Raw genomic sequence first — 43,479 nt, forward strand, 5'->3', positions numbered from 1 at the left:
GCGGGTCGGGTACCTCCCTGACAGCAGGTTCGGCCCGGATCCTTCCCGCGACGGCAAGTTCGGCCCGGATCCTTCCCACGACGGCAAGTTCGGCCCGGATCCTTCCCGCGACGGCAGGCTCGGCCCGGGCCCTTCCCGCGACGGCAAGTTCGGCCCGGATCCTTCCCACGACGGCAAGTTCGGCCCGGACCCTTCCCGCGAACGGCAAGCACGGCCCGGGCTCTTCCCGCGACAGCACACGTGACCCCGCGACAGCATCAGGGTCTGGCGGGCGTTGCACCAGGTGCGGCAAGCATTTCGGGGCGCGGGATGCGAGGAGGTAACGCGCGAATGCCCCGACCGGTTTTCGGCGGAGAGGGAGGTGGTCCCGTTGGCGGGTTCAGTGGCAGGACTACTGTGGCCCCGGAAAGGTGACCCCATGACTTCAGCAGTGACAGTCCACACCGCCGGCGAGCTGGCCGACGCCCTGGCCGCAGGAACCGCCGAGATCACCATCGACGGTGAGATCGCCGGTTCGCCGATGATCACACTCCCACCGGGCACCACGCTGCGCGGCGGTACCCTCCGATTCGGGGCCCGAGGAATCCGGCTCACCTCCGACAACACCCTGGCCGACATCCGGATCGAGGTACCGGTCCAGGAGACCGCCATCCTCAACGACACCACCGTGGCGGACCTGGGCACCCTCACGCTGCGCAACGTCACCACCCGGGGCCAGATCGCGCTGCTCGCCGAGGACCAGGTCCGGGCCGGGCACGTCCGCGCCGAGGGCGTACGCGTGGAAGCCGCCGACGTCCGTGGCCGCTACCACCGGCCCCACGGCTTCGGGGTCGATGCTCTGCAGGGCGGCTTCACCCTGTGGAACCGGCAGGCCGACCCCGCCGTGGTACTCACCGCAGAGCTCCTGGACATCGCCGCCGGCAGCGCCGACGAACCGGTCCGCGGCTCCGGTGTGTTCGTCGGCGGTCACGGTGACTGGGACGGGCTCGCCGACGGCGGGACCATCACCGTCACCGAACTGCGCACCGGCGAGATCCACACCGACGGCGGCATCCCGGAGGCCACACCCGACCTGATCTCCGGTGGCGTGTTCGTCATCACCGGAGCGAACGTGGACCTGGTGAGCTGTGCCGGCCCGGTCACCACCTACGGCCAGAACGACATGGTCCTCGACAACTGGGGCAGCGTCACGACCTGGACGGCCACCGCCGAGGTCACCTCGCACGGCCCCAGCGGGATCGGATTCGTCAACTTCGGCCGCATCGGCACCCTCGACGTGCAGGCCCCGATCGTCACCACCGGCAAGGGCGCCCGCGGCTTCAACCTGTACGACGGCAGCCTGGAGGAAGCCCGCTTCGCCGCCATCGCCACCACCGGCGACGGCTCGGTCGGCATCCAGGTGAGCAAACCGCTGCGCCGACTGACCGTCGCCGGCGACGTCACCACCAGTGGCGGCGAAGGGCTCAGCCTGGTCAAGGGCGTCCAGGTCACGCTCCAGGCGATCGCGCTCAGCATCAAGGCCGGCGGCGAGGTCGAATCGCTCGAGATCGGCGGTCGCCTCGCCACCAGCGGCAATCAGGTCGCCACCCTGGAAGTCGACGGTACCGTCGGGCACCTGGCGGTCGCCGGCGGCATCGAGGCCAGCGGTTCGGGCTCCGACGCGGTCTGGCTGCGCGGACAGGGCGTGGACCTCACCGGCCTCACCATCACCGCCGCCCAGGGAGAACAGGTCAAGCACCTGGCCTGATCCCGGCCGAGTCCGACCCCCGCGACGGTGGGGCGGCCGGAACCGCGACGTTCTCCACTATGCGACGGTTCAACCGGAGCCGTGCCCCATCGTCGCCGATGGCGCCCTAGGGTGGAACTCATGATCACCGCGATCCACACCCTGGTCTACTCCGACGACCCGACCGCGACCCGGGCCTTCTTCAAGGACGTGCTGCAATGGCCGTTCTCCCCCGAGGAGTCCGGGGATCCCGCCGACTGGCTGATCTTCGCGACCGGGCCGTCCGAGCTCGGCGTCCACCCGACCGGCGGAGAGCACGAGGGCCGGGCGTACGCCAGCCCCCGGCACCACCAGATCGCCCTCATGTGCGACGACCTCGACAAAACGGTGCGCGAACTGCGCGGCCGCGGCGCCACCTTCACCGGCAACACCTCCGACATGGGCTGGGGGATCGGCATCGAACTGCAGGTGCCCGGTGCCGACGACATGCTGCTCTACCAGCCCCGGCACGCCCCGGCGTACCACCTCGGGCAGTAGCCGCAGCGCTGCGGGACCTGACCGGGACCGGGCTGGATCGCCGTCGCCCATGTCACAGCCGGGCTTGTGGATAACTACCCCGGGAGGCCTCGCCGGCTGGGCATGACGGACCCGTGAGTGAAACACCAGAGCCCACCGAATCCGATCCCCACAATCCGACCACTCCCGAACGCCCCGAACGCCCCGAACGCCCCGAACGACCCGAACGACCCGACGGTCCGGACGCCGTGCCGCCCACCATCGACGAGCGAGACCCCGCGACCCCGCAGTCGTCCCACCCCGGCGCCCAGCCGGTCCCGGTAGCAGCCGAGTCCCGGACCGGCCAGGCCCCGCCGGGGCAGCGACCGATGCCGCCGGCCGCACCACCGGTACGCAAACAACCCGGCATCTTCGCCCGGGCCTTCGGCTGGGGTTCGGGCCTGAGCCTCGGCGTGGTCACCGTGTTCGCCGCGCTGTCGATCATCTCCTCGCTGATCGGGGCACTCGCGGTCGTCGCCACGCTGGCGGCCAACAGCGGTCAGCAGCAGGACGCCAACTACCGCACGATCTGGGGCAAGGCGGACGCACCACACACCCTGCGGGCGATCAACGTCAACGGCACCATCATGACCGACGCCTCCGGTGGATCCCTGCTGGCCTCCGGCGCGTACGGCTACGAGATCGCCGCCCTGATCGACCGGATCGAGGCGAACCAGGCTGACGGACTGGTCCTGCAACTGAACACCCCCGGCGGCTCCATCCCGGGCTCCCGGGCCATCGCCGACGCCGTCACCCGATACCAGGAACGCACCGGCAAGAAGGTCCTCGCCCATGTCCGCGGCATGTCTGCCTCCGGCGGGATGTACGCCATGGCGAGCTCCGATGAGATCCTGGCCGACCACGGCTCGCTGGTGGGGAGCATCGGCGTGATCTTCGGCCCGTTCAGCCGCTACACCAACGTCACCGCGACCGACGGCGGCCTGCTCGGCACCGGCGTGACCACCTCCGGGGGGATCACCCAGTACTACCTGTCCCAGGGCACCGCCAAGGATTTCGGTAATCCCTACCGCGACATGACCCCCGAGGAACGCCAGGTCTACGAGGCAGGCCTGGCCAACGAATACACCGGCTTCGTCGATTTCGTCGCCACCCACCGGAAGATCCCGGCCGACACCATCCGGAACGAACTGGGCGCCTACATGTTCGACAACGCCCGGGCGCAGCAGCACGGCCTGATCGACGGCACCGCCAATATCGACCAGGCCTACCGGCGGGCCGCCGAACTGAACGGCCTCGACCCGGCCCAGGTCAAGGTGCAGCAGCCGGCCGCCCCGAGCACGGTGAACCAGCTGCTGGGGGCGGAGAACCGGATCCCGGGTTCCGCCCCGGCGGCCGGCGTCGACGGTCAGGGCCGCCCGGTGGTCACCGCGCAGTTGTGCGTCGGTGCTCCCGGCGTACTCGCCTATCACGGGGACCCCAGCCCCTTGTGCGGGCGCTGATCGCCGGCCAACCCCGGTACCGGTGACCAAGCTTCACCGGTGAACAGCGAGCGGGCCGGGTGTCTCGGACACCCGGCCCGTTCGGGGCTCGGCGCGGACCGCAGGCCGTCGGTGATCGCTCACCCGGCCGCGGCGGTGGCTCCGTTCTTGATCCGCAGCGCGGCGACGATGATCTCGACCGCGGAGTCGATATCCACCTGAGCGGTGTTGATGACCAGGTCGTAGTAGTTGATTTTGCGCGGATCCCACCCGTAGAGCTTCATCGACATCTCCGCGCGGATCTCATCCTCACGCTTTTGTCGCTTGGCGGCCTGTTTCGTGCTGATCCCCGTGTGCTTCGCGGCCTGCTCGAGGCGAAACTCGACCGGGGCATCGACGCGGACATGCAGGGCCCCCGGTGTGTCGTGCAGGATCAACGCGCCGTTGCGGCCGACGATCACCCCGCCCGCCTGGGCCCACTCCAGCACGGTCTGGGTGTTCTGCATCACCACGTCGTACTGGTCGCGCTGCAGTTCCCGAATCCCGCCGCCGGGTTCGGAGACGTTGAGCCCGGAGAAACCGCGACCGGCCATAGCGGCGTACACCTTGGTGAGCTGGTCTTCGGAATTCCGCTCCTTCGGGTTCTCCTCCAGTTGCTCGGAGGAGAAGGCCTGTTCGTGGAAGGGGAATCCGATCCGTTCGGCGACCCGTCTGCCGATCGCCTCCGCTCCGGCCCCGTACGACTCGAACAGGGTGACTACCGGAACGTTTCCTACTGGCTGCTCGGACATGACGGCCCTCCTTGACTCGCTCTGTCCTGCTTTTTCCCATCGTAACCACCCGACCGCCGCGGCGCGGAGGGTTCTGGGGGATCCTCAGGAGAGGTGCATCACCCGGGCCGGGTCAGTCGTCGGCCGAAGGGGCGGCCAGGGCAGGCCGATCGGCGTACGCGCGGACGAAGACCGGCCGCTCGCGGGTGGAACTGGCCGGGTCGTAGCGATAGCCGGCGCCGTCGAAGCCGGTCAGTTCACCGACCCGACGCACCCGGTTCAGCACCAGCCAGGCCGCCATTTCGCCGCGCGCCCGCTTGGCGAAGAAGGAGATCACCGACCGGACGCCGGACTCGCTGGTGTCCTCGAACCGCGGCGCAATGATCGGTACGCCGATCACCCGGGGCCGCACCGACCGGAAGTATTCGTCGGAGGCCAGATTGACCAGCACCTCCGCGCCGGGGGACGCCGCCAGGTCCTCGGCCAGCAATGCACTGATCCGATCGCCCCACCAGGTGTAGAGGTCCTTGCCCCGGGGGGTCGCCAACCGCGTACCCATCTCCAGGCGGTAGGGCTGCATCAGGTCGAGCGGTCGCAGCACGCCGTACAGTCCCGACAGGATCCGGACGGTCTTCTGCGCCTCGGTCCAGTCGCGCTCCCCGAAGCGCTCGGCCGGAGCCATACCCAAGTACACGTCACCGTGGAACGCCAGGGCGGCGGGCCGGGCGTTCCGGGTGGTGAACGGGGTGTGGAAGTCGGCGTAGCGCTGCACGTTCAGCGCCGCCAGGTCCTCGGAGATGTGCATCAGCGACGCTACCTCGGCGACCGACTTCTCGCGCATGACCTCGATCAGGTCCGCCGACTCGGCCAGCAACCGGGGCTCGGAATGCTTGCGCGTGGGCAGCCGGGACTCATAGTCCAGCGACTTGGCGGGGGACAGCACGGTGAGCACGCCCTCAACCTACCCGATCCGTCGAGTTCGGCTGCAGCGAATCGGCGCGAGTTTAACCAGATGGTTGACTTCGACAGCGGTGAGGCGCAGAATTGAGTTAAACCAAAGGGTTGAACTGAAAGGGTGTAATGCCAGCTGATGACCTGTCCCGGATGTTCGCCGCCCTGGCGGATCCGACTCGGCGCGACATGGTCGCCCGGCTCAGTCAGCACGACGCCACCGTCGGCGAGTTGGCTGCCCCGTACGACATGAGCCTCCAGGCGGTCTCCAAGCACCTCAAGGTGCTGGCCGCCGCGGGGTTGGTGCATCGGGTCTCGCAACGCCAGCCGGTACGCCTGGACGCCGACGCGTTGGGGCACATGAATGTCTGGTTGGAGCGCTACCGCACACAGGCGGAGCAGCGCTACCGACGCCTGGACGCGCTGTTGGCCGAACTGCCCGATCAGTCACCCGCCACCGAGGAGTGAGTCATGTCCACCAATCCCACCCGCACCGAAGCGACCATCGAGACCGACCCGAACGTCCCGCTGTTCCGAATCACCCGGGAGTTCGACGCCACCGCCGCCCAGGTCATCCGGGCCCACACCGATCCGGAACTGTTCGCCCGCTGGTGCGGACCCGACGACCTGACCACCCGGGTCGACCACTGGGACGCCCGCACCGGCGGCTCCTGGGCGTTCACCAACGTCCGGACGAACAACCCGGCGGAGGAGTACTCCTTCCACGGGTCCTTCCACGAGGTGAGCGAGAACCGGATCGTGCAGACCTTCACCTTCGACCAACTGCCCGATCAGGTCTCGTTGGAAACCCTCACCGTCACCGACCTCGGGAACGGGCGCTGCCGGCTGGCGTCACAGTCCCTGGTCGACTCCTTCGAGGCCCGCGACGCCTGGATCGCCAGCGGAATGGAGACCGGGATCCAGGAGGGCTATCGCAAGCTGGACGCGGTGCTCGCCAACGCCCAGTGACCTGCCGACGGGGCCGGCCTGCCGGTCGCCGCACCAGCGCCGGCGCGGACGTCAGCCCGCCTGCGGGTCGGCCTCCCCGGGGCTGTCGATGGTCTGGTCCATCGTCAGCGCCGGGAAGGCGTACGCCGGGACACTGACCGGCTTGGCCGGGACACCGGCGACGGTGGTGTGCGGCGGCACGTCGTGCAGGACCACCGACCCGGCGCCGATCTTGGCGCCCTCGCCGACCCGGATATTGCCCAGCACCTTCGCCCCCGCCCCGATCAGGACGCCGCGCCCGATCTTGGGATGGCGATCCCCGCCCTCGCGGCCGGTGCCGCCCAGGGTCACCTCGTGCAGCATCGAGAAGTCGTCCTCGACCACCGCCGTCTCGCCGATGACCACCGAGGTCGCATGGTCGAACATGATGCCCTTGCCGATGCGGGCGCCGGGGTGAATATCGACCGCGAATGCCTCGGAAATGCGGCTCTGCAGGAACAATGCGAGCGTTTGCCGATCATTGATCCAATATTCATGGGCCACCCGGTACGACTGGATGGCATGGAATCCCTTGAAGAACAGCAGGGGACTGGTGTAGCCGCGGCTGGCCGGATCTCGGGTCACCACCGCTTGCAGGTCCGCCAGAATTGCCTGCCGGATGGTTTCATTCCCGGCGAAGGCGTGAGCGATCAGGTCTCGCAGGGTCAGCGCCGAGACCGTCGGGGACTCCAGCTTGGTGGCCAGGATGAAGCTGAGCGAATCCTCCAGCCGGTGATGCGCCAGGATGTTGGTGAACAGGAAGCTGGCCAGGGCCGGTTCGGCTCGGGCGTCGCGTACGGCTTCGGCGCGGATCTGCTGCCAGATCTGATCGTTGGGGACCGGTTCCACGGCACCTCCTATTGATTCCGGCGATGGGGGCCGAAGGCCATCTTATGACCGTTCGTCGCCGGTGCCACCTCTGCCCGTCCCGTGACGGCGCGTCCGCCCCGCCCCGCCGGTGGATCCGCCGGGCTCGATCCGCGTCCTCCATAAAGGTGACTGGGGATAAACCGGGAATTACGGAACCGTTATAAGGGCTACTTCCTCCCATTGCCGTTCGGTGATCACCGGGCACAATCCAGCGAAAGGTCTACGTCATGCGACGTTCATTCTCGGTCCTTGTCGGTGTCGTGGGTGCGGCGGCGCTGCTGTTGGCCGGCTGCTCCGCGGCAGCTTCCGAGCCGGCGGCGCCCGCCTCCCCCGGGTCGCGGGTGGGCAGCTCGGCGCCGAGCGCACAGCCCAACGAGGGGTCGGCGCTCAGACGACTCGGGGCCGACGACCTGTCCAGCAACCTGACCGGCGGAACCCGGGTCAACCTGAACAGCGGAACTGCCGACTTCGTCTCCCCGACCGGCAACATCCGCTGCCGGATCAACAGTTCGGGCGCACTGTGCGAGTTCCCCGAGGGGATGGACCGCGCCGGGGTCCCGAGCGCCGACCACTGCGGTGGTCAGGTGGCCGTCAATGCCGTGCAGATCGCCGACGGGGCCGACCCGTACGTGTGCTCCGGTGGCGTACTCACCGATCCCAGCGAGAACGGCTACGGTTCCTGGAACCAGCAGATCGGCTTCCCGTGGAAGGACAAGGACGGTCAACGCTGGGCGACCCTGCCCTACGGCAACATGATCGTCGCCGGTGACTATGCCTGCCTGTCCCAGGAGGACGGGATGTACTGCATCAACTCCGCCAAGGGGGTCGGCTTCAAGGTGGCCAAGGAGGGCCTGGTCCGCGTCTGAGCCGCCCGAACACCCCGTGAAACGCGCAGCGGCTGCCCGGAACCCGGGCAGCCGCTGCGTTGGATCGGGCCGAATCAGCCCAGCTTGGCGATGATGTCGTTGAACGTCTTCGACGGACGCATCACCGCATCGACCTTCTTCGGATCCGGGCGGTAGTAGCCACCCAGGTCGGCCGGGGAACCCTGCACCTTGAGCAGATCGCCGGCGATCTGCTCCTCCTTCGCGGCCAACTCCTGCGCGATCGGGGCGAAGATCTTGGCCAGGTCGGCATCCTGGCTCTGCGCGGCCAGTTCCTGGGCCCAGTACAGCGCCAGGTAGAAGTGGCTGCCCCGGTTGTCGAGCTGGCCGACCTTGCGCTGGGGCGACTTCTCGTTGTCCAGCAGCGTCTCGGTTGCCCGCTCCAGCGCCCGGGCCAGGACCAGCGCCTTCGGGTTGTCCTTGCCGGCCGCCTGCTCCAGGCTCTCCGGGAGCGCCAGGAACTCACCCAGGGAGTCCCACCGCAGGTGGTTCTCGGCCACCAACTGCTGCACGTGCTTGGGCGCCGAACCGCCGGCACCGGTCTCGTACAGGCCGCCGCCGTTCATCAGCGGGACCACCGACAACATCTTCGCCGAGGTACCCAGCTCGATGATCGGGAACAGGTCGGTGAGGTAGTCCCGCAGCACGTTCCCGGTCACCGAGATGGTGTCCTCGCCCTTGCGCAGCCGATCCAGGGTGAACCGGGTGGCGTCATCGGGGGAGAGGATCTCGATCTGCAGCCCCTCGGTGTCGTGGTCGGCCAGGTACGCCTTGACCAGCACGATCAGGTTCTCGTCATGGGCGCGCGTGGGATCCAGCCAGAACACCGCCGGGGTGCCGGTGGCGCGGGCACGGGTGACCGCGAGCTTGACCCAGTCCCGGACCGGGGCGTCCTTGGTCTGGCAGGCGCGCCAGATGTCGCCCGGGCCGGCCGGGTGCTCCAGCAGCACCTCGCCGGCGCTGTCGATCACCTGGACATGACCCTGCTCCGGAATCTGGAAGGTCTTGTTGTGGGAGCCGTACTCCTCGGCCTGCTGGGCCATCAGACCCACGTTGGCGACCGAACCGATGGTGGTCGGGTCGTACGCGCCGTTGGCCCGGCAGTCGTCGATGACGACCTGGTAGAGGCCGGAGTAGCTGGAGTCCGGCAGCACCGCGAGGGTGTCGTCCTCCTTGCCGTCGGGACCCCACATGTGCCCGGCGTTGCGGATCAGCGCGGCCATCGACGCGTCGACGATGATGTCGGAGGGGACGTGCAGGTTGGTGATGCCCTTGTCGGAGTTCACCATCGCCATCCGAGGCCCCTCGGCCAGGCCCTTCTCGATCGCGGCACGGGCGCCCTCGGCGACCTTCGGGTCGAGGTCGGTGAGGCCGTTGATGATCGAGGCCAGCCCGTTGTCGGCCGACAGGCCTGCTGCGGCCAGTTCCTTGCCGTACTTCTCGAACAGCTCCGGGAAGAATTGGGTCACCACGCGGCCGAAGATGATCGGGTCGGAGACCTTCATCATGGTGGCCTTCAGGTGCACCGAGAACAGCACGTCCTCGGCCTTCGCCCGAGCAATCTGGGCGTTGATGAACTCGTCCAGGGCAGCGACCGACAGGCAGGTCGCGTCGATGACCTCACCCGCGATGACCGGCAGGGACTCCTTGAGGACCGTGGTGCTGCCGGATTCGGTGACCAGCTGGATCTTCAGGGTGTCATCGGCCGGAATGATGACCGACTTCTCGTTGTGGCGGAAGTCCCCGGCGGCCATGGTGGCCACATTGGTCTTCGAATCCGCCGACCAGGGGGCCATCGAGTGCGGGTGCTTGCGGGCGTAGTTCTTCACCGCCAGCGGAGCCCGACGATCGGAGTTGCCCTCGCGCAGGACCGGGTTGACCGCCGACCCCTTGATCTTGTTGTAGCGCGCGAGGATGGCCTTCTCCTCGTCGGTCTGCGGGTTCTCCGGGAAGTCCGGCACCTGGTAGCCCAGCGCCTGGAGCTCGGTGATCGCCGCGATCAACTGCGGCACCGAGGCCGAGATGTTCGGCAGCTTGATGATGTTGGCCTCGGGCTGCTTCACCAGTTTGCCCAGTTCGGCCAGGGCATCCGGAGTCTGCTGCTCGGTGGTCAGATAGTCGCTGAACGCGGCGATGATGCGCCCGGCCAACGAGATGTCGCGTGTGTCAACCTCAACCCCGGCCGTGGCCGCGTACGCCTGGATGATGGGCAACAGTGAGTGGGTTGCCAGCATCGGCGCTTCGTCGGTGTGGGTATAGATGATTTTGGGCATCAGGTCTCCCCTGGGGCTCTCCCCATGTCTTCTCTTGTTATCGCCGCCACACTATCGGATCTGCCTTGTGATACGAGATTTCGGCGGCCGGAACGAGGGGCGCCCCGTACGCCTGGGGCGTACGGGGCGCGTGTCAACGGGTCGGTGCACCCATCGTCAGTTGGCCTGCGTGGCGGGAACGGCGGTCGTGTCGCCGACTCCGGCCGGCCGGACCGGTTCATTGAGCTTGAGAATCTTCGAGGTGCGCGCCATCGACTGGTACGCCGCCTCCGGGTTCTGGGCCAGGTCGGTGCCGAAGGAGGGGATGACGGTCTTGATCCGCTCCTTCCAGTCCTCGAACTTGTCGGGGAAGCACCGCTCGAACAGGTCGAACATGATCGGCACGGCGGTGGAGGCACCCGGGGAGGCACCGAGGACGCCGGCGATCGTGCCGTCGGCCGACGAGATGATCTCGGTGCCGAACTCCAGGGTGCCGCCCTGTTCCTTGCTCGGCTTGATGATCTGGGCGCGCTGACCGGCTTCGATCATCCGGAAGTCGCGCAGATCGGCCCGTGGCGCGAACTCCTTCAGCGTGCGGTTCTTCTTGCCCGGGGTCATGAAGATCATCGACAGCAAGAAGGCGACCAGGTCCAGATTGTCCCGGGCCACCGACAGCATCGGGACGATGTTGTGCGGGCGCAGGATCGAGAACAGGTCGGTGACCGAGCCCCACTTGAGGAACTTCGGGTTCGTCGAGGCGTACGGACCGAACAGCACCGAGCGGGCACCGTTGATGCGGCGGGCGTCCAGGTGCGGGTTCGACATCGGCGGCGCGCCCACCGGGGGCTTGCCGTAGATCTTGACGTTGTGGTCGGCCACGAACTGCGGATCGGTGGTGGACAGGAAGGCCCCGCCGACCGGGAACAGGCCGTACCCGTCGACCTCCTTCAGCCCGGCATTCTGCAGCAGCTTCAGCGCATAACCACCGGCCCCGACGAAGATGAACTTGGCCTTGACCACCCGCTCGTCAACCAGCCGTTCCTTCTTCGGCATTCGGTTCTTCAGGGTGATTTCCCAGGTGCCGTCGAGGTTCTGCTTGAGGTTGGTCACCTCCTGGGAGGTCTGCACCTTCACCCCGTGGTACTCCAGATAGTGGAAGAACTGCCGGGTGATCGAACCGAAGTTCACATCGGTTCCGGTCGGGTCGTAGGTCGCGGCGACCGACTCGTTCTTGTCGCGCCCGCGCATCAGCATCGGCGCCCACTTCTCGAGCTGCTCCGGATCCTCGGAGAACTCCATGTTGGCAAACAGCGGGTTGTCCCTCAGCGACTCCCAGCGCTTGCGCAGGAACTCCACGTCCCAGGGATTGTTCACGAACGACATGTGCGGGGTCGGGGTGATGAAGGTCTCCGGGTCACCCAGGATGCCGCGCTCGACGAAGCTGGACCACATCTCCCGGCTGATCTGGAACTGCTCGTTCACCCGCAGCGCCTTCTCGCTGGTGACCGTGCCGTCCTCGTGCTCGGTGGAGTAGTTGAGCTCGCACAGCCCCGAGTGACCGGTGCCGGCATTGTTCCAGGGGTTCGAGGACTCCTTGGCCACCTTGGGCAGCCGTTCGAAGCCGACGATCGACCACTCCGGCTCCAGCAGGTGGAGCATCAGACCGAACGTGGCGCTCAGGACCCCACCACCGATCAGCGCGACGTCGTACTCCTCCTTGACGGTCTGCACTCGCTTCTTGTTCGCCACGGAACCACTCCTTGTCTCAAGCAAGTTCTGCCTCAACCATGTCCTCGCCATGACTGATGCGTACCAAGGGTGGCACACAGCACCCCCGACCCGGTCATCGCGAGAGGCCCGAACTCGTTCTGCTCCATTGCGGGCCCTCCAAAGTTACACCGCGGTATGGGCGCTGCCGAGTCGACGACAACTATGCGGACCGCGGCCCGAACCAGCAGCAGGGAAGCTTCCACCCCCGACGCGGTGGAGGCGACCGCCTCGGCTGCCTAGGGTCGGAGGTACCCCCACGGAGATGTGCCCCCACCCCCAGGAGTCAGCCATGCCAAGCCGTCGGACCCGACGGATCCTCGTCGGTGTCACTGCCGCCGTCGTCGTCTCTGCCCCCCTCATCGCGCTCCCCGCGCTGGCCGGCGATGTTCCGGTCACCGGCCGGGGCGCGGCCGGCCCCGGAACGTACGCCGGGGTCCGGCTCACCCAGGAACAGGTGACCAACGCCCGGATCATCATGGAGGTCGGGCGCAAGCACAAGATCCCCGAGTACGGCCTGCAGATCGCGTTGGCCACCGCGATGCAGGAATCCACCCTGAAGAACCTGAAGTACGGCGATCGGGACTCCCAGGGGCTGTTCCAGCAGCGGCCCTCGATGGGCTGGGGCACGATCGCCCAGATCACCACCCCCGAGCTGGCCGCCGAGGCGTTCTACGGGGTGGCCAAGCACACCTCGAATCCCGGACTGACCGACATCAAGGGCTGGGAGTCGATGTCGGTGACCCGGGCTGCCCAGGCGGTGCAACGCTCCGCGTACCCCGATGCGTACGCCAAGTGGGCGAACATGGCTCTGGAACTCGTCCGGGCCGACCGGGAGCCGAGCCCCAAGCCGACCACGGCGAAGCCGACCACGGCGGAGCCGACGGCGAAGCCGACCGCGGCGAAGCCGACGGCGAATCCGTCCACGGCGAAGCCGACCGCGAACCCGTCCACGGTGAAGCCGACCGCGACCGGGACTGCCCGGCCGAGCGCGACGGTGACCGTCAAGCCGAGCACGACCACAACCGCCGGGCCGAGCGCGACCGGGACTGCCCGGCCGAGCGCGACCGCGAAGCCGAGCGGCACGGCTCAGCCGAGCACCAGCGCCCAGCCCCGGGTGAGCGTTACCCCGACGGGGCAACCGAAGCTGACCGCGAATCCCCCCACGGTCACGATCCGGCCGTCGGCCACCGCATCCGCAGCCCCGACGCAGAGCACGCCCGCCACTGATCCGGTGCCTCCGACCGATCCGACTCCCTCGGCCCGGACGAGTACCCCGAGCCCGGAGTCCACCGTGCCCGACCCGCCGGTCACCGGATCTGCCCCAGTGCCGACCGAGGATCCCGCGTCGGGTCCGGTTGACCCGGCCTCCGGCGGTGACCCGGCGGCGGAGGAATACCCGACCGAACCGGTCGGCTACGATCCGGCCGCCGACAGCAAGGGCCTGGCCGATACCGGTTCGCCGGCGTCCCTGGCGATGGTCCTGCTCAGCCTGTCGAGTCTGGCCGGCGGCGGTGTGCTGATCCGCCGCCGCGCGCGCTGACCTAGTCGGCCAGGCAGAACTGCTTGCCCAGTGACCGCAGCGTGTCCTCCCGGGCCACGCTGCGGTCCTTCGGTTCCCGGGCGTACGCCCCGGCGACCGGCTGCACCATGACCTCGTTCACCTCGTAGGTGGCGGCCAACTCCCGGATCTGGTCGGCGACCTGGGCCGCGGGGCCGACCAACCAACTCTGGCCGAACTGCCGGAACTGCTCCTCGGGCACCGGCGGCGGGGTGTCGATCGCCTCCTCGACGGTGAGGACCGGCTGCCGCAGGGATCCCATCCGGATTCCGGCGATCATGTGCAGCTGCGGCCGGGCCAGCCGCCACGCCTCGTTGAGATCCTCGTTCACCACCACGTTCACCGTCAGGAAGGTCTCCGGCTTCCCCGGCCCGGTCCAGCCCGAGCGGTACAGCGCCAGCGCCTCCTCCATCCCCGGCGTCCCGAAATGATGCGCGAACACATACGGCAGCCCCAACTGGGCCGCCAGTCGGGCGGAGTAGTCCGAGGACCCCAGCAGCCACACCGGCGGCGCCTCGACCGCACAGGGCGTAGCGCGCAGTTCGAAGTCGCGCCCGCCGATCTGTACGCCGACCCCGTCGGGCGCCAGCATCGCGATCACCTGCTGCACGTACTCGGGGAAGCGGCGGACCGGATCGTCGTCCGGGCCGGTGGAGCGCAGGGCCCACGCGGTCAGCGGGTCGGTCCCCGGGGCACGCCCGATGCCGAGGTCGATCCGGCCGGGGTAGGCCGCGGTCAGCGCCGCGAACTGTTCGGCGACCGCCAGCGGCGCATGGTTCGGCAGCATCACCCCGCCCGAGCCCAGCCGGATCCGGTGGCTGGCCGCCGCCAGGATGCCGATCAGGACCGGAGGAGAGGTCGAGACCACCGCGGGGGTGTTGTGATGCTCGGCCACCCAGTAGCGATGGAATCCTGCACCGTCGGCGGCCTTCACCAGCGCTCGCGCCGCGTCGATCGACTGGGCCGAGGTCTGGCCGGTGCGTGCCGGGAGCAGGTCGAGAACTGAAAGTTTCAAGGAATCGGCCATGGCCCCAAGACTACGGGCACCGGCGAAGGAGCGCAGGGCATGTTCAGGGGTTCACTCCGCCCGCTCGAGCAGGTGCAGACTGTCCTGCCACAGCTGATCGACCAGCTCGCTGCGGCGGGCATCGGGCCGCAGCGGACTCGGGCTGCGCCGGTCCCACAGTTGCGCGGTCGGCCAGGGTTCCTCGGTGGCGGCCAGCCAGGTCATCGTGTCGGCTCCCTGCTCGGCCGAACGCAGCACCCGGCCGCGCAGCAGCGGCGCGAGCGCCCCCTGATAGCCGAGCCGGACCACCCCGATACCGCCGCCGAACCCGGTGGTCGCCGCCCCCGGATCAATGGCGGCGCTGCGCAGCGCCGGCCAGTGCCGGGCCACCCCGGCCACGAACAGTTGATTGAGCAGCTTGCTGTTCGCGTACGCCGACCACCCCGAGAAGTGCTTCAGCCCCTGCCAGTCGGAGGGATCCACCCGAGCCCGGTGCGCGGCGCCGCTGGAGGTCACCAGCACCGCGGCCGAGTCGACCAGGTTCGGTCGCAGCAGGGTCGCCAGCAGGAACGGACCCAGATGATTCACCTGGAAGGTGCGTTCGAACCCATCGATGGTGGACGCCGGCCGCCCACCGAGCCCGAACGGTCCGCCGGCAAAGATGGCGCCGGCGTTCAGGACCAGCACGTCGATCGCGGGGTACCGCTCGATGAGTTCGTCGGCCAGGCGGCGTACGTCAGCCAGGCGGGCGAAGTCGGCCAGGAACCAGTCCGAACCGATCGACTCCGCGACCCGGCGGGTTCGCTCGGGATCGCGACCGATCACCACCGGATTGTGGCCGACCGAACGCAGCCGCCGGGCCATGGCCTCCCCGAGGCCGCTGCTGGCGCCGGTGATCAGGACGATCCGGCCGGGCTGTCCGCGCAGCGGGCCGGGGATGGGCGCGAGGTCCACCGGGCTCACCTGTCCTCCTGGTGTGTCGTCGAGCTGGTGTGTGTCGAGCGAGTGTGGTCTCGAGTGTTGCCGTGCCCGGGAGCGTCCGGGCGCGGCAACGGCATCATCCCATCCGTACGCCGGGGGGAGTGCGCACGGGTGGGACGATGCCGTTGGGATCCGGGACGATCAGGACTGCGGGGGAGTGAACCTCACCTGCAGACTGACCGGACCGCGGTTGGAGGCGGCGTTGTGGCGCAGTTCCACCGGCGCGGCCACCTCGTAGTCGGGCATCCACTTCAGGACTTCCTCGGCCACGATCTTCATCTCCAGGCGGGCCAGGTGCTCACCGACACAGCGGTGGATGCCGTGCCCGAAGGCGAGGTGACCCGAGGTGTCCCGATCGATGTCGAACTTTTCCGGATCGGGGAACCGGGCCGGATCGTGATTGGCCGCACCGAACATCAGCGCCACCGACTCGCCCTGCTTCATCGGGCAGCCGTTGACCGCGGTGTCCTCGGTCAGCGTCCGGCCCATGAACTGGATCGGTGCCTCGTAGCGCAGGATCTCCTCCACCGCATCGGGAATCCGGTCGGGATTCTCGACCAGGGTCTGCTTCAGCCCAGGGGCGGTCCCGATCACGTGCAGCAAGGACGCAATGCCGTTGATGGTGGTCTCGTGACCGGCCACGATCAGCACGAAGACCGCACCGGCGGCAGCCCCCACCGTGATCTTTTCCCCGTTGACCTCCCCGTTGGCCACCGCGGAGAACAACGTCTCGTCCGGGCTCTCCCGGTAGTGGTTGATCTTCGCGATGATGTAGCCCAACAGCGACTGCACCGAACTGTTCTTCAGCTCCGGGTTGTCGGTGGCCGCTCCTTCGACCATGCCGTGGCTCCACGCGACGAAGTCGTCGGCGTCGGCGGCATCCAGCCCCAGGATGTGCGCGATCACCTCCGGCGGAATGGTGGCAGCCAGCTCCTTGAGGTCGGCCGAACCGGTGCCGGCATGGTCGCGCAACCAGCTCCGGGTCAGGTCGGTGATCAGGTCGACATAGCCCGCCATCTTGCCCGGACGCAGAGGGCCCTGCAGGAGCTTGCGGTACAGGCCGGCCTCGGGCGGATCGGCCTCCAACGGCACCGCCGGGAACCGCGGATCGGTCATCCGCGGAATGGTGGCGCCCTGGGCGGAGGAGAAGCGCCCCGGATCGGCGGCGGCCGCCTTCACCTGGTCATAGCCGAGCAGGCCCCAGAAGCCGCCGAGGTCGTTCGAGCGCACCACCCCGCCGGCTTCGCGGAGTTCCTGGTACTGCGGCCAGGGACAGGCCGAGGAGTTGAGGTCGTCGTAGTTGAGGTTCACCGTGGCGGCGTCGATCTTGTCGGTCACGTCGGTCATGGTGAGGCCTTTCACAGGGCGGTGTAGTCGAGGCGCAGATCGCTGGCGTGGCTGTACCCCCAGGAGCCGAGTTCCGCGCCGAGGCCGGAGGACTTCACCCCGACGAACGGCTGGCGCGGGAACTGGTTGTCGCCGTGGCAGTTGACCCAGACCATGCCGGAGTAGACCTGCGCGGCGACCTCCTCGGCGCGCTGGACGTCGGCACCCCAGACCGATCCGCCCAGACCGAACTCGGTCCCGTTGGCCTGCTCGAGGGCGTCGTTCAGATCCGAGTACGCGATCAGCGGCATCACCGGGCCGAACTGCTCCTCATCGACCACGCGCATGCCCGGGCGGCAGCCCTTGAGCACGGTGGGCTCCATGAAGTAGCCCGGGCCCTCGAGGCGCTTGCCACCGGTGACGACGGTCGCGCCCTTGGCCACGGCGTCCTCGATCAGCGCGGTGACCTTGTCGTACTGGGCCTTGTTCTGCAGCGGGCCCATGGTGACGCCCTCGGTGAAGCCGTCGCCGATCTGCTGGGCCTGCGCCTGGGCGGTCATCACCTCGGCGACCGCGTCGACCAGGGCGTCGGGGACGTAGATCCGCTTGGCACAGATGCACAGCTGACCGGTGTTGTTGAAGGCCGCCTGGAACAGCCGCGGGCCCATCGCCGCGGCATCGAAGTCGTCGAGCAGGATCGCGGCGTCGTTGCCACCCAGTTCCAGGGTGACCCGCTTCATGTCGGCGGCGCCGGCGGCGTAGATCTTCTTGCCGGTGGCGATCGAGCCGGTCATGGTGATCTTGCGGATCTCCGGGCGGGCGGTGAGCTTGGGCCCGAGCGCATCGGTGCCGGTGAGGACCTGCAGGACGCCGGCCGGGAGGACGTCGCGCAGGATCTCCCCGAGGGCGAGGGTGGACAGCGGGGTGAACGGCGACGGCTTCAGGATGATCGGATTGCCTGCGGCGATGGCGGGGGCTGCCTTGGCGCTGGCCAGCATCAGCGGGATGTTCCACGCGGTGATCCCGAGGGTCGGGCCGATCGCCTGGTTGCCGACGCGGACGCGGACCTCGGCGTTGTCCTCCACCGTGGTGCCGCTGGGCTCGAAGTCGGCGAAGTACTGGAACATCACGGCCGACCCCATCACCTCGCCGTAGGCGGCCTGGTAGGGCTTGCCCTGCTCGGTGACGATGATCCGGGCGACCTCGTCGGCCCGGGCGGTCAGGGCGGCGGCGGCATCGCGCAGCCCGGCGCGACGCTGGGCGGGATCGCGCAGCCAGTCGCTGGTCGAGGCCGCGACGGCGGCGGCCATTGCCTCGTCGATCTGGGCGTCGGTGCACTCGGGGGCCCGCCCGGCTACTTCCTCGGTGGCCGGGTTGAGCACGTCGAAGAAGTCGGCATTCTGGGCGGCCTTGCCGGCGATGGTCTGGGTGGCGCCGAGGTTGATAGCGGTTTCAGTCATTGAAACTTCTGCTTTCGATTGGAGGAGGTGATGGTCAGGACCGCGGGAAGCGGATGACCGGTTTGATGGCGGTGCCGGCGTGGGAGTCGGCGAAGGCCTGGTTGATGTCGGCCAGCTCGTAGAAGGTGATCAGCCGATCGAAGGGGAACTTGCCCTGGCGGTGCAGATCCACCAGCAGCGGCACCATCTCGGCGGGGACGCTGTCGCCCTCGACCACCCCGTACACGTAGGAGCCCAGCGGGATGGCGGCAACGTCCATGCCCTCGCCGTTCTGGTTGTAGAACCCGAGCAGGCCGAGCCGGCCGCCGCGGCGCAGGGTGGAGACGGCGGTCTTCGAGATCGTCGCGAGGCCGGTGGTGTCGACGGCGATGTCGACCCCGGAGTTGGCCTTGGTCAGTTCGGTGATCTGCTCGCCGAGGTCGGGCGCGGCACCGTTGATCGTGTGGGTCGCGCCCAGTTCGCGGGCCAGAGCCAGTCGGTCCTCGTTCAGGTCCACCGCGATGATGGTGCTGCAGCCCAGGGCCTTGGCCATCATCAGAGCGCCGAAGCCGACGCCACCGATGCCGTAGACCACGCAGATATCGCCCTCATCGGGCTTGAGGACGTTGCGGACGGTGCCGGCGCCGGTCATCAGGCCGCAGCCGAGGGGGCCGACGATGTCCAGGTCGACGTCGTCGTCGAGCTTGACCACGTTGGACCGGTGCGCCAGCGACATGGTGGCGAACGAGGACTGGGCGAAGAAGTGCCCGCTGATCGGGGTGTCGCCGTCGAAGAGGGTCGGCGTACCGTCGCCGGGTCGGACCCCGAAGAAGTTGTACGGATAGAACTCGTCGCAGTACGCCGGGTGGCCCTGGCTGCACTCGCGGCACTTCCCGCACGAGCCGAAGGACAACGCGACCTTGTCGCCGGGCCGGACGTGGGTGATGTTGGCGCCGACGGCCTCCACCACGCCGGCGCCCTCGTGCCCGAGGACGGCGGGGAAGGGCGGCGGAAACGCGTCCACCTGGAGGACGGTCGCGTCGGTGTGGCAGACGCCGACGGCGTGGATGCGGACCAACACATCGTCGGGCCCGGGGTCGTCCAGACGAAGTTCCTTGACCTCGAGTGGGGTGTTCTTGGCAACTGCGACAGCTGCGGATACTACCGGCATACAGGCTCCCTTGCCTTCCGGAATACTGGGTATTGCTTCAACATACCGGCACCAGTGGAGTGCAGACAAGGGGTCGGCCAGGAGTCTGGAGCACCCGGCGCCCGTGCGGGGCCATCACAATTGTGGGGCGGATCGCGAAATATCGATAGTTGCCCACGGGTGGGACGGAATGATCGGGTCTGCTCGCACGGTTCGTTCCGACCGCGGGATCAGTCGAGCAGGGTCAGTTGCACTTCTGCGTGGACCCGACCGGGCCGCCGAATTCCTTGCCGTCGAACACGTACTTCTTGACCATCTCGTAGTACGGCTTGTTCCGGGCCTGGTCGTACGGATTGTCATGGGCGCACCGCGCCACGTAGTAGCCGACCGCGTCGGCGAAGGTCTCGGTGCTGTCCCGGGCGCCGTACGCGCTGATCGGTCCGACCTCGCGGAACAACTGCTGGTTGCGCTGCCAGTACTCCGGGTTCTGGAACCGGTCGGAGTTGAAGGAGTGCGCCATCTCGTGGATGATCAGCCGCACCAGGCGGCCCCGGTCGGTGCCCTCGGCGTACCCTTCGCGAAACTTGACGAAGTCCAGGCTGAGTGTGTTCGGCTTGGTCAGGCCGTAGTCGCCCCAGGCCCACGAGGCGATCGGGTCGCTGCTCACGGTGAGCCTGCCCCCGTTTCCGGTCCGGACCCGGTCCAGGTACCCGGTGCAGTCGACGGCGTCCAGGGTGTCGCCGAACAACTTGACGACCTCCCGGTTGCGGGAGTCGGTCCAGCCGCTGCCGGTCAGTTCCATGTCCCACTTCTGGGAGATCTGCCGGACGTACTCGCTCTGGGACGTCTTGGAGCGGTCCCAGGTCAGGTCGGCCGGGCAGGCCGGGGCGGGGATTCCGGTGACCGGCGCGATCGGCGCGAGTTCCTGGGCCTGGCTCGGGGGCGGTGCCGGCTGGCTCGTTGACTCCGCCGGTGCCGGTGCCGTGGTTTCGGGCTCGCTGGGCTGCGGGGTCGCCGTGGTGATGGGGGCCGGCTGGTACGGGGCACCCCCGCCGGGCGCGGCGGCGGTGTCCGCGGGCGAGGCGGACAGTTGGGGAATCAGCAGCGCCGCCAGGACGCCGGCCACCACGAATCCGCTGACCCCCGCCACGGTGGTCCGGCGGCGGCCGGCGGTTCGGCCCAGCCCGGCCGCGGCCCGAGCGGGCAGGGCGGCTCGATGCTTTCCGCGCGGGGCCTCGGATGCCTCGGCGTGCCGGGGACCCGGCGAGTCGGCGGTCGGTTCGGCGCCGGTCGGTTCGGCGAGGAAAGCCTCCGGGGTGGGGTCGGGCTCGCGGACCACGTGGCGCGCGCTCTCGGTGATCCGCGGGGGGCGTGCCCACTGCGGCGCCGGGGCGGTCGGCTCGGGAGTGTTCTCCCAGAAGTCCGTACGCGCCCAGAAGTCGTCCACCGGGAGGTCGGCGTTCGGCCGGTCGGCAATCGTGGGGCCGGTCGGCCGGGCGGGCAGCGGCGCGGGAGACGGGGCCGCCCAGGGCGACTCGGCCGCCGGGCTCGCCGGCGCGGTGTCCTCGGGCGGGTCCGGGTCGGCCCGGGAGGTGTCGAACGCCGGTTCATCGGCCCAGCCGAGCGAGCGACGGGCGCCGGGTTCGGCGTACTCCGCGTCGGGATCGGCGTACTCCGCGTCGGGATCGGGAGGTGCCGGGTCCGTGGTGGGGGACAGGGGCTGGGCCGCAGCGTGCTGGGCGACCTCCACCGGCTCGGTCCAGCGGTGTCCGGCCGCGATCTCCGGCGCGGGCGCCTGCCGGGCGGCATGGTCCTCGCGCCGGGTCAACCAGGTGGTGTACGAGGGGATCGCATCGGGTGCGGAGTCGGTCGCCCGGGTCCGGGGGCCTTCCTGCCCGCGCTGACCCGATGCCGACATTGTGTACCCCTTCGGTTGACTGGCAGAACATTGTGGGTCTGCCGAAATCCAGAGGTCAGCCTAGGTCGCGGTTGCAGCTACCTCCAACTCGCCGTTTCGTCTCCGCCGGCTCGTGTGACAGCGTGTCGCGCGTGGATGTCCTACCCCGCAAGGCGTTATGAGCAGGCCTCTCAGAATTGCGACACAGAGTTGCTGTTTCGGACAGGATTGTTCCGGCGCGCTGCCGCGCCGGATGCCCTCAGGGCGTGGCGGACCAGCGCTGGTTCGTGGTGCCTGCGCAGTCCCACAGTTGCAACTGGGCGCCGTTGCGATTGGACCAATCGGCGACGTCGAGGCACTGTCCGGAGTCGAGATTGACCAGGGCATGCGTCGCGCCGTCGTACCCGAAGCGCTGGGCCGAGGCGCCGGTGCAGTCGGTCATCCCGAGCGGGCTGCCCCGGCGGGCGGTCCCGTCCAGCGGCGCCAGGCACAGCCCCAGGGCGCGCAGGGTCCGGTCCTCGGCCAGTGTCCAGCGCTGACTGTCCACCTCCAGGCAGTCCCAGATGTGCGCCCGCGCCCCGACGGTGGCAGACCCGCCCTGGACGTCGAGGCAGCGGCCGGTGTAGCCCAGCAGGTGGCTGGTTTCCCCGACGGTGACCGCGGCGCTGCGCGAGGCGGCTCCCGGCTGGTCGTACACGCGTACGTAGTCCACCAGCATGCGCGCCGGGAGCGCCTTTTCGTCGGGCGGGCCGGGCCAGTCGCCGCCCACGGCCAGATTGAGCAGCAGGAAGTAGGGCTTGTCGAAGACCCACTGCTGGTCGGTGGTCAGGTCGCCGCGGCGCAGGACGCCGTACGGCTCGTCGTCGACCGACCAGATCAACTGGTCGGCAGTCCAGTCCACGGCGTAGGTGTGGAAGCCCTCGGCCAGGGGTCGGTCGCCGTGGTGGTCGAAGTTGATCGAGGCGGTTCGGGAGAAACCGGGGCCGTGCGCGCTGCCCCGGGCCATCCGCGGCTGGTCGCCGACATGTTCCATCACGTCGATCTCGCCGCTGGCCGGCCACGGATGCACCACGATGTCGTCGCCCAGCATCCACATCGCCGGCCACAGTCCGGCGCCGTGGGGGACCTGGATCCGGGCCTCCACCCGTCCGTACTGCTGGCCGAAGGTGCCGGCGGTCTTCAGTCGGGCGGAGGTGAATCGACAGGGGTCGTGGTAGCAGGCCAGCCCGGCGGCGTCGGCCCGGGCCTCGATCACCAGATTCCCGGCACCGTCGAGCGCGGCGTTGGTGCCGCCGGCGGTGTAGTACTGCAACTCGTTGTTGCCCCAGCCGTTGCCGCCCACATCGTTGACCCATTTGGTCGGGTCCGGGGGTGTCCCGGCCGGTCCGTCGAACTCATCGCTCCACGCCAGCGCCCCGACACCCGGTCGGTCGATCTTTTTCGGCACTGTGACATTCCACACAATCCCCGCAACTATTAGTACAATAATGAGGGTGCCTAATATGACGAGAAGGTTACGTGTTCGACTCATGGATCCATCCGTACCGGTGGGGTGGGGTCTGTCCGAGCCAGTATGGGCCCCAGTGATGATCCGGATTCTATGACCGTTCCGCGCTCGCGGACGATTCGCCGGCATCGGGCCATCCGGCGCTGTCGGCGCAGAGATGTGAGAGCTTCTCATAACCCCCAGTGCGAGCCTGGATGTCCTATTTTTATGGGACGAGAATCGTCGGGAGAATTGGCAAATCTCTCATTTCCACAGTTTGTGCTCAAAAAATGTTCCCACTAATATTTTGATCATAAAGCCTGCATTGCTGCGGGACGACTGAGTGCGAGATGCAGGTTGCTCGTGGCGCGGGGGCAGGCTTGAACGCTGACTGCACCTGTGTTGCGGGCCCCCTGTGCCGGGATCGGAAAGCTGAGGGGGAGCGATGAATACACGCCACGTGGCCGCAGGGTCGGGAGAGCGCCGGTGCCGGTTCGGGTACCTGCCGAACGGGGGGCGGCGATGAGTGCGCGCCGCCTGTTCCTGGTCCGCGTGATTGCCCTGGCGGTGGTCGCCTTCGGGTTGACCTACATCGCCTGGCGCTGGAGCAACACCATTGCCTGGGCCGCCTGGTGGATTGCCGTCCCGCTGGCCCTGGCCGAGACGTACAGCCTGTCGGAGTCGATTCTCTACAGCCTGACCATGTGGAACTCCAAGCGCCGTCCCGCGCCGCCGCCGGCCCGCCCGGGGCGGACGGTGGATGTGTTCATCACCACCTACAACGAACCCCTCGAACTGGTTATGAAGACCGCGCTGGCGGCTCGGGAGATGACCTACCCGCACAAGACCTGGATCCTCGATGACGGGAACCGGCAGGAGTTCCGCCGGGCCGCCGCCGCAGCCGGGGTGGGGTACATCGTTCGCGGCCAGGAGTGGGAAGGGCGTCCGCGGTTCGCCAAGGCCGGGAACGTGAACAACGCGCTCTCGCGGACCGACGGTGACTTCATCGCGATCCTGGACGCCGACCAGATGCCCGAGCCGCAGTTCCTCGACCGGGTCCTGGGCTACTTCGACGACGCGGATGTGGCGCTGGTCCAGACCCCGCAGAAGTTCTGGAACGTCGCCAAGGGGGATCCCCTCGGCAGCGAGGCGGAACTGTTCTACGGTCCGATTCAGCAGGGCAAGGACGGCTGGGACGCGGCGTTCTTCTGCGGCTCCAATGCCGTGCTGCGCCGGGAGGCGCTGATGTCGCTGGGGCTCAGCCGCTATACCCGCGCCGCGATCGGGCGTACTCGGCAGGCGTTGCGGCATGCCCGCGGCCGGCTGGAGAACCTGATGAGCGAGTCCGGGATGCGTGAGCCGGCCCGGGTTCCGTTGCTGGAGGATGCCCTGGCCGCGATCGATCGGGCCGAGGCGCAACTGCGCCAGCAGGTGGTGCTGACCGAAGTCACCTATGCCCTGCGCGAGGACTTCCGGGCGATCACCTACCGCGACCCCGCCCTGGTGCAGGACCTGATTCCCGAACTCGACGAGATCCTCGAGGAGGTCGACGTCGCGCGGACCGATCAGGCCATCGCGATCCACCCGCTGGACACCACCACGATCACCGAGGACATGGCCACCGCGATGCACCTGCACGCGATGGGCTGGACCACCGTCTACCACCACGAGGTCCTGGTGCACGGCCTGGCTCCCGAGGACGTGCAGACCATGCTGTCGCAGCGGCAGCGCTGGGCCGCGGGGTCGATGCAGGTGTTCTTCAAGGACAACCCGATGTTCGTCTCCGGTCTGGGGCTGGGCCAGCGCCTGATGTACCTCGGCACGATGACCAGCTACCTGAACGGGTTTGCCGCCATCGTCTACATCGCGGCGCCGATCATTTTCCTGCTGCTCGGCGTCTTCCCGCTCCGGGCGCAACCCACCACCTTCTTCCTGCTGTTCATTCCCTTCTTCTTCAGTTGCCAGTTGCTGTTCCAGGTCTCGGCCAATGGCTCCGGCGGGCTGTGGCGGGGTCAGCAGATGTCGTTCGCGCTGTTCCCGACCTGGATCCTGGCGACGCTGTCCGGCGCGGCGGCGACCTTCCTGGGCAAGCACCTGAAGTTCTCGGTGACCTCGAAGGACGGCGGTGCCGCCACCACCGGCTACCGCTACGTCCGGATCCAGCTGTTCGTGATGGGGCTGCTGGTGGTCGCCGCGGCGATCGGCATCGTCCGGGCAGCGACCGGGCTGGCGCCGCTGTGGCCGACCCTGATCACCCTGGCCTGGGTGGCGGTGGATCTGGCCCTGCTCGGGGTGGTGATCGGCGCTGCCCGTGCCGCCGGCTCCAGCAGTCCCGAGGAGCCGCAGCTCTATGCCCCCGGGGAACTCGCGTACGTGCTGGATCGTGCCGAGTCCTCGACCGACCAGCCCGCCCGCGTCACCCTCGCGTAATCCGCCCGAACCGACCAGGAGTCCTCATGTCTGTGCACACCCCACGCGCCGCGTCGCCCCTGCCCACCCGGCTGGCCCATTCCGCCGCCCCGGCCCATCCCGCCCGGGCCCACAGCGTCCCCGCCGGCCCCGCTGCGGACGAGGCGCCGACCGTGGTGCTCCCGGCCGGTCCGCGGATCATCGACCTGGTCGCCGCGCCGACCCTGGACGCCAGCAGTGCCCTGCACCTGCGGGAGGCGCTCGTGGACCATCTCAGCGATGGACCCTGCCTCGTTCTGGTCGACGTCGGTCACGTCCGTCACGTCCTGCCGTCCGGGCTGGTCGGGACCCTGGAACTGCTCCGCCTGACCCGTCGCACCGGCGGCGACTTCCGGCTCTACGGCACCTCCGAGGCCGTCCGGCAGGCGAGCGTCTCCACCGACCTGGGCATGATCGCCCGCTGCTATGCCACCCGGGAGCAGGCGGAGCTCGGCCGCGCCGAGCGGATGATCCAGCCGGCCCCGCGGCGCCGGTTGGCCACGCTGTTCGGCAGGCGGTGACATGGGCGGGCGATTGCGACGCTGGGACACTCCGACCGAACCCGAGGAACCCGTCGGCGGCTATACCGGCGCGCCCGGCCGCCGGCGTAATCGGTTGCGCCTGCTGATTCCGGTGTTGGCGATGATTCTGGCCGCGGGGGTGGTGGCCGTGGTGTCCCAGCGCGCGGTCCGCGTGGTCGACGATCTGGCCAAGTGCCGGATCGACACCACGGCGATGATTCCGCAGCAGGGCACGATGCTCGGGGTCAATCTGGACTGGGAGCGCACCGCGCTCGGGCAGCACCGGGCCAATCTCGGGCATGCCCCCGCGGTGGTGGTCCAGTTCTCCGACATCCCCTACGACACCGCGCACTGGGAACACACCGTCAACGCCGCCGAGCAGGTACGCCAGCACGGCGCCATCTTGTTGCTCACCCTGGAGCCGCATGCCGGGCTGGACGCGATGAGCGATGAGGTGATCGCCCGGCTGGCCAATGACCTGGCCGACCTCAACGAACAGGGCACCCCGGTGATCGTGCGGTTCGCCCACGAGATGAACGGATCCTGGTACAGCTGGGGTCAGCAACCGAAGCGCTACATCGAGGTGTTCCGCAAGGTTGCCGGGGCGATCCACGCGACCGCCCCCGCCTCCCAGATGATGTGGGCGCCCAACTACGGCGGCGGATACCCCTTCACCGGTGGTCAGTTCGAGGCCCTGCCCGGCACCGAGGATCATCGTGCCCTGGATACCGACGGCAACGGGCGACTGACCATGGCCGACGACTCCTACGAGCCCTACTACCCGGGCGACGAGTACGTCGACTGGGCCGGCATCTCGCTCTACCACTGGGGCAATCAACGGCCCTGGGGGAACAACGAGATCCCCGAGAACACGAAGTTCGTCGACATGCTCACCGGCAACTATCGCGGGACCGCCGGGGACGACCATGAGATCCCGGACTTCTATCAGGAGTACGGGGTCAAGCGGGGACTGCCGATCGGGATCCCCGAGACCGCGGCGATCTATACCCCGTCCCGGGGCGGGGCCGCCGAGGTCGACATCAAGCGGGCCTGGTGGGGCCAGGTGTTCTCCAACGAATTCCATGCCGACCATCCCCAGGTGAAGATGATCAACTGGTTCGAGTGGGAGAAGTACGAGGTCGAGATCGACGACACCGTCGACTGGCGGGCCGCCGATTCGCCGAACGTCGCCGAGCAGTTCCGGACCGACCTGCCGACCTGGGTGCTGCACGCCGACGATCTGCCCCTGTGCGGTTGACCCGATCCGTGGTCGGATCCTGCCACCAGGCGGTCGAATTCTGCTGATTTCGGCGGATTCGGGGTGCCTGGTGGCAGGATCGGCCCACCTTTCCGCGTAGACCCCGGTCGGAGGGGCGACCGCGCGCACCGCGGCCGGGAACGTGCGAGCATGGAGCCGATGCAACTCACCGATCAGATCCCGTCCGACCCCGACTCGCTGTACGCCCACTTCACCGAGTGGGCCACCGAGCGGGGGATCAGCCTCTATCCACACCAGGACGACGCGGCGATCGAGATCTTCAGCGGCAACAACCTGATCATGGCGACCCCCACCGGCTCCGGGAAGTCCCTGGTCGCCACCGCCGCCCACTTCGCGGCCATCGCCCGCGGCGAGGTCTCCTTCTACACCGCGCCGATCAAGGCCCTGGTCAGCGAAAAGTTCTTTGCCCTGTGCCAGACCTTCGGGGCCGAGAACGTCGGCATGATCACCGGCGACGCCTCGGTCAATGCCGATGCCCCGATCATCTGCTGCACCGCGGAGATCCTGGCCAACATCGCCCTGCGCGAAGGGGCGGAGGCCGACATCGGTCAGGTCGTCGCCGATGAGTTCCACTTCTACTCCGAGCCCGATCGGGGCTGGGCCTGGCAGGTTCCACTGCTCGCGCTGCCGCAGGCGCAATTCGTCCTGATGTCGGCCACCCTCGGCGACGTGGACTGGCTGCGGGCCGACCTGAAGCGGCGTACCGGACGCGACACCGTGGAGATCAGCAATGCCCAGCGGCCGGTCCCGCTGCACTACAGCTGGTCGCTGGAACCGCTGCACGAAAAGCTCGAAGAACTGGTCACCACCCACCAGGCGCCGGTCTACGTGGTCCATTTCACCCAGAAGGAAGCGCTGGAACGGGCCCAGACGCTGCTGTCGCTCAAGCTGTCGACCCGCGAGGAGAAGGACCGGATCGCCGCGGAGATCGGCGCCTTCCAATTCGGTGCGGGCTTCGGGCGGACGCTGTCCAAGCTGGTCCGGCACGGAATCGGCATCCATCACGCGGGGATGTTGCCGAAGTATCGCCGGTTGGTCGAGCAACTGGCCCAGACCGGCCTGCTCAAGATCATCTGTGGCACCGACACGCTCGGGGTCGGCATCAACGTGCCGATCCGCACGGTCCTGTTCACCGCGCTGACCAAGTTCGACGGCTCGCGCACCCGGCGGCTGAAATCCCGGGAGTTCCACCAGATCGCCGGGCGGGCCGGGCGCGCCGGCTACGACACCGTCGGCTATGTGGTCGCCCAGGCGCCGGAGTATGTGATCGAGAACGAGCGGGCGCTGGCCAAGGCGGGCGACGATCCGAAGAAGCGCCGCAAGGTGCAGCGCAAGAAGCCGCCCGAGGGGTTCGTGAACTGGTCCCAGGACACCTTCGAGAAGCTGATCGACGCCGAACCCGAACCGCTGGTCTCCCGAATGCAGGTGACGGCGTCGATGGTGCTCAACGTGTGTTCCCGCGACGAGGACCCCTGGCCGGTGATGAAGTCGCTGATGCAGGACAACCACTCCGATGTGAAGACCCAGCGCAAGCTGTCCCGCCGGGCGCTGCAGATCACCCGCGGGCTGCTGGATTCGGGGGTGCTGATCAAGCTGACGAAGCCTGACCCGAACGGGCGTACCTGCTCCCTGACCGAACAGGTACAGGAGGACTTCGCCCTGAATCAGCCGTTGGCCCCGTTCGCGGTCGCCGCCCTGGAACTGCTCGATCCGGAGGACCCGTACTTCCATCTGGATGCGGTCTCGGTGATCGAGGCGATCCTCGATGATCCGTTCCCGGTGCTGCTGGCCCAGCAGTACGAGCAGCGGGGCAAGGCCGTCGCGGAAATGAAGGACGACGGGATCGAGTACGAGGAGCGGATGGAACTGCTGGAGGAGGTGAGCTGGCCCAAGCCGCTGGAGGAGACCCTCACCCACGCCCTGAACGTGTTCTGCCAGACGCACCCGTGGGTCGATGCCAGTGCCCTGTCGCCGAAGTCGGTCGTGCGCGACATGTACGAGCGGGCCGCCGATTTCACCCAGTACATCGCGCAGTACAAGCTGGCCCGCAGCGAGGGGCTGGTGCTGCGCTATCTCACCGATGCCTACCGGACCCTGCGACAGACCATTCCGGACCGGTACAAGTCACCGGAACTGGAGGACCTGATCGAATGGCTGGGGGAGACCGTCCGGCAGACCGACTCCTCCCTGCTGGATGAGTGGGAATCGCTCACCGACCCCGAGGCGGTGGCACGGGCCGCGGCGGCGGTCGCCGCGGGCAAACCGCCGGCTCCGCCGCGGCCGGTGACCGGCAACGAGCGGGTCTTCCGGACGATGGTCCGCAATGCCATGTTCCGGCGGGTCGAGCTGGCCGCCGATGACGCGTACGCCGAACTCGGCGCGCTCGAGGATTCGGTGGCTCACCTCACCGAGCCGCCGCTGCCGGTGGTGATGACCGCGGCCGCCTGGGACGAGGCGCTCGGGGCGTACTGGGACGAGCACGATGAGCTGCTGACCGATGCCGATGCCCGCGGTCCGGGGCTGCTGCAGATCGAGACCGCGCGGGGCGGGCGGCTGTGGCAGGTGACCCAGGTGCTGCACGACCCCGAGGGCGATCACGACTGGCGGATCCTGGCCGAGGTCGACCTGGACCTGTCCGATCAGGTGGGCAGTGCGGTGGTCCGCGGGCTGGCCCTCGAGCGCCTCTGACCGGGACCGACCGGCGGGCGAGCAAACTCCCAGGCCGGGCACAGGTCGGGCCCAGCCGCTGCCCCGGTCGGTGGCCTACTATTCGGGGCATGGCTGAAGTGCGCAAACACAAATCCGAGGGCGGCGGCTCCTTCCGCGACGCGATCCGTGCGGCCATGGGGGAGAAGATCCAGCCCCCGGTGCCCGGTGTGCAGGCCGCCGGGGGTGACAAGCCCGCGACCCCGACGGTGGGGACGCCCGGGGTGGGAGCGGCTTCGCTGTCCTACGTCGAGGGGTTCGCCACGCGTACCTCGGTATCCGGCACCATGCCGGTGGTCGACGGCTTCACCTTCCGGCCGACCGGGGCGACTCCGCCGGCTGCTGAGGCCGATCCCGCGGGGGAATGAAACCGGCTCTCCTGCTGTTCCTCCTTCGATCGACAGGCCCCCGGGTCGATTTGCCCAGCGCGGCACACCGGGTGCATAGTTGAAGTGTAAATAGTCTATTTCTCAATAGTGAGGACTGCGGATGAAGATCGGGATCATCGTTGGAAGCACGCGCAACGGCCGGGCGGGCGAGAGCGTCGGCCAGTGGGTCGCCAAGCAGGCCGCCGAGCGTACCGGTGCGGAGTACGAACTGGTCGACCTGGCCGCGTACAACCTGCCGATGTTCGACGAGGCCACCCACCCGATGATGGCCAACAAGAAGTACGCCTCGGCCGAGGTCCAGGCCTGGAGCGACAAGATCGACCAGTTCGACGGCTACATCTTCATCACCCCGGAGTACAATCACTCCGTCCCGGCCGCGTTCAAGAACGCCGTCGACAGCCTCGGCTCGGAGTGGGTCGGCAAGGCGCTCTCGCTGGTTGGCTACGGTGCCGTCGGCGGCGTCCGGGCGATCGAGCACTGGCGTCAGATCACCGCCAACTTCAGCATGGCCGTCACCCGCGCCGAGGTGAACCTCAGCCTGTTCACCGACTTCGCCGAGGGTGTCTGCACCCCCGCCGGCATGCAGGATCAGCAGCTGGGCAAGGTGTTCGACGAGCTCGAGCAGCTGACCGGCGCGATCCTGTCGGTCGCGGGCGCGAACGCGAACGCCTGATCCGTACCTGACTGCACAAAGGCTCCCCGGCAGTGCCGGGGAGCCTTTGTGCTGTCGTTTTCGGGTCCGGCCGACCGGGCTGGTGAGCGGGGCGCGGACCGGGGTGGTGGCTCGCGGGCGGAGTTCGGGTTTGCTGGCCCTGCAGGGGCCGCGGATGGTACGCCGGCCCGCGAGCAGTACCCGGGACCAGCGAACAGCACCCCAACCCGCGAGCAGCACCGGGGCCCGCGAACAGCACCCCAACCCGCGAGCAGCACCCGGGGCCCGCGAGCAGTACCCGGGACCAGCGAACAGCACCCCGACCCGCTAGCAGCACCGGGGCCCGCGAACAGCACCCCGGGTTCAGCAGTCCCGGCGCAGCCCGGGCCCCCGAGCCGGGTCACTCACTGCAGCGCCGGGATCACCTCGTTGTGGAACAACTCCACGACTTCCCGGTCATAGGCCGCGTCGGGGAAGTAGCAGATCGCATAGCTCAGCCCCTGCTCCCGCAACTTTCCGAGGTTGTCGATCACCTGCTGCACCGTCCCGGTGCCGGGCATCCCGTCGAAGGCCCGCAACTGGCCGGCCACCTGATCGGTGGTCAGGTAGGGGCTGACCCGATCGACATAGGCCTGTCGGCGCCGGGCCACCTCGGCCTCGGTGCGGCCGAGGAACACGTTGTAGTTCGCACTGCGCACAATCGCGTCGAAGTCGGTGCCCACCTCCGCACAGTGCTCGGCCAGCACCTGGGACTTGTGCGCGAAGCCGGCCGGGGTGCCGTCGAAGTTGGTGTAGTCGGCGTACTTGGCCGCGATCCGCAGGGTGACCTTCTCCCCGCCGCCGGCCAACCAGATCGGAATCCCGCCCTGCTGCAGCGGCGTCGGCTGACAGATGGCGTCGGTCACCTGGTAGTGCTTGCCGGCCAGGGTCGCCCGGCCGGTCCGCCAGGCCTGCTGCATGATCTGCACCGACTCGTCGAGCCGACCCAGGCGTACGCCCGGACGGGGGAATCCGTACCCGTAGGCCCGCCACTCGTGCTCGTACCAGCCGCCCCCGATACCCATCTCGGTCCGGCCGCCGCTGATCAGATCGACCGTCGCGGCAACCTTGGCCAGATACATCGGGTTGCGGTAGCTGGCACAGGTGCACATCTGGCCCAGCCGGACCCGCTGCGTGCTGGCGGCCAGCGCGGCCATCAGTGACCACGCCTCGTGGGTCGCCTCGTCGCTGGGCGCGGGGGTGGTGTGGAAGTGGTCGTAGACCCACACCGATTCCCAGTGCTCGCTCCGGTCGGCGGCCTGGGCAATACCCGCCATGGTGGCCCATTGCTCGGCCGGGTCGATGCCGACCAGGTCGAATCGCCACCCCTGCGGTATGAACATTCCGAATCGCATATCGCTCATTGTGCTGTGGTGGCCCGACGGTGCCGCGCCCGGGTACCTTGACGCCATGGGATCCCTGCAGCGCGTCGAGGCGGAGCGGCGCTCGGCGCAGTTGGGCCCGGTGGCTGCGCACGTGGAACTGGACCTGACCGGCGCGGCCGATCCGTCCCGGGCAGATTTCGTCTCCCGGACCCGGCTGGAGTTCACCGCCCTCCCCGGGACCGACACCTTCGCCGATCTGCACTGCGTCGAACTCGGCGCAGCAGTGCTGAACGGCAAGGCCCTGCCCGCGGACGCCTGGGCCGACGGCCGACTGCGGCTGAGCGATCTGCGGGAGGCGAACGTCCTGACGGCGACCGCCACGATGCGCTACCACAGCGACGGGGAGGGACTGCATCGCCACACCGACCCCGCCGACGGGCTCACCTACCTGTACGCGATGTCCTTCCTCGACGCCGCCCCGGACTGGTTCGCCTGCTTCGACCAGCCCGACCTGAAAGTGGGGTACTCCTTCGACGTCCGGGTGCCGCCCGGTTGGACCGTCCTCGGCAACGGCCGGTTCGTCGAGGTCGAACTCGGACACTGGCGTACGCCCGATCCGACCGGGCCGATTCCGACCTACGCGGTCACCCTGATCGCCGGCCCGTACGCCTCGATCACCGATCGGTGCACCCCGACCATCGGGGCGCCGATCCCGCTGGGGATCCATGCCCGGCAATCGCTCGCCGACGCACTCGACGCCGAGGCCGCCGACATCCTCGCCGTCACCCGGGCCGGCTTCACCGCCTTCACCGAGTTGTTCGGCGTGGAATATCCGTTCGGGGAGTACCACCAGGTCTTCGTGCCCGACTTCAACGCCGGCGCGATGGAGAATCCCGGATGCGTCACCTTCCGCGACCAGCTGTTGTTCGAGGGCCGCGCCACCCACGCCGAGCGCGCCTCCCGGGCCGGCACGATCTGTCACGAGATGGCACACCAGTGGTTCGGCGACCTGGTCACCCCGCGCTGGTGGGACGACCTGTGGCTCAATGAGTCCTTCGCCGAATTCCTCGGCCACCAGGTCTGTTCGGAGTACACCGACTACGATCTGTGGACCGAATTCGGGATCCGCCGCAAGTGGTGGGGACTGGTGGCCGACCTGGGCCCGGCGACCCATCCGGTGGCCGGTAACGGCGCCGCCGACGCCCGCGCGGCGCTGGCCGCCTTCGACGGAATCTCCTACGCCAAGGGCGCGGCGGCGCTGCGGCAACTGCTGGCCGCGCTGGGCCCCGACGTCTTCTGGGGCGGCCTGGCCGCGCACATCCGCGACCACGCCTGGGGCAGCGCCACCCTCGCCGACCTGGTGGACGCCTGGATCGCTGCCGGGGCAGTCGGGCTGCCCGAGTGGGTCGACGCGTGGCTGCGTACCTCCGGATTCGACACCCTCGCGGTCCGCGCCGGCCACCTGCACCGGACCGGGACCGGGGTCCGGCGCCCGCACCGGGTCACGGTCGCGGCGTTGGCCCCGTCCGGGGCGGTGACCGGCACCCGCTCGGTGCACATCACCGCCGACGACACCCCGCTGGATCCGGCGCTCGCGACCGGGGGACTGGTGGTCCCCGATGCCGACGATCGCACCTGGGCCCGGCTCGATCTCGGGGACCCGGCCGGCTGGCCCCCGATCTCGGCGGTCGCGCAGCCGGCGACCCGGGTCAGCCTCTGGAACAGTCTGCGCCTCGGCGTACACGAAGGGGCGGTCGATCCCGAGGTCGCGCTCGGCCTGATCTGTCGCCAATTGCCCGCCGAACCCGCCGTGGCCGCCGGCTCGGCGCAGCTGTGGAGCCCGTTGGCCGAGTACGCCCGGGGCCAACTGATCGGGACCTTCCTGGCCCCGGACCGCCGCACCGCGGCGCTGACCGACCTGGCCGCGGCGCTCGCGCCGATCGCCGCGCATCCCGACCCGCAGGTGCGGGTGCCCGCCGACCGCCTGATCGCCGGCTGCACCACCGATCCGGAATTGCTGGCTCGCTTCGCTGCCGCCGAGGACACCCCGCTGAGCTGGACCGCCCTGATCCGGATCAGCGCCCTGACCGGGGACCTGGCCCCGGCCGAAGCCGCGTACGCCAAGCACCCGACGGCGACCCCCCGGATCCGGCTGGCCGAGGCACGCGCCGCGCAGCGTACGCCGGAGGCCAAGCAGCGCGCCTTCGAACTGCTGATCCGGCCCGGCGAGACCAGCGCCTATGAACTGTACGCGACCGCGTCGGGGCTGTTCCACCCCGAACAGACCGACCTGACCCGGCCCTGGGTGGAGCGCTACTTCGCCGAGATCAACACCGCGGCCGAATTCCTGCACGGCTGGTCCCTGCGGGAGGTGGTCTCCCTGGCGTTCCCCGCCGGCCACACCGATGCCCCGACCCTGGCCCTGGCCGAGCAGACCCTGCGTACCGCCGACCTCGATCCCCAGGTCCGCACCTGCCTGGAGATCGGGACCGACCTGCTGCGCCGCGGGGTGCGGGCGCGCCGGCGCTTCGGGGCCGGGTCGACCGAGCCGAAAGGGGTGGCATGAGAGGTGTCGCGCGTGCGGCTGTGCTGGCCGTGGTGACCCTGCTGCTGGCCGGCTGCACCACCCCCGCGCCGCTGCCGGTTCCCGCCGACGCGATCAGCGTCCGCGGCTGCACCCCGGCGGGCAGCCTGTTGCCCGGGGACACCCTGGACGTCTGCGGGATCCAGGTGCTGGAGCAGTCCACCGCCCGTCTGGTCGGCTACGAGCCCGCCACCGGGACCCCGCGAATGGATCTGGCCACCTCGATCGAGACCACCGACCAGCAGAACTTCACCGTCCGGCTGGATCCCGCCCGGCGCTACAGCGACGGCACCCCGGTCACCGCACAGGACTTCGTGGACACCTGGTCGTGGAACGCCTACGGGCCGCACCAGCAACTGGGCCGCTCACTGTTCTCGGTCATCGACGGTGCCGACGCGATGGCCTGTCCGGCGCAGGGGCCGTGTCTGGCCACCGGCCTGGCGACCCGGCTGCGCGGACTGACCGTGCTGGACGAGCACACCTTCACCATTCGTACCAGCACCCCGACCCCGGACCTGATCAGCCAACTCGGTCACCCTGCCTTCGCCCCCTACCCGGCGGCCTTCTTCACCGCCGGCCCGGACGCCTACAGCCAACGCCCGGTCACCGCCGGCGCCTTCGTGGTCACCACCCGATCGGCCACCCAGATCGTGCTGGAGCGCAACGAGGCCTACACCGGTCCGGACCGACCGAGCCTGCGCCGGGTCGAACTGCGCATGTACGACCAGCCGGGCCAGTCGGCGACCAAGGCCTATGACGACGTGGTCGCCGGCACCCTCGACTTCACCGACACCGTGCCCACCGACCTGCTGCTGGACGGGCGCTGGGCCAAGGAGTTGGAGCAGCGCCACAAACTCTTCGACACCGCGATCCTGACCAGCCTCACTCTGTCCGGCCGGGATCGGCAACTGGCCGACCCCCGGCTGCGCCGGGCGCTCTCCCTGGCCACCGACCGGTCCCGGCTCACTTCCCAGGTCTTCCAGGACACCGCCACCCCGGCGACCAGCTGGGTCTCCCCGATGGTGGCCGACTATCCCGGGAACGCCTGCGCGCAGTTGTGCACCCTGGATCGCAACCAGGCGCAGCGGCTGTATCGCGATGCCGGGGGCTACACCGGCCAGTTCACCGTCTCGGTGAACGCCGACGGTGGCCACAAGCAGTGGGCCGACGCGCTGTGCCACCAATGGCGCTCCACCCTCGGCCTGGACTGCCAGGTCCGGCTGTTCGACAATCAGGCGGCCCTGCTCGCCGCCGTGCGCGCCGGGCAGGTGACCGGGGCGTACCGGCTGGGCTGGGTGAGCGAGCAGACCAGCGCCGACAGTTATCTGTCCCCGTTCGAGACCGGGGCCGCGGCGAACCTGTCCGGCTGGTCGGACCCGGCGTACGACCGGGCGCTGGCGCAGGCCCGCACGTCGACCGGGAGCGCGGCGGTCGAGGCGTACGCCCGGGCCGAGGCGCTCCTGGCCGAAAACCCGCCCGCGATTCCGCTGTGGACGGCCAAGACCGCGGCGGGCTGGTCGACCCGGCTGGCCGACGTGCAGTTGAACCGGGCCGGACAGCTCGATCTGCGGACGGTCCGCACCCGGTAGCACGCAGTACGATGCTCGGGTGACCGAACCGCGCCGGCTGATGCTCGTCCATGCCCACCCCGATGATGAGGTGACGTCGACGGCGATCACGATGGCCCACCACGTCGGGCTCGGTGACCGGGTGACGCTGGTGACCTGCACCCTGGGCGAGGAGGGCGACATCGTCGTCGACGACCTCAAGAACCTGCGCTCCGAGGATCCGGACGCCCTGGGCCGGCACCGCATCGGGGAACTCACCGAGGCGATGCGGGTGCTCGGGGTCACCGACTTCGTCCGGCTCGGCGGCGATGGGAAGTACCGCGATTCGGGGATGGCCGTCGACGAACAGGGTCGGGTGATCCCGGTGCCGGATGCGACCGGGAACACCTTCTGGTCGGCCGACCTGACCGAAGCGGCCACCGACCTGGCCGTACTCATCCGCGACCGACGTCCCCAGGTGCTGATCACCTATGACCAGTACGGCTCCTACGGCCATCCCGATCACATCCAGGCCCATCGGGTCGCGATGTACGGCAGTCAGCTGGCCGCCGTCCCCAGCTACCGGCCCGATCTGGGGGAGGCCTGGGCGGTTCCCCGGATGCTGTGGACCGCGATGGCCGAGAGTGGGTTCCGGGAGGGATTGCGCCGGATGCAGGAGGCCGGTCGGGACTGGCCCTGGGGGGACTACGATCCGGCGGGGCCGCTGCCCCCGATGGTCACCCCGGACTCCGCCATCGCCGTCGAGGTGTTCGACCCCGAGCGGGGAGAACAGAAGCTGCAGGCATTCCGGGCCCATGCCAGTCAGATCCCGACCGACTTCTTCCTCTATCAACTCAGCGACACCCTCGGCCCGGGCGTACTCACTCGTGAGTCCTACCGCTTCGCCGGCGGGGTGCCGGTACCGAAGGGTGCAAAGGATATCTTCTCCGGGCTGTGAGTTGTCACTGAACCGTTATCGGGCAGTCAGCGGGAAGCGCGATTTCGGCCGAATGTCACGTACTATCGTCTGCGGCCAGCAGTCGGACGAGGTGCGTAGGTGTCTGAGAACGTGAAATCTTCGGGGAACAAGCCCGGTGCCAAGCGTCGCCCGGGCAAGGGCGGCCTGATCGGCATCATCATTGCAGGCGTCGTTCTGGTACTCGGTGGGATCTACATCGCGGGATACCTGATGGCCGGCAACGCGGTTCCGCGGGACACCACTGTCGCCGGCGTACGCGTCGGCGGGCTGAGCCGCGACGAGGCCGTCAGCAAGCTGAAGAACGAGTACGCCGCCGAGGCCGACGCGCCGATCACCGTGGTTGCCGGGGACGCAAGGATCGAGGTGAAGCCGGCCGACGCCGGGCTGTCGGTGAACTACGAAAAGACCATCGACGCCTCCGGAGTGGGCAAGTCCTGGGCCCCGGCGCACATCTGGCGCGTGCTGACCGGCGGCGGCGCGGTCGCTCCGGTCAAGGACGTCGATCAGCGCAAGCTGCAGGAGACCGTGGGGCGGGCCGCCGGTGAGGTCAACCGGGAGTCCAAGAACGCCGAACTGTCGCTGAAGGGCACCGAGCCGGTCAAGGTGGCCGGCCAGAACGCGCTGGAACTGGATCAGCAGGCCCTGGTCAAGTCACTGGAGGACGGCTACCTGAGTTCGCGTGAAGTGACCGCCAAGGTGCAGTCCACCGAGCCGCAGGTCACCGACGCCGAGGTCGATCAGGCGATCGAGCAGCAGATCAAGCCGGCGCTGAACGGACCGATCACCGTGGACACCGGCCAGGGCAAGTTCGACGTCACCCCGGCGATGATCGCCGCGGCCAGCAAGATCGACATCGTCGACGGGGCCCCGAAGCTGTCCACCGATTCGGCCAAGTTGCTGGAGAAGGCCCAGCCGGCGATCGCCAAGCTGGACCTCAAGGGCGCCAAGGACGCCTCCTACAAGAAGGACGGCGACACGCTGACGGTCGTCCCGTCGGTGGATGGCTCCGAGGTCGGCAAGGACAACTTCGAAAAGGCCGTGATGCCGGCGATCCCGAGCACCGAGCGATCGGTCAAGCTCGAACTGACCGGCGCGAAGGCCAAGTTCACCACCGAGCAAGCCGAGCAGCAGAAGCCGAAGCAGGTGATCGGGGAGTTCACCACCAAGTTCCCGCACGCCGACTACCGCAACACCAACCTGGGCCTGGCCGCGCAGCGGATCAACGGCAACACCGTCGCGACCAACGGCGTGTTCTCCCTGGACAAGGCGCTCGGTCCGCGCACCTCGAGCAACGGGTACGTCGACGGCACCGTGATCGCCGGCGCGAAGCTGGAGGAGCAGACAGCCGGCGGCATCTCCCAGAGCGCGACCACCGTGTTCAACGCGGCCTGGTTCGCCGGGCTGGAGGACATCGAGCACCAGCCGCACACGATGTACTTCGACCGGTACCCGGCGGGCCGGGAGTCGACCATCTACTCCGGGTCGATCGACGTGAAGTTCCGCAACACCACCGACAATGCGATCTACATCGAGGCGTACCGGCAGGCCTCCAGCCCGGGCACCCAGGGGTCGATCACGGTCCGGATCTGGGGCACCAAGAAGTGGGACATCGAGTCCCCCGAGCCGGTCAAGTCGGACTACTACAACACTTCCGAGGAGATCAAGGGTTCCGGGCCGAGCTGCATCGCCCAGTCCGCGCAGCCCGGTTTCACCGCCTCGTACTACCGCGTGTTCAAGGTGAACGGGTCGGTCGTCAAGCGGGAGGACAAGTCCTGGAAGTACGACGCGGTCGCCAAGGTCACCTGCAACTGACCCTCAGCCGGTGAGCGGTGGGTCCGGGATCGGGGTGTCGGCAGCCACGTTGCGGGCGTCCCGGCGTACGGCCCAGGCCGCCAGGGGAGCGAAGTCCTCGGCCTCGGCCAGGTGCATCAGGACCCATTCGCCGGTCACTTCCGCGCGGGAGTCGCCGAAGCGGGCGACCCGCTCCCCATCGAGGAGCACCGGGCGCTGTCCCAGCAGTCCGGCCGGATCCACCACGTCGCACAGTCGGGCGGCCCACGCCTCCTCGACACCGAGCAGTTCGCGCAGCCGGGCGGGGTCGGCGTACGCCGGGTTGCGGCCGCGGGCGATGGCGGGGACCTTGCGGGCGGCGATCACCTGCTCGCTGCGGACCTCGGTCTGCCGGCCGCGGCGATCCTCCAGCAGCACCGCCGCCGGGGTTACCGTGAGCACCCGGCCGATGATGTCGCTCGCGCCGGGCGGCTCGGGGATCCGGACCCGGACCGAGATCCGATCACCGGGAGCCAGCGGCAGATTCCGCCAATATGTGATCATAGATTTTACCAATCTTCGGCACCGTCCCCAAAGGGTCGGGGAGATAGTAGTGTGTGAAATCGGACTGCCGGTCCGTTCGAGAATGAAACAGGAGAGTTGATCGTGACCTACATCATCGCTCAGCCGTGTGTGGACCTGAAGGACCGCGCATGTGTCGAGGAATGCCCCGTGGACTGCATCTACGAGGGTGGCCGGATGCTGTACATCCATCCGGACGAGTGCGTTGACTGTGGTGCCTGTGAGCCGGTGTGTCCGGTGACCGCGATCTTCTACGAGGACGATGTGCCCGAGGAGTTCGCCAGCTACTACGACGTGAATGTCCAGTTCTTCGACGGCATCGGTTCGCCCGGTGGTGCGGCGAAGCAGGGCGTCATCGACAAGGATCATCCGCTGGTCGCGGCGCTTCCGCCGCAGGAGCACGACGAGGCGTGAGAAATCCGCTGGCCCACCGGCTGCCCGATTTTCCGTGGGACACGCTGGAGCCGGCCAAGCGCAAGGCACAGGCCCATCCGGGCGGACTGGTTGACCTGTCCGTCGGGACGCCTGCGGATCCGACCCCGGAGCCGATCCGCGACGCGCTGACCGCCGCCGCGGACGCCCATGGGTACCCCACCGTGGCCGGCACCGCCGAGATGCGGTCGGCCATCGTGGAGTACCTGCGTACCCGATGGGGCGCGGTCTCGATCGAGGACGCCTCGGTGCTGCCGGTGATCGGACTGAAGGAGTTCGTGGCCCTGCTGGTGTCCCAGCTCGGGTTCGGTCCCGGTGCCCGGGTTGCGCTGCCCGCGCTGGCCTATCCGACGTACGCCGTCGGCGCGATCATCGCCGGCGCCGACTGGGAGACCGCCGACGCCCCGGACGAACTCAGCGCGGTGCCGAGTGTGGTCTGGATCAACTCGCCGGCCAATCCGAGCGGACGGATGCTCACCCCGGACCAACTGCGGGAATGGGTCGCCTACTGCCGCGAGCACGACGTGATCCTGGCCAGCGACGAGTGCTACGGCGAGTTCGGCTGGGAGGCCGAGACGGTCTCGATCCTGCACCCCGACATCTCCGGCGGCGATTACCGCAACATCCTGGCGGCGTTCTCGTTGTCGAAGCGGTCGAATCTGGCCGGCTATCGGGCGGGCTTCGTCGCCGGTGACCCGGAGTTGATCCACGAACTGACCGAGGTCCGCAAGCACAGCGGCTTCATGTTGCCGACGCCGGTGCAGGCGGCGATCGCGGTCGCGCTGCGGGATCAGCGGGACGTGCAGGTGCAGCGGGAGCGCTACCTGCGGCGCCGTACGCCGTTGCGCGCGGCACTGGAGGGCGTGGGCTTCCGGATCGAGCATTCCGAAGGCGGCCTGTACCTGTGGGCAACCCGGGACGAATCCTGCTGGGCTTCGGTGGACTGGCTCGCCGAGCGCGGGATTCTGGTCAGCCCGGGCGCGTTCTACGGCGCGGCGGGCGCGAACTTCGTCCGGGTGGCGCTGACCGCCACCGACGAACGGATCGAGGCGGCGGTCAGCCGGCTCGGCTGAGTCGCACCCATCGCATCGGCCGGGGGAGGTCCGGATCACCGCGGGTGGTCCGGACCTCCTTCGCGTCGCAGGGCCGTGGTCTCGTCCCGGTTGAGCGCGGCGGCCCGCGCCAGGAACTCGTTGGCGAAGGCGATCTGCTCATCGGTCAGGGTCTCGAGGTATTCGTTCCAGTGCTCGGTGACCCGGGCGTACACCGGGCCCACTCGGGTGAGTACCGTCTCGGGGATCGCCGATACCAGGACCCGCCGCCGGTCGGACTCGTCGCGGGTGCGGCGGACATAGCCGGCGCGCTCGAGCCGGTCGATCATCGTGGTGATCGCGCCCCCGGCGGTGAGCCCGATCCGCGACGCCAACTCGCCGGGCGTGGCGGGCCCGTCACTGAGCAGCAGGCTGACGGCCTGGAGATCGGACCCGTTCAGCCCGCCGGAGCGGGCGACGGCCTCCTGGAAGAGCACGACCCGGGCCATGAACTCGCGCATGAGCTCGCCGTGCCGGGCGATCGCCGCAGTACGGCTGGTGAAATCCTCGGACATCGCGTATCCTCTCTAATATCGAGAGACTCTTAAATAGAGAATCTCTCTTGTGCGCTATTTTATCGGAGGTCAACGATGACCAGAGCGCTTATCATCGGCGGCGGAATCGCCGGGCCGGCGACCGCCCTGTTCCTGCACCGGGCGGGTTGGGAGGTCGAAATTTTCGAGGCCCGTCCGGGGCCCGCCACCCACGGTGGCCTTTTCCTCAATGTCGCCACCAACGGTCTGGCCGTCCTGGACCTCTTGGGGCTGCGGGATGAACTCCTGGCGATCGGCCATCGGTGTCCCTACCTGGAACTGTGGAGCGGACGCGACCGCAAGCTCGCCACCATGCCGAACGGGCCGGCCGGCGAACCGGAGCGGGCAGTGTGGTGGTTCGCCGGGACGAACTCCACGGCGTACTGCAAGGTGCGGTGGCGGCGCGGGGCCTGCCGAGTACGCCGGGGCGGCGACTCACCGCGATCGAGCAGAGCCCGCTCGGGGTGACCGCGCGGTTCAGTGACGGTACCGAGGCCACCGGCGATGTCCTGATCGGCTGCGATGGGGTCGGATCGTTCACCCGCCGCTGGATCGACCCCGATGCGCCCGAGCCGCGCTTCACCGGGTTGCTCAGCATCGGTGGCTTTGCCCGACTTCCGGGTCTCGCGCCGACCCCGGGGGTGCAGCGAATGATCTTCGGCGCCCGCGGGTTCTTCGGCTACCTGGTGCGGACCGACGGCACCGTGTACTGGTTCGCGAATCCCAATTGGAGCGGGGTCGACCCGGACCGGGTGCGGCGGATGCCGACCGACCAGTGGCTCACCGAGCTGCGCGAGCTGCATGCGCAGGATCCATTCCCGGTGCCCCAGATTCTCGCGGCGGCCGACGAGGTGGGGGCCTATCCCATCTACGATCTGCCGCACGTCCCGCACTGGCACCGCGGGCGGGTCGTCGCGGTCGGGGATGCGGTCCATGCGACCAGTCCCAACGCCGGTCAGGGCGCCTCACTTGCGCTCGAGGACGCGGTGACGCTGGCGCGGTGTCTGCGGGATCGGCCGTCGCATCCGCCGGCGTTCGACGAGTATGTCCGGCTGCGGCGTCCCCGCGCCGAGGAGGTGGTGAAGTACTCCCGTGCCCTCGGGCGGCGCAAGGCCCCGGGCGGTTCCCGGCTGGCGGTGGGACTGCGCGACCTGATGTTGCCGCTGGTTCTGCGCAACGCGACCAGGGATGCCCGCAACAATCACCTCTACAACCACCCCGTCAACTGGGACGGTGCCCTCAGCGGAGCGTGATCCGGACTTCCCTCAGCGGAGCGTGATCCGGACTTCCCTCAGCGGAGCGTGATCCGGACTTCCCTCAGCGGAGCGTGATCCGGACTTCATTGCCGGCGGTGGCCGCACCCCGGATCCAATTCTGCGACCCGATGCTGTGCCGCAGATTCATCGTGGCCACCGACACGACGCCGTGCTCGCCGGCATTGGCGACCGCGTGGTACGCCACCGCCCAGGCGTGTTCCGGGCTGTCAGTGCGCACAATCAGGGTGTTCTGCTCGGTGGCGGTGTTTCCCTGCCCCAGCGTCCGGCTGATCGACTGG

Annotated in this window: 37 protein-coding genes; 21 read left to right on the top strand and 16 right to left on the bottom strand. The window is 68.8% G+C overall.

Features of this window, described 5'->3' with window-relative positions:
- Positions 1 to 418: 418 nt before the first annotated feature.
- From G531_RS0114085 to G531_RS22730, 3 genes are all read left to right on the top strand, one after another.
- On the top strand, positions 419 to 1,747 hold the full coding sequence (locus G531_RS0114085; RefSeq protein ID WP_026927748.1) for a hypothetical protein: 1,329 nt from the start codon (positions 419 to 421) through the stop codon (positions 1,745 to 1,747).
- 120 nt (positions 1,748 to 1,867) lie between these two features.
- Positions 1,868 to 2,263, top strand: a complete 396-nt coding sequence (locus G531_RS0114090) for a VOC family protein (protein ID WP_026927749.1) — start codon at positions 1,868 to 1,870, stop codon at positions 2,261 to 2,263.
- A 113-nt stretch (positions 2,264 to 2,376) separates the two neighbouring features.
- On the top strand, positions 2,377 to 3,741 hold the full coding sequence (locus G531_RS22730) for a S49 family peptidase (protein ID WP_051215514.1): 1,365 nt from the start codon (positions 2,377 to 2,379) through the stop codon (positions 3,739 to 3,741).
- 119 nt (positions 3,742 to 3,860) lie between these two features.
- Here G531_RS22730 and G531_RS0114100 read toward each other — a convergent pair whose 3' ends face one another.
- Together G531_RS0114100 and yaaA are read right to left on the bottom strand one after the other, a co-directional pair.
- Positions 3,861 to 4,511 (bottom strand): cytidylate kinase-like family protein, encoded by a 651-nt coding sequence (locus G531_RS0114100; protein WP_026927750.1) that lies wholly within the window; start codon positions 4,509 to 4,511, stop codon positions 3,861 to 3,863.
- Positions 4,512 to 4,623: 112 nt separating this feature from the next.
- Positions 4,624 to 5,442, bottom strand: coding sequence for a peroxide stress protein YaaA (yaaA, locus tag G531_RS22735; RefSeq protein WP_051215515.1), 819 nt, complete (start codon positions 5,440 to 5,442; stop codon positions 4,624 to 4,626).
- A gap of 128 nt (positions 5,443 to 5,570) precedes the next feature.
- On the opposite strand from yaaA, the gene G531_RS0114110 reads away from it, so the two are divergent.
- Together G531_RS0114110 and G531_RS0114115 are read left to right on the top strand one after the other, a co-directional pair.
- The gene (locus tag G531_RS0114110) at positions 5,571 to 5,909 is read left to right on the top strand and encodes an ArsR/SmtB family transcription factor (protein ID WP_026927751.1); all 339 of its coding nucleotides are present in this window, start codon (positions 5,571 to 5,573) and stop codon (positions 5,907 to 5,909) included.
- A 3-nt stretch (positions 5,910 to 5,912) separates the two neighbouring features.
- Positions 5,913 to 6,410: an SRPBCC family protein gene (locus tag G531_RS0114115; protein WP_026927752.1), complete on the top strand. Its 498-nt coding sequence runs from the start codon at positions 5,913 to 5,915 to the stop codon at positions 6,408 to 6,410.
- Positions 6,411 to 6,461: 51 nt separating this feature from the next.
- On the opposite strand, the gene cysE is transcribed toward G531_RS0114115, so the two are convergent.
- Positions 6,462 to 7,277, bottom strand: coding sequence for a serine O-acetyltransferase (gene cysE, locus G531_RS0114120; RefSeq protein ID WP_035759048.1), 816 nt, complete (start codon positions 7,275 to 7,277; stop codon positions 6,462 to 6,464).
- A gap of 248 nt (positions 7,278 to 7,525) precedes the next feature.
- On the opposite strand from cysE, the gene G531_RS0114125 reads away from it, so the two are divergent.
- Complete coding sequence (locus tag G531_RS0114125) at positions 7,526 to 8,164, top strand: hypothetical protein (protein WP_035759050.1); 639 nt, start codon at positions 7,526 to 7,528, stop codon at positions 8,162 to 8,164.
- A gap of 74 nt (positions 8,165 to 8,238) precedes the next feature.
- Here the strand turns inward: G531_RS0114125 and G531_RS0114130 are convergent, their stop codons facing one another.
- Positions 8,239 to 10,455: an NADP-dependent isocitrate dehydrogenase gene (locus G531_RS0114130; RefSeq protein WP_026927755.1), complete on the bottom strand. Its 2,217-nt coding sequence runs from the start codon at positions 10,453 to 10,455 to the stop codon at positions 8,239 to 8,241.
- Positions 10,456 to 10,611: 156 nt separating this feature from the next.
- Positions 10,612 to 12,183: a malate dehydrogenase (quinone) gene (mqo, locus tag G531_RS22740; protein WP_245630467.1), complete on the bottom strand. Its 1,572-nt coding sequence runs from the start codon at positions 12,181 to 12,183 to the stop codon at positions 10,612 to 10,614.
- Positions 12,184 to 12,493: 310 nt separating this feature from the next.
- Between mqo and G531_RS26485 the strand changes: the two genes are divergently transcribed.
- The gene (locus tag G531_RS26485) at positions 12,494 to 13,744 is read left to right on the top strand and encodes a hypothetical protein (protein WP_051215516.1); all 1,251 of its coding nucleotides are present in this window, start codon (positions 12,494 to 12,496) and stop codon (positions 13,742 to 13,744) included.
- Position 13,745: 1 nt separating this feature from the next.
- Here G531_RS26485 and G531_RS0114145 read toward each other — a convergent pair whose 3' ends face one another.
- The 7 genes from G531_RS0114145 to G531_RS0114175 form a co-directional block, all read right to left on the bottom strand.
- Complete coding sequence (locus tag G531_RS0114145) at positions 13,746 to 14,789, bottom strand: LLM class flavin-dependent oxidoreductase (protein WP_051215517.1); 1,044 nt, start codon at positions 14,787 to 14,789, stop codon at positions 13,746 to 13,748.
- 51 nt (positions 14,790 to 14,840) lie between these two features.
- Complete coding sequence (locus G531_RS0114150; RefSeq protein ID WP_051215518.1) at positions 14,841 to 15,731, bottom strand: SDR family NAD(P)-dependent oxidoreductase; 891 nt, start codon at positions 15,729 to 15,731, stop codon at positions 14,841 to 14,843.
- A gap of 159 nt (positions 15,732 to 15,890) precedes the next feature.
- Positions 15,891 to 17,096 carry a cytochrome P450 gene (locus G531_RS22750; protein ID WP_051215519.1) on the bottom strand — a complete coding sequence of 402 codons (1,206 nt, stop codon included), beginning with the start codon at positions 17,094 to 17,096 and terminating at the stop codon, positions 15,891 to 15,893.
- An 11-nt stretch (positions 17,097 to 17,107) separates the two neighbouring features.
- The gene (locus tag G531_RS0114160; RefSeq protein WP_026927758.1) at positions 17,108 to 18,535 is read right to left on the bottom strand and encodes an aldehyde dehydrogenase family protein; all 1,428 of its coding nucleotides are present in this window, start codon (positions 18,533 to 18,535) and stop codon (positions 17,108 to 17,110) included.
- 34 nt (positions 18,536 to 18,569) lie between these two features.
- Positions 18,570 to 19,685, bottom strand: a complete 1,116-nt coding sequence (locus G531_RS0114165; RefSeq protein ID WP_026927759.1) for an NAD(P)-dependent alcohol dehydrogenase — start codon at positions 19,683 to 19,685, stop codon at positions 18,570 to 18,572.
- 223 nt (positions 19,686 to 19,908) lie between these two features.
- A complete protein-coding gene (locus G531_RS0114170) occupies positions 19,909 to 21,582 on the bottom strand; it encodes a hypothetical protein (protein ID WP_026927760.1) in 1,674 nt (557 codons plus the stop codon).
- Between the two features lie 238 nt (positions 21,583 to 21,820).
- The gene (locus tag G531_RS0114175; RefSeq protein WP_051215520.1) at positions 21,821 to 23,008 is read right to left on the bottom strand and encodes a ricin-type beta-trefoil lectin domain protein; all 1,188 of its coding nucleotides are present in this window, start codon (positions 23,006 to 23,008) and stop codon (positions 21,821 to 21,823) included.
- Positions 23,009 to 23,569: 561 nt separating this feature from the next.
- Between G531_RS0114175 and G531_RS22755 the strand changes: the two genes are divergently transcribed.
- The 6 genes from G531_RS22755 (at position 23,570) to G531_RS0114205 (ending at position 31,063) form a co-directional block, all read left to right on the top strand.
- Entirely contained in the window at positions 23,570 to 25,477 is a 1,908-nt protein-coding gene (locus tag G531_RS22755) for a glycosyltransferase (protein ID WP_081684142.1), read from the top strand.
- Positions 25,478 to 25,503: 26 nt separating this feature from the next.
- On the top strand, positions 25,504 to 26,016 hold the full coding sequence (locus G531_RS0114185; RefSeq protein WP_060930000.1) for an STAS domain-containing protein: 513 nt from the start codon (positions 25,504 to 25,506) through the stop codon (positions 26,014 to 26,016).
- 1 nt (position 26,017) lies between these two features.
- The gene (locus tag G531_RS22760) at positions 26,018 to 27,274 is read left to right on the top strand and encodes a glycoside hydrolase family 26 protein (protein WP_051215521.1); all 1,257 of its coding nucleotides are present in this window, start codon (positions 26,018 to 26,020) and stop codon (positions 27,272 to 27,274) included.
- Positions 27,275 to 27,433: 159 nt separating this feature from the next.
- Positions 27,434 to 29,983, top strand: a complete 2,550-nt coding sequence (locus tag G531_RS0114195) for a DEAD/DEAH box helicase (protein WP_026927763.1) — start codon at positions 27,434 to 27,436, stop codon at positions 29,981 to 29,983.
- 89 nt (positions 29,984 to 30,072) lie between these two features.
- The gene (locus tag G531_RS0114200; RefSeq protein ID WP_145978663.1) at positions 30,073 to 30,369 is read left to right on the top strand and encodes a hypothetical protein; all 297 of its coding nucleotides are present in this window, start codon (positions 30,073 to 30,075) and stop codon (positions 30,367 to 30,369) included.
- 121 nt (positions 30,370 to 30,490) lie between these two features.
- Positions 30,491 to 31,063, top strand: a complete 573-nt coding sequence (locus G531_RS0114205) for an NADPH-dependent FMN reductase (protein WP_026927765.1) — start codon at positions 30,491 to 30,493, stop codon at positions 31,061 to 31,063.
- A gap of 383 nt (positions 31,064 to 31,446) precedes the next feature.
- Here the strand turns inward: G531_RS0114205 and G531_RS0114210 are convergent, their stop codons facing one another.
- A complete protein-coding gene (locus G531_RS0114210) occupies positions 31,447 to 32,436 on the bottom strand; it encodes an LLM class F420-dependent oxidoreductase (protein WP_026927766.1) in 990 nt (329 codons plus the stop codon).
- Between the two features lie 55 nt (positions 32,437 to 32,491).
- On the opposite strand from G531_RS0114210, the gene pepN reads away from it, so the two are divergent.
- The 4 genes from pepN to G531_RS22775 all read left to right on the top strand — a co-directional run bounded on the left by pepN (position 32,492) and on the right by G531_RS22775 (position 39,328).
- On the top strand, positions 32,492 to 34,972 hold the full coding sequence (pepN, locus tag G531_RS22765; protein ID WP_051215522.1) for an aminopeptidase N: 2,481 nt from the start codon (positions 32,492 to 32,494) through the stop codon (positions 34,970 to 34,972).
- Positions 34,969 to 36,579 (top strand): peptide ABC transporter substrate-binding protein, encoded by a 1,611-nt coding sequence (locus tag G531_RS22770; protein WP_081684144.1) that lies wholly within the window; start codon positions 34,969 to 34,971, stop codon positions 36,577 to 36,579. The genes pepN and G531_RS22770 overlap by 4 nt, the downstream gene beginning before the upstream one ends.
- 19 nt (positions 36,580 to 36,598) lie before the next feature.
- Entirely contained in the window at positions 36,599 to 37,495 is an 897-nt protein-coding gene (gene mshB / locus G531_RS0114225) for an N-acetyl-1-D-myo-inositol-2-amino-2-deoxy-alpha-D-glucopyranoside deacetylase (RefSeq protein ID WP_026927767.1), read from the top strand.
- 99 nt (positions 37,496 to 37,594) lie between these two features.
- A complete protein-coding gene (locus G531_RS22775) occupies positions 37,595 to 39,328 on the top strand; it encodes a VanW family protein (RefSeq protein WP_145978664.1) in 1,734 nt (577 codons plus the stop codon).
- Positions 39,329 to 39,331: 3 nt separating this feature from the next.
- Here the strand turns inward: G531_RS22775 and G531_RS0114235 are convergent, their stop codons facing one another.
- On the bottom strand, positions 39,332 to 39,850 hold the full coding sequence (locus tag G531_RS0114235) for a putative acetyltransferase (RefSeq protein ID WP_026927768.1): 519 nt from the start codon (positions 39,848 to 39,850) through the stop codon (positions 39,332 to 39,334).
- 102 nt (positions 39,851 to 39,952) lie between these two features.
- Here G531_RS0114235 and fdxA point away from each other — a divergent pair, with 102 nt between their 5' ends.
- The gene (fdxA, locus tag G531_RS0114240; protein ID WP_026927769.1) at positions 39,953 to 40,282 is read left to right on the top strand and encodes a ferredoxin; all 330 of its coding nucleotides are present in this window, start codon (positions 39,953 to 39,955) and stop codon (positions 40,280 to 40,282) included.
- On the top strand, positions 40,279 to 41,373 hold the full coding sequence (dapC, locus tag G531_RS0114245; protein ID WP_026927770.1) for a succinyldiaminopimelate transaminase: 1,095 nt from the start codon (positions 40,279 to 40,281) through the stop codon (positions 41,371 to 41,373). The genes fdxA and dapC overlap by 4 nt, the downstream gene beginning before the upstream one ends.
- Positions 41,374 to 41,408: 35 nt before the next feature.
- On the opposite strand, the gene G531_RS0114250 is transcribed toward dapC, so the two are convergent.
- Positions 41,409 to 41,906 (bottom strand): MarR family winged helix-turn-helix transcriptional regulator, encoded by a 498-nt coding sequence (locus G531_RS0114250; protein ID WP_026927771.1) that lies wholly within the window; start codon positions 41,904 to 41,906, stop codon positions 41,409 to 41,411.
- 75 nt (positions 41,907 to 41,981) lie between these two features.
- On the opposite strand from G531_RS0114250, the gene G531_RS26935 reads away from it, so the two are divergent.
- Together G531_RS26935 and G531_RS22780 are read left to right on the top strand one after the other, a co-directional pair.
- Positions 41,982 to 42,392 (top strand): FAD-dependent oxidoreductase, encoded by a 411-nt coding sequence (locus G531_RS26935; protein WP_051215525.1) that lies wholly within the window; start codon positions 41,982 to 41,984, stop codon positions 42,390 to 42,392.
- Positions 42,320 to 43,177 (top strand): FAD-dependent monooxygenase, encoded by an 858-nt coding sequence (locus G531_RS22780; RefSeq protein ID WP_051215526.1) that lies wholly within the window; start codon positions 42,320 to 42,322, stop codon positions 43,175 to 43,177. Before G531_RS26935 ends, G531_RS22780 begins: the two co-directional genes overlap by 73 nt.
- 64 nt (positions 43,178 to 43,241) lie before the next feature.
- On the opposite strand, the gene G531_RS26170 is transcribed toward G531_RS22780, so the two are convergent.
- The coding region (locus tag G531_RS26170) for a hypothetical protein (protein WP_026927772.1) at positions 43,242 to 43,479 on the bottom strand (238 nt) is incomplete at its 5' end.

This window comes from Granulicoccus phenolivorans DSM 17626 = NBRC 107789 = JCM 15570 (assembly GCF_000423085.1).
GTDB classification, from domain to species: Bacteria; Actinomycetota; Actinomycetes; order Propionibacteriales; family Propionibacteriaceae; genus Granulicoccus; species Granulicoccus phenolivorans.

Bases quoted from the DNA above. Each gene is read 5' to 3' on its own strand.
- G531_RS26935 (WP_051215525.1), top strand. From the start codon at position 41,982: ATGACCAGAGCGCTTATCATCGGCGGCGGAATCGCCGGGCCGGCGACC.
- G531_RS0114130 (WP_026927755.1), bottom strand. From the start codon at position 10,455: ATGCCCAAAATCATCTATACCCACACCGACGAAGCGCCGATGCTGGCA.
- G531_RS22770 (WP_081684144.1), top strand. From the start codon at position 34,969: ATGAGAGGTGTCGCGCGTGCGGCTGTGCTGGCCGTGGTGACCCTGCTG.
- G531_RS0114250 (WP_026927771.1), bottom strand. From the start codon at position 41,906: ATGTCCGAGGATTTCACCAGCCGTACTGCGGCGATCGCCCGGCACGGC.
- G531_RS0114205 (WP_026927765.1), top strand. From the start codon at position 30,491: ATGAAGATCGGGATCATCGTTGGAAGCACGCGCAACGGCCGGGCGGGC.
- G531_RS0114165 (WP_026927759.1), bottom strand. From the start codon at position 19,685: ATGCCGGTAGTATCCGCAGCTGTCGCAGTTGCCAAGAACACCCCACTC.
- G531_RS22755 (WP_081684142.1), top strand. From the start codon at position 23,570: ATGAGTGCGCGCCGCCTGTTCCTGGTCCGCGTGATTGCCCTGGCGGTG.
- G531_RS0114160 (WP_026927758.1), bottom strand. From the start codon at position 18,535: ATGACTGAAACCGCTATCAACCTCGGCGCCACCCAGACCATCGCCGGC.
- G531_RS0114090 (WP_026927749.1), top strand. From the start codon at position 1,868: ATGATCACCGCGATCCACACCCTGGTCTACTCCGACGACCCGACCGCG.
- G531_RS0114200 (WP_145978663.1), top strand. From the start codon at position 30,073: ATGGCTGAAGTGCGCAAACACAAATCCGAGGGCGGCGGCTCCTTCCGC.
- G531_RS0114170 (WP_026927760.1), bottom strand. From the start codon at position 21,582: ATGTCGGCATCGGGTCAGCGCGGGCAGGAAGGCCCCCGGACCCGGGCG.
- G531_RS0114195 (WP_026927763.1), top strand. From the start codon at position 27,434: ATGCAACTCACCGATCAGATCCCGTCCGACCCCGACTCGCTGTACGCC.
- G531_RS0114185 (WP_060930000.1), top strand. From the start codon at position 25,504: ATGTCTGTGCACACCCCACGCGCCGCGTCGCCCCTGCCCACCCGGCTG.
- G531_RS26485 (WP_051215516.1), top strand. From the start codon at position 12,494: ATGCCAAGCCGTCGGACCCGACGGATCCTCGTCGGTGTCACTGCCGCC.
- G531_RS22750 (WP_051215519.1), bottom strand. From the start codon at position 17,096: ATGACCGACGTGACCGACAAGATCGACGCCGCCACGGTGAACCTCAAC.
- G531_RS0114145 (WP_051215517.1), bottom strand. From the start codon at position 14,789: ATGGCCGATTCCTTGAAACTTTCAGTTCTCGACCTGCTCCCGGCACGC.
- G531_RS0114235 (WP_026927768.1), bottom strand. From the start codon at position 39,850: ATGATCACATATTGGCGGAATCTGCCGCTGGCTCCCGGTGATCGGATC.
- G531_RS0114210 (WP_026927766.1), bottom strand. From the start codon at position 32,436: ATGCGATTCGGAATGTTCATACCGCAGGGGTGGCGATTCGACCTGGTC.
- G531_RS0114100 (WP_026927750.1), bottom strand. From the start codon at position 4,511: ATGTCCGAGCAGCCAGTAGGAAACGTTCCGGTAGTCACCCTGTTCGAG.
- G531_RS0114125 (WP_035759050.1), top strand. From the start codon at position 7,526: ATGCGACGTTCATTCTCGGTCCTTGTCGGTGTCGTGGGTGCGGCGGCG.
- G531_RS0114110 (WP_026927751.1), top strand. From the start codon at position 5,571: ATGCCAGCTGATGACCTGTCCCGGATGTTCGCCGCCCTGGCGGATCCG.
- G531_RS0114115 (WP_026927752.1), top strand. From the start codon at position 5,913: ATGTCCACCAATCCCACCCGCACCGAAGCGACCATCGAGACCGACCCG.
- G531_RS0114085 (WP_026927748.1), top strand. From the start codon at position 419: ATGACTTCAGCAGTGACAGTCCACACCGCCGGCGAGCTGGCCGACGCC.
- G531_RS22760 (WP_051215521.1), top strand. From the start codon at position 26,018: ATGGGCGGGCGATTGCGACGCTGGGACACTCCGACCGAACCCGAGGAA.
- pepN (WP_051215522.1), top strand. From the start codon at position 32,492: ATGGGATCCCTGCAGCGCGTCGAGGCGGAGCGGCGCTCGGCGCAGTTG.